Raw genomic sequence first — 57,671 nt, forward strand, 5'->3', positions numbered from 1 at the left:
TAACGAAACGGTTTACGCAGCCGAAGCTTATTTGGAAGATGCCAACACGCTTATCATGACAATTACCGAAGGCAAATACCACCAAGTCAAACGCATGGTTGCGGCTGCCGGCAACCGGGTCGTACACCTGCATCGCGATAAATTCGGCGATTGGGACACGCAAAACTTAGCCGCCGGTGAATGGAAATTTATTCAAATCGATTATTGAATGGTGTTTTGCAAAAAATAATTACACATTTTGAATTTTTAAATACAATAAAATCAATCAATTATTTACCAATCCTTATTATTAACAAAAATTAACAAAAATATCTCTGAACTATTATATAATCCGCCTGTCTGAGTAACACTTGCTTCGAAAGAGGTAAGTAAGTGAGTAAGACGTTTTCCCCGTAATGTGTTTAGCCATCTATACTTTTCCCCTTAGTATAGATGGTTTTTTTTATCTTCAATTTATCATCAATTGAAAATAGACTATTGATTAACCCATTTTATCAACCTACCTGATTTTAGCCTGTCATCGAAATCGCCATTACCGAAATCGTCATTCAAGTTTTACCAAACCATGATTTTGTCTGTTTTCTTTAAAATTTAATTGTTTAAGTAAATACTATTTCATTTGTTTCGAATATTTTTCTAGAAAACAACAAGATAAAACATTCAATTGTAAACAGGTTATTTCCCCGCTTGCATAGCCAAGCTCGTTTGGTTACGATGGTTCCACACGAGACGCAAAGCGTGTACCCTTAAAACATAACGAAAGGAACTGGTATGAACTGGGATCAAGTAGAAGGTAAGTGGGAACAATTAAAAGGTAAAGCCAAGGTGAAATGGGGCGAGCTGACCGATGATGATTGGGCAGTCGTAGAAGGCAAACGCGATCAATTGGCGGGACGCATTCAAGAGCGTTACGGCTACACCAAAGAACAAGTTGAAAAAGAATTGGACGATTGGGCTAACGACCGCTAATCCGATATTGATTCTGGATGAATATTAAAAAAACTGCCTATTGAACTGACCCTAAAAAGTTAGGCAGTTTAATCAAGCGGTTTTCAAGGGCTGAATTCTGTACTGTACAGGACTCAGCCCTTTTAATTCGAGCTTAATCCTGTCGTGGTTGTAATAATGAATGTACTCATGCAAGGCTGTTTCCAATTCGGCAATGGAAGCATATTTGCAGGGATAGAAACATTCCGACTTCAACGTTCCAAAGAAACTTTCCATCGCCGCATTGTCCAAACAGTTTTCTTTGCGGGACATACTCTGCACCGGTCCCGTGTCTTTCAACTGCTTTTGATAAAAACCCATCTGATACTGCCAAGCCTGATCCGAATGCAGTATCGGCCTGTCAGACGGCCTTAGTTTCTCCAATGCCCCTTTCAGCATCTTGCCGGCCAAATCGAAAGTCGGGCGGGTTTGGACGCAGTAGCCGATGATTTTCCCGTTAAACAAATCCATCACCGGTGACAGATACAGCCTCTCCCGATAACGTCCGTTACCCATTTCTCATTGGGTTTGTCCGATTTGAAATTGCGTTGCAGGATATTGGGTGCCGTTTTGCCTGCTTCTCCTTTAAACTTTAAACGATCAGAATTTACGCCGCCGTATCACTGCCTTCAGACCCATCGGCGCCATCAGGCGGCTGATTTTCTTGTGATTGGCCGATATTCCTGTATGACGGATGGTCGCCGTTATCCTACGGTAACCGTACCGTCCTTTGTGTTGCCGGTAAACAGTGAGGATATGCTGTTTCAAACCGGCATATTTGTCTTCTGCCGACTGATTCGCAACAACAGCATTTCTGCTCAAACCCATCATCGCCCCAACACTTCACATAAACCTTAAACCGGTCTTTTCACCTGTTTTATTTTCAGACAGCCTGCATTATTACCATTTTTCACTATAAAAATTATTTTTTTCCAGCAGTATTCACTATCAACCTTTTTGATATTCAGATAAATTACATACTTCATCAGGCGTATAATGTCACCCTTTGGTTTTGCTTATCATAGATATTAATATGAATTCTGTTCAACCTCGTCAAACCTGGTCAAATCGATTGACCTATATCCTGACTGTTGCCGGTGCGACGGTCGGCTTCGGCGCTACTTGGCGTTTCCCCTATTTGGTCGGTGAAAACGGCGGCGGCGCTTATGTGTTTTTATTTTGTATTGCCATGATTGTGATCGGCATTCCGATGATTTTGGTAGAAAACGTGATCGGTCGGCGCAAACGGGTCAATGCCCTGGATGCCTTTGGCGGCGAACTCAACGGCAAACCCGTGCCCAAAATCTGGAAACTCGTCGGCTGGATGGGCTTACTCGGCGCATTCGGCATCATGGCCTATTATATGGTGCTCGGCGGCTGGGTCATCAGCTATATCGTAAACTTAATCGGTGGTGGCTTGGATATTTCTCAACCGATTCACGGCGAAATGACCAAAGCGTTTTTTAGCGAACATATTGAAAATAGCCCATGGGCCATCGCGTTTTATACCCTGCTGTTTGTGTTGGCAAACTATTTTATTTTGGTTAAAGGCGTGATTGGCGGTATTGAAAAAGCAGCTAAATACTTAATGCCATTATTGTTTTTATTCTTGATTGCTATGGTGGTGCGCAACATCACCCTACCCGGCGCAATGGAAGGCATCACTTTTTATCTGAAACCCGATTTCAGCAAAATCACCGCTCAATTGTTTGTCTTTGTTCTGGGGCAAGTATTCTTTGCCTTAAGCTTGGGCTTTGGCGTGATGATTACCTTGTCGAGCTATTTAGATAAAAACGAAAATCTGGTTCAGACTGCCGTAATCACCTCCATCACCAATACCTTGATTGCGGTATTGGCAGGCTTTATGATTTTCCCTTCACTCTTCAGCTTCGGCGTGGCACCGAATTCCGGCCCGACTCTAGTATTCCAAAGCCTGCCGATTGTGTTTTCCAATATGTGGGCAGGTTCTGTGTTTGCGGTAATTTTCTTCTTGCTGCTGCTGATTGCCGCGCTGACCACTTCTCTGACTATTTACGAAGTATTGATTACTGCCTTGCAGGAAAAAACTAAAATCCGCCGTGCTGCTGCGATTACCATTGTGTTGGGCGGCATTTATTTATTGGGCAATATTCCGTCGATTCTGGCTTATGGGCCTTGGCGAGACATTTCGATTTTTGGCCGCAATATTTTTGATGCCTTCGATTTTATCAGCGGTAATATCCTGTTTATGCTTACGGCTTTGGGCTCGGCACTGTTTGTCGGCTTTGTGATGAAAGACGAAGCAAAAGACGAATTGCACTACCAAGGCAACCGTATCACGGTCAATATTTGGTTTAACTATGTCAAATATTTAGTGCCGCTGGTCATTCTGCTGATTTTTATCAGCAACCTGATTTAAGCCAATCATTGAATAGGCCGTCTGAAAGATTTCAGACGGCCTTTGTGTATATCACGGCAGAGGTTTATTGTATAATCCGACATTACGCACATTACTTTTTAGATGCCGTTTCAGACGGCCTCTGCAACAGAATTCTATGGTCACCAAATCTACTAAAACACCCCCAAAACCCAAAGTCAAAGCCAAACCGCAGCCTGCTACCAAGCCCAATAAGCTGTCAGAAAGCCTGAAAGCAGCCAAAGCCTTACAAAAAGACGAAGAAAAAAAAGCCCGCCCCGAACATGTGGTCAATCTCATCAACGACACCATGTGGCTTTTCGGTTTGGTGATGACGATTTATCTGGCGATTTCTTTATTGAGCTTCGACATGAACGATCCGGCATGGTCGCGCAGCGTTGCCAGCACCGGCAAAGTACAAAACTTCGGCGGCTTGTTCGGCGCGTATGTCTCGGACATCGGCTATTACCTATTCGGCCTGTCGTTTTGGTGGTGGATTATCGCCTCAGGCATGTTCCTTTATAAAAATTTCCGTCCGCTGCAAAAACAGGAAAACCATAAGCCTTACAATCACGGTGTGGCGGCTTTGGCCTTGTTTTTGCTGCTGGCGTGCAGCCCGATTTTGGAACACTTCGCATTCGATGCCGCATTAAACGGCTCGCTGCCCGTGGGTGCCGGAGGTTTAATCGGCGCGTTTGCCGGTTCCGGATTGGGTTGGCTGCTGGGCAAATCCGGCAGCTTATTGATTATGTTTGTTGTGTTGCTGCTGGCGATTTCGTTGCTGGCGCAAGTTTCGTGGCTGGAAGTATTGGCCAAAACCGGTCACAACGCAGAGAAAAACCTGCAAAACCTTAAACAGAAAATCGCCGATAAAAAACAGCAAAAAGCCGACGATACCACCGATTTACGCGATACCAAACCGGCCCGCCGCCTGCTGAAAGAAGCCAAAACCATCACCGCCGAACCTATGCAGAAAATCGAAGGCAGCAGCAGCAACCGCAAAACCGTCACCGTATCCGTAGCGCCACCGCCTAAAATTCAGACTTCTTTGTTTGACGACCATAAAGAACCGCAGGCCGTAGGCGAATACCACAAACCCGGCATGAATTTATTGCGTATGCCCGAAGGCGAACCGGTGGCCGTTGATCCCGATGTTTTGCAGCAAACTGCCGAACGTATCGAATCCAAGCTTGCTGAATTCGGCATTGGCGTGCAAGTGGTGTCGGCTACCGCAGGTCCTGTGATTACCCGTTTTGAAATCGAACCGGCACAAGGCGTGAAAGGCAGCCAGATTGTCGCCTTATCCAAAGATTTGGCGCGTTCGATGTCGATGCAGGCTGTTCGTGTGGTGGAGACTATTGCCGGCAAAAACACCATGGGCATTGAATTGCCGAATGAATACCGCCAAGACGTAATGTTGAGCGAAATTTTATCTTCGGAAGTATTTAACGAAGCCCAATCCAAGCTGACCGTCGCCTTGGGTAAAGACATTTCCGGCAACCCTGTGGTCGGCGACCTGGCCAAAATGCCGCATTTATTGGTAGCAGGCATGACCGGTTCGGGCAAATCCGTCGGCGTCAACGGCATGATCATGTCCATACTGTATAAAGCCACACCGGATGAAGTTCGCTTCATCATGATTGATCCGAAAATGCTGGAATTGAGCATTTACGACGGCATTCCGCACCTGCTCTGCCCTGTTGTCACCGATATGCGTGAAGCCGGTCAGGCGCTGAATTGGTGTGTGGCTGAGATGGAAAAACGCTACCGCCTGCTTTCCCATGCCGGCGTTCGCAATTTAGACGGCTTCAATAAAAAAGTCGAAGATGCCCAAGCAGCAGGCAAGCCGCTGCCGAACCCCTTCAGTCTCAATCCTGATGACCCGGAACCATTGGAAAAACTGCCGCTGATTGTATTAGTGATTGACGAATTGGCCGATTTGATGATGACCGAACGCAAAGCCGTCGAGCAGCAAATCGCCCGCTTGGCGCAAAAAGCGCGTGCCGCGGGCATTCACATGATTGTCGCTACCCAACGCCCAAGCGTCGATGTGGTAACCGGCTTGATTAAAGCCAATATCCCGACGCGCATGGCCTTTACCGTGCAAAGCAAAATCGACAGCCGGACTATTCTCGATCAAATGGGTGCGGACGAATTGCTGAAATACGGCGATTCACTATTCCTCCAACCGGGCAGCGCCGAGCCGACACGCGTGCAAGGTGCGTTTGTATCTGATGACGAAGTGCATAAAGTCGTTGCCCATGTCAAAGAACAAGCTCCGACCCGCTACATCGAAGGCTTGCTCAGCGGCGAAGCGGCATTGGAAACCACCAACATCATCAACCCAAATGCCGACAGCGACGAATTGTTCGATCAAGCCGTTGCATTTGTATTAGACAGCAAAAAAACCTCGATTTCCGCACTGCAACGCCAATTGCGCATCGGTTACAACCGCGCGGCCAATTTGATGGAAGCATTGGAAAACGCAGGTGTGGTAACCCCTGCCGACATCAGCGGCAGCCGTCGCATTTTGGCGCAAAAAGACCAGCTTTGATTTAAAGCATTGCAAAGGCCGTCTGAAAATTCATTTTCAGACGGCCTTTTTTAGATATAAACAAGAATGAATTACCGTATTGATCTGAATCACAGTTTATAGTGGATTCACTTTAAAACAGGACAAGGCGGCGGGCCTAAGACAATATGGATAATACGGCTAGGCGAACCAACGCCGTATATTTTAAAAGGGATTCACTATATTTTGTCCCATCCTTACCGATCCACACCACAGGCTGCCTGAACCGACCAATTTTCAGACGGCCTTATCGCCTATTATTCAAACATTGTGATATACTAGTCGGCTGAATTTTATCCCTTTTGCAACCAATGGCCGCCAGAGGCTGCCGATTGTCGTTTTGCCGCCTTTGAAGGCAAATCACGCAAACAGGTTCCCATCCATTAATCAACAAGATATTTAAGGGCTTACGATGAGCGTAACTGTAGAAACTTTAGAAAACTTGGAACGCAAAGTAATTGTGTCTCTGCCTTGGGCTGAAATCAACGCAGAAACCGACAAACGTTTGAAACAAACCCAACGCCGCGTAAAAATCGACGGCTTCCGTCCGGGTAAAGCTCCCTTGAAAATGGTTGCGCAAATGTACGGCGCAAGCGCCCAAAACGATGTAATGAACGAATTGGTTCAACGTGCATTCTACGACATCGCCGTAAGCGAAAACCTGAAAGTAGCAGGCTTCCCGCGTTTTGAAGGCGTGGAAGAACAAGACGAACAAGAATACTTCAAAATCGCAGCGGTTTTTGAAGTATTCCCTGAAGTTATCGTTGGCGACTTGTCAGCACAAGAAGTTGAAAAAGTAACCGCCAACGTTGGCGATGCCGAAGTAGACCAAACTGTTGAAATCCTGCGCAAACAACGCACCCGCTACAACCACGTTGAGCGCGAAGCGAAAAACGACGACCGCGTAATCATCGACTTTGAAGGCAAAATCGACGGCGAATCGTTTGAAGGCGGCTCTTCTGAAAACTACGCATTCGTATTGGGTTCAGGCCAAATGCTGCCTGAATTCGAAGCAGGCATTGTGGGCATGAAAGCCGGTGAAAGCAAAGACGTTGAAGTAAATTTCCCTGAAGAATACCATGGCCAAGAAGTAGCCGGTAAAACCGCCGTGTTCACCATCACTTTAAACAATGTTTCCGAGCCGACTTTGCCGGAAGTGGACGCTGATTTCGCTAAAGCTTTGGGCATTGAAGATGGTGATGTCGCTAAAATGCGTGAAGAAGTGAAGAAAAACGTTGGCCGCGAAGTAGAACGCCGCATCCAAAACCAGACCAAAGATTCCGTGATGGAAGCTTTATTGAAAGCGTCTGAATTGCAAGTACCTAACGCTTTGGTGAATGAAGAAGCTAGCCGCTTGGCCAATGAAATGAAACAAAACTTCGTGAATCAAGGCATGGCTGATGCTGCCAACTTGGATTTGCCAATCGATATGTTCAAAGAACAAGCCGAACGCCGCGTATCTTTAGGCTTGATTTTGGCTAAATTGGTTGAAGAAAACAAACTGGAACCGACTGAAGAGCAAATCAAAGCTGTTGTGGCCAACTTTGCTGAAAGCTACGAAGATCCGAAAGAAGTGATCGATTGGTACTACGGCGACGAAAGCCGCTTGCAAGGCCCGACTTCTTTGGCCGTTGAAAGCAACGTGGTTGACTTTGTGCTGGGCAAAGCCAAAGTCACTGAAAAAACTTTGTCATTTGACGAAGTAATGGGCGCACAAGCCTAATCTGCCGTCTGAAACATGACATCATTAAAGCACTGAAGCAGCGAGCGCGCTTTGGTGCTTTTTGTTCATTGAGTGCATTTAAGTTGAAATGCCGGCCATTTGGCACCATATACGGAAAAGATGATTTACTGATTTCCGCATCACTAACTCACAGGAAAAGCCTGCATGACTCCAGACATTCAAAACTATCTCGTTCCCACCGTTATCGAACAAAGCGGCCGTGGCGAACGCGCTTTCGATATTTATTCCCGCCTGCTGAAAGAACGCATTGTGTTTTTGGTTGGCCCCGTAACCGACGAATCCGCCAATCTGGTAGTGGCGCAATTGCTGTTTTTAGAAAGCGAAAATCCGGACAAGGATATTTATTTCTACATCAACTCCCCGGGCGGCTCGGTAACTGCGGGCATGTCTATTTACGACACCATGAATTTTATCAAGCCTAACGTATCAACCCTGTGTTTGGGTCAGGCTGCCAGCATGGGAGCATTTTTACTTTCTGCCGGTGAAAAAGGCAAACGCTTTGCCCTGCCCAACAGCCGCATCATGATTCACCAACCGTTGATTCATGGCGGTTTATCCGGTCAAGCTTCCGACATTGAAATTCATGCCAAAGAGCTGATTAAGATTAAAGAAAAACTCAACCGCCTGTTGGCCAAACATTGCGACCGCGATTTGGCTGATTTGCAACGTGATACCGACCGCGACAATTACATGTCTGCCAATGAAGCCAAAGAATACGGCTTAATCGACCAAGTATTGGAAAGCCGCGAAGCATTGTTGGCAGAAACCAACTAAATCATTCATTATAAAAAGCCGTCTGAAAAATTGATTTTCAGACGGCTTTTATAGTATATTAAAATAAGAATTCCTAAATCAACACTGAATATTTAGAGTCCAAAATGTCATACTCAATAGAACTACGAGAAAAAGCATACCAATACTATCAGGCATGCAAAAATGCTAGCGAAGTTTGCAAAGCATACCAAATTGACCCAAAAACATTTCGAAGTTGGAGAAAACGCTATGAGCAAACTGGTTCATTTGAACATCAAGTCAAAGGTGGCAATGCAACCAAAGTCAATAAAAACCTGCTCATAAAATATGTTAAAGAACACCCTGATGCATACCAGCATGAAATTGCAGCTCATTTTGGGTGTACGCCGGCTAATATTTGTTATTTGTTCAAAGTATTGGGTATGACGCGTAAAAAAAGACCACGAGCTACAAAGAACAAAAACCAGAACAGGTAGCCGCTTATCAACAAGCATTAAATCAATATGCTGATTATCAAGTTGTTTTCCTTGATAAAACAGGATTTGATACTTTTTACTACCGTCCTTATGCCTATTCACCAAAAGGGCTTCCAGTTAAAGCGCAAATCAGTGGTAAACGATACCAGCGCACATCACTGGTTGCAGCTCAAATCAAAGACCAAAGTAATCTAATTGCACCCATGATTTATTCAGGCACGATGGATAGTCGTTTATTTGAAGCATGGTTTGAAGGCGTATTGCTGCCTGAATTAACTGAACAATCTGTTATTGTGATGGATAATGCTCGCTTTCATCGGATGCCTGTTTTAGCAGAGATTTCAGAAAAAGAGGGGCATAAAATCTTAGCTCTTGCATCTTATTCGCCAGAGCTTAATCCGATTGAAAAAGCATGGGCGAACATTAAAAAGCATCTACGAAAAGTGCTGCCTGAAATAGGCAATTTTATGGCCGCATTAATGAGTAGTTTTTATTTTAATTAACTATATTTATCAATAAATGACTGAACATAAAAATATCACTGTTCTTTGCCATGCGTGATTCAAATCTTCTTTGAAATAAAAAAAGGCCGTCTGAAAGCTTTACTTTCAGACGGCCTCAATCTATATACTTCACTTCATGATATAGTAGCAATATTCCGACTCTTTTTAATTTAGATACACGTTATTGACATGAGCAAACATATTCTATTGGGCATCAGCGGTGGCATTGCGGCTTACAAATCTTGCGAATTGGTGCGCCTTTTGAAAAAACAAGGCTATGATGTGACCGTGGCCATGAGCCGTGCGGCAGCAGAATTTATTTCGCCACTCACTTTTCAGGCTTTAAGCGGCAATCCTGTACTAACCGATACCCATGATAGCGAATCGGGAGGCAACGGCATGGTGCATATTAATTTAACGCGCGAAGCGGATGTATTTCTGATTGCACCTGCGACCGCCAATACTTTAGCTAAAATCGCCAACGGAATTGCCGATAATTTATTGACCAATCTGGCTGCTGCACGCAAATGCCCTTTGGTAGTCGCACCGGCGATGAATGTGGAAATGTGGTTTAACCCTGCCAATCAGCGCAATATCCGCCAACTGATTTCAGACGGCATTACCGTATTCCAACCCAATAGCGGCGAACAAGCTTGCGGCGAAGTTGGCGTCGGCCGTATGCCGGAGGCGGCAGAACTGGCTGATTTATTGCCGGATGTTTGGACGGCTAAATCCTTAAAAGGTAAAAAAATCTTGCTCACTGCGGGCGCGACTTTCGAAGCGATTGACCCCGTACGTGGCATTACCAATATTTCCAGCGGACAAATGGGTATGGCTTTGGCACGTGCCTGCCGGGCTGCCGGTGCAGAAGTCAGCTTGGTTTACGGCCAAATTCAGACGGCCATTCCGGCCGGTTTACACACCAGCGAACAAGCAATCAGCGCGGAAGCCATGTATCAGGCGGTTCATCAGCAGATTCAACAGCAAGATGCCTTTATTTCCGTTGCTGCCGTTGCCGACTATAAAGTCAGAAACAGCAGCGGGCAGAAATTGAAAAAAGACGGCGGCGGCAAAGCACCGGTTATCGAACTAACCGAAAACCCTGATATTCTCGCTTCGGTCGCTGCCCTGCCCAATCCGCCTTTCTGCGTAGGCTTTGCCGCGGAGAGCGAAAACGTTTTAGAATATGGTCGTGCTAAACGTCTGCGCAAAAATATCCCGATGCTGGTCGCCAATCAGGTTTCCATTGCCATGGGCAAACCGACCAACCAAATTACTATTATCGATGCCGAACAGGAAACTTCTTTCCCCGAAACCAGCAAACAGCAGGCCGCGGAAGCGATTGTGAAGCGCTTGGCGGAATTATTGTAACGAATCATAATAAAATGCCGTCTGAAACCATCATATCGTTTTCAGACGGCATTTTATTAGTTACGCCAATTCTTCCAGCTTTTGCACCACCCGATAATGTACGCCATCAAACACCATAAAGTGCTTTGCCGCACAGGCGATTTTCTGCCGTTCCGGAGCCCCCAATTTATCAAAATCTACGCCCTCTTGTATGCCTTTTCCGGTATTTTTGGTTTCAGCGACAAAATACACTTTCTCCTGATTTTCCAGCACCAGCGCCCAATCGGGATTATATGCGCCGATTGGCGTCGGAATCTTAAACCAATGCGGCAGTTTGAAATACAAACGCACATTTTCATGACGCTCACAGGCGGCGGCAAATTCCTTTTCCGTAGCGGAATCAAGCGGAATGAAGTCGGACACAATCGTTTTTTGCTGTTTACCCTCCTCTTTCCCTACTTCAAACGTAAACGGATTCAAGAAAAACTCAATTCCCTCCTGCTCCAGCTTTTGCCAATCGGCCAAGCTTTGCATGTAGCCGATTTCTTCCAGCTTGAAATACTCAATGCCTTCTATCATCAAACCATTTAACGCCAACAAGATTTTTTCCGCTGCCAAATCAATAAACCGTTGCGGATTATTGCCGATTTCACCGATACGTCCCGACTCCCGTATAATTTCAAACAAAGTCGCCCGTGTCAGACGGGTTTTCTTTTCCAATTCATACAATACATCCGGCACGGCCCAATCCATATCGGTCTGCACGTTATGACCGTTTGTCTGTTCACCCCAGATACCGTCGGTTTGCGATTGGTGAATCATCGCTTTCTGTACGCTAATTTGCGGTTTCCGCACCGTCGGCATCGCAGCCAACAGCTTTGAAGCCGTCTGAATCAAGGCCGCGCGGTCAAACTGTACCCGATAGCGGGTACGCTGCTGTAATTTCTGCCAGATTTCCGCAAATACTGGATCAAGCGTGAAGCCCTTACGGTAGGTTTGCCGCCTTTTATCCTCTGCCTTTTTCAACCCGCCGTTGCTGAATTTAATGCCGCATTCGTCTTCATATTCTTTCTGCAGATTGGCCGCAAAACTTTCATAACTTTCATTCGGTATGACCGTTAAAATATTCACACCTTCATCGCGCACACGCTCTCCCTTCTGATTAACCGCCAAACGCAAACCACGGCCGATTTCCTGGCGTTTCTTAATCGGCGAACGGGTTTCGTTAAGCGTGCAGATTTGGAACACATTCGGATTATCCCAGCCCTCTTTCAATTCGGAATGAGAGAAGATAAAACGCAACCGGTTATCGAAAGACAATAATTTCTCTTTGTCTTTCATAATCAGATTATAAGTATCTTCGTCAGCTTTCGTATTACCTTTAGTGTCTTTATCTTGCGAAAAATAACCGTCGTGCACCCCCCTCCGCAGACTCCCCCGTTTCACGCCGATAAATTTCCTCGAACCATTTTGCAAACTTACCGCCATGACGGTAATTTGCCACTTTATCTATAAAAAACAACGACAAAACTTTAATCCCATGTTTTTTCAGACGGCCTTCTTTTTTCAAATGCTCTTTGACCGTTTCGGCGATTTGATTTTTCATCACCTCATCACGCAACAAATCATCGTCTTCCCCTTGCGTAATAACCGTGCCATCGGACAGCGACAAAATGCCGTTTTCCGCATCCAAGCCGTTGACGATAAAACCATGCCGGTAGCTTTCATTACCATTTGATTTATCAAACAAATCATCATCCGCCGATACCGACACCGTTTTCTTTTTGGTTTCCTTCCTATCCTGATAATGGATTTCCACCTTCGCCGTCAGTTTTTTCTTGCCGCTGACAAATTCCTTAAGCACCACATAAGCGCCGTTCACATCATTTTTCGCCAACACCGGCATCACTTCAATCTGCTTTACCAGCTTTTGATTGTAAGCATCGATCGGATTCAGGCTGTAAACCTTATGATACGGCTGCTTATGAGTCGCCGAATAACGCAATGTAAACAATGGATTCAGCACATCAACCGCCTGCTTGGCCAAGTCCGTTTCCATATTTTGCGGCTCATCAATCAACACAATCGGACAAGTATCGCGGATAAATTTAATCGGGGCCTCACCACTTTCGTTTACCCGATTGATCACATTGTCTTCTTTTTTAAATGCATCGATATTCATCACCAGAATTTCAATGTGTTGGTTGCAGGCGAAATTGCGCAATACATTCAGACACACACTGTCGTAAACATTCGCATTGACCACCGGCTTATCGAATTCATTGGCAAAATGCTCTGCCGTAGCACGAATAGTCTGCAATACGCCCTCGCGAATCGCCACGCTCGGCACCACAATCACAAATTTACGCCAACCGTAGCGTTTGTTCAGCTCAAACACCGTACGCAGGTAAACATAGGTTTTACCCGTACCCGTTTCCATTTCCACTGAGAAATTCAACCCATATTGCCCCAATTCGGTTTCAGGCCGTCTGAAACGCTTTTGCACTGCCGCTAAATTCGCTGCAATTTCCGTATGCGGCAGCATCAAGCGGTTGGCCGCCACAGGATTCACACCGGCCGCATCCAATTCAAACACATCCGCATGGTTCGGTTCGCCTCGGAACAAATCCGCTACCGCCGATACTGCTTCCTGCTGATATTGCAATTTTTCAAATTTCAACTGCATCTTCAATCCCTTCTTTCAGACGGCCTCACAAAGTTTCAAACGCCACGCCGGCATCTTCGCATTGCAAAGCCGCATTGGTTTTCAATGCATCATCACCGTTGAACACGCGGTCGAGCGCAAAGATTTTTTGCGGGGATTGCGCCAAACATTGCAGCAGCAAGCCATCACTGAACGTTTCTAAAAACAAAGCCGTTTTACGTGTGCCGGCCACATTATCCAGCCATACCATGCCGTCTGAAAAAATCATCGGATCAGTGAGCCGGAAACCCAAACGCAAGGCCAGCTCATAAGCCATATGCCCGGCAGAAGCCTCTTCAGCCACCACGTTTTGGAACATTTCCAGTTGAGCCGTCAACCCTGCTTCGTCCAGCTTAAGGGGGTTACGCCATTGTTTAAAATGGCTTTCCGCCAGTTTGAATACCTTAAACCCCGTATCTACTGTTTGCCCGTCTTTCAGACTGCCTGAAATCTGCGCCCCAGCACGGCGGATGCGTTCTTTGGCGATTTCGGCGATGTTGGCAAACCCTGCTTTGCGTGCTTCAGATTTTTCATCGGTTTCTTCGGGCAATTGCACGCAGATATAGCGGCGGTTACCGCCGTCTTCGGCATTCAGTTGCATCACAGCGTGAGCGGTTGTGCCGCTGCCTGAAAAAAAGTCTAAAACAATACTGTCTAAATCTGTACTTAGTTTCAAAATTCTATCCAATAAACGAACTGGTTTAGGTGTCTCAAAAGGAGGAGTTTCAAACAAATCACGAATATTTTTTGCAGCCTCTTGATTATCACCAACATCTTCTCTAAACCAAATGGTAGAAGGCGTTATACCTTGTTTAACTTCATGTAAAAACTTCTTAATCGCTGGAACATTATTACCGTTACTACCAAACCAAACACGATTATCCGCTAATAATTTTTCAAAATTTTCTCTTGATGTTCTCCAGCTTCTACTAGGCGGCGGATTAACAATCCTTCCCGATGGAGTAGTAATGGGGAAATCATAATTTGCAGAATAAGTTTTTACCGAAAAATCACTGGCCTTCCAATTTCCCCGAGGATCATTATCAGGATTAGAATATCTGGCATTTTGTTCTTTGGTACGTTCTAATAAATTTGGTCTCCAATTATCCTTATTTTTTGCAAAGCATAAAATATAATCGTGCATTGTAGAGAACCATTTAGCATCATTTTGCGGGCTATACTTTTTCTGCCAAATAACATCGGCCACAAAATTCTCCGCCCCAAACACCTCATCGCACAACAGCTTCAACTGCGCCTGTTCATTATCATCAATCGAGATAAAAATCACACCGTCTTCACGCAACAGGGTTTTGGCCAAATGCAGGCGCGGCAGCATCATGTTGAGCCAGTTGCTGTGATAATGGCCGTTTTCTTTGCTGTTTTTACGGAACGCGCCTTGAAACACGCCGTCGCGTTTGAGATAGCCCGCTTCGTCTTTGTCGCCAACCCGTTTGGCGTATTCTTCGCGGGTTTCGGAAAATTTGTCGGGGTAAATAAACGAATCGCTGCCGGTGTTGTACGGCGGGTCGATGTAAATCATCTTCACACTGCCGGCATAGGCTTTTTGCAGGATTTTTAAGGCTTCCATATTTTCCGCTTCGATAAACACGTTTTGTGTGTCGTCGAAATCCATGCTTTCGCTTTGGGCACGGAATCAGGGTATTGAATGTGGGCGATTGCAGCGCACGGTAGGCGGCGGTTTTACCCGCCCAATTGAGTTGGTAGCGTTCGCTTCCGGCACAAAGATTGTCTTCGCCGAAAATCAGTTTGAGCTTTTGCCAGTCGATTTGGTTTTCGCAAAATACTTCGGGGAAAAGGGATTTGAATTGTTGGAGGCGGTCGGATAAAAAGCTGTCGGAATCATGGTTCGGCAGCGTTACCCCCCCCCCCGAATTTTTTTATTAACTTATTGATTATTCATAATTATTTTTCCTTTTTTACTTTCCAAAGGCCGTCTGAAAATCATACTGAAATTTTCAGACGGCCTATCAATCCTACAAACCCAATTCCCGCAAGAAGCGGATATCGTCCGCCCAGCCTGATTTCACTTTCACCCACACCTTTAAGAATACTTTGGTATCAAACAGTTTTTCCATGTCCAAACGGGCTTCGGTCGAAATTTTCTTGAGTCGCTCGCCGCCTTTGCCGATGAGAATGGCTTTTTGACTGTCTTTATCCACTAAAACGGCGATGTAGATACGGAAAAGGCCGCTTTCTTCTTCCTCGAATTGCTCCACTTCCACATTCATGGCGTAAGGCAATTCTTCGCCCAAATAGCGGAACAATTTTTCGCGCACGATTTCCATGGCCAAGAAGCGGCCGGATTTGTCGGTAACCATGTCTTCCGGATACATGGGCACGCTTTCGGGCAGGTAGGGTTTGAGCTGCTCTAACAAATTGGCAATGCGCAAACCGTGCTTCGCGCTGACGGCTTCGTACCCGGCAAATTCAAATTCGGCTTTCACTTCGTTGACAAAGGCTTCCAGCGCATATTTATCTTTGGCCTTGTCTTTATCGATTTTATTCACTACCAGCAACACAGGCGTGTGTTTCGGCAGTTGTTTCAACACCACGCGGTCGGCATCGGTAAAGCGCATGGCTTCCACCGCAAAAACCACCGCATCGACACCGCTCAAGGCCTCGGTTACGTTTTGGTTCAAACGGTCATTTAAGGCATTGCGGTGATTGACTTGGAAACCGGGGGTATCAACGAACACAAATTGCGCGGTGTCGTCGGTGTAGATGCCGGTTACGCGGTTGCGTGTGGTTTGGGCTTTTTTACTGGTAATGCTGATTTTTTGACCGATTAAGTGGTTCATCAACGTGGATTTACCCACATTCGGGCGGCCGACAATGGCCACGAAGCCGCAGCGGTAGCCTTCGCTGCGCTGGGATTCGTTGTTTAAGAAGGTTTCGATGTCCATGTTTTCTTTCGATTTTTTTGTTTTCAGACGGCCTATCATGAAAACAGGCCGTCTGAAAATATTGGTTGGTTTTGAAATAAAGGCCGTCTGAAAACAAAACAGCTTTAAATCATTAATTTACCTGCTGTGGCAACCACGCTTGCACAGCTTGGCGCATATTTACGGCTTCGGCGACAATTTCAGCCTCCAACTCGGCTTCGCTGCTTTCGCGGATTAGGTCCAACTTCATGCGCTCGTTGCGCTTGAGTTGTCGGCGTTCGGCCAAAATCGGCATATCGGCCACCACATCATGCAGCTTGTTCATGGCCGGATATTTACCGAAATCAAATCCGGCAGATTCGATTAAGGGCTTCAGCCGCAACACGCCTTCGGATAAATTGCACTGTCCTTGCGCCATCGCCATGGCAATCAAATCTATGCTTTGTGCGAGTTTGCGGCGGCGATCGTCTCGGGCTTGTCCGGCCCGTTGCTTTTGGCGGTACACTTTCAGCCACAAATAAGCGGTATATGCAGCCATGGCTACAATCACCAATATGCCCGTCATCATCAGAAATTTCATACGGCTCCGCCCTTATTTTTTACGCTTCATCGGGAATTTTTGTTCCAGCCATTTCAAGGCATCGGCGGCAGCTTCCTGTTCGGCGGCCTTACGGCTGGCACCTTGGGCTTTGCAGATGAAACCGAGTTCGCCTAAATCGCAGGAAATCACAAATTGGCTGTCGTTGGCCGTGCCGATTTGCTCTTCGATGCGGTATTTCGGCAAGGCTAAGCGGCGGGCTTGCAGGGCTTCTTGCAGCGTGGTTTTGTTGTCTTTGCCCTGATTTTTGAAATCGACCGATTTCACGCGGCTGGCAAACAAATGGCACACAACTTTTTCCGCCGTGGCAAAATCGGCATCAAAGCTTACGGCGGCGAACATGGCTTCCATGGCATCGGCCAAGATGGAAGGCCGTCTGAAACCGCCGCTTTTGAGCTCGCCTATGCCCAAGTACAAGCCGTCACCGACATTCATTTCCAAGGCGATTTCGGCCAACACGCCTTCGTTCACCAAGTTGGCACGCAAGCGCGACAACTCTCCTTCAGTCAATTTCGGGAAGGCATCAAACAACATTTTGGCGATGGTGTAATTCAAAATCGCATCGCCGACAAACTCCAACCGCTCATTGTGTTTCGCGCTGAAACTGCGGTGGGTCAAGGCTTGCTGCAATAATTCGATACGGCTGAACGCATAACCCAGATGCTGCTGGATTCTTTGGTGCGCCTGCTGCTTCAATACATCGGATTTCATCGGTTTCCTTTATGCGCAGCCCGAACGGGTTTCCATACTCTGCTAAAAATATGCAAACACTTTAAGGCTGATTGGTTTTCAAACCGCCTATTGTAACATTAATCCCCGCATTTCATGGGCGATAGCAAGTGCGAAAAACAGCCGAATCGTGTAAAATCCCCTCCATATCATTGAGAAGCCGAGCCTTATGAATATTTTTGCCCAAGCCCTGCAAACCGCGCTCGAGCGCTGCATCGCCACCAAAACCGTGACCGAAGAAGGTCGAGCCGTGGGCTTTTTATACCGTGAACAACCGGTTTTTGAAAACGACAGCGGCTGGCGTTTCTTCACCGGCGAGGAAAGCGACGAATACGCCGACAATCCGGATAATTTCACCGTGTGCAGCATGTCGGACATCACCAAAAACAACCCCGACATCGCTCCCCTGCTCGCCCGGCCGCAAGGCAGCGCATGGGAATTGAACGAAGACGGCGAATTTCAAGCCGTTGCCGATTGGCAGCCCAAAGACTAATTGTTCAGACGGCCTCACCATCATGCCGTCTGAAACCACTTTTAAAGGATTAAACATGAACATCATCGAACCCGTTTTAGACGGCAAACAACTGCGCATCGGTATCGTGCAAGCGCGTTTCACCAACGAAATCGGCGGCGAAATGCTGAAAGTCTGCTGCCGCACGCTGCAAGAATTGGGCGTGGCCGACGACAACATCACTATCGCCACCGTACCCGGTGCGCTGGAAGTACCGGTTGCCTTGATGAACCTTGCTTCATCCGAGCAATTCGATGCTCTGATTGCCATCGGTGTGGTAATTCGCGGCGAAACCTACCATTTTGAATTGGTGTCGAACGAATCCGGTTCCGGCGTGACCCGCGTCGGCTTGGATTACAACATCCCGATTGCCAACGCCATCCTCACCACGGAAAACGACGAACAAGCCGTTGCCCGCATTGAAGAAAAAGCCTCCGATGCCGCCAAAGTCGCCGTGGAAATGGCCAACTTGGTGAACCGTTTGCTCGAAAACCAATTCGACGCAGAAGAAGACGAAGAATAATCTGACGCTTTGTTTCAGACGGCCTGTCACGGATAAGGCCGTCTGAAACCTTTTATAAGGACCTCCCATGAAAACACCACGCCGCCGCGCCCGCGAGCTTGCGGTACAAGCGCTGTACCAATCCAACATCAACAACACCGCCGCCCCGGAAGTGGCCAAAAACATTCAAGACCTGCCCGAGTTTGAAAAAGCAGACCAAGAATTGTTTACCAAATTATTCTTCGGCACCAAAACCAACGCCGCCGGATACATGGAACTCATCCGCCCGCTGCTCGACCGCGACGAGAAGGACTTAAGCCCGATCGAACGCGCCGTATTGCTGATGGCCTGCCACGAATTATCCGCCATGCCGGAAACACCGTATCCGGTCATCATCAACGAAGCGATTGAAGTGACCAAAACCTTCGGCGGCACCGACGGCCACAAATTCGTCAACGGCATCCTCGACCGCTTGGCCGCGCAATTGCGTCCGGATGACCCGAAACGCGGTTGATTGTTTGGTAGAAAAAAATGCCGTCTGAAAATTTTCAGACGGCATTTTTGTTTACATATCTATTAATATTGCACCGACCAAGCCACGGTTTGGCCTGCCCGCATCGGCACCAATGCTTCATCACCGTAAGGCACATTTGCAGGAACAGTCTGCGCTTGTTTTACCAAGGTAATGGTACGGTTGTTTTCCGGCAAACCGTAAAAACGTGCGCCGTTTTTAGATGCGAAGGCTTCGAGTTTGTCGAGTGCGCCGGCGTTTTCAAATACCTCGGCGTAAAGCTCGATGGCGGTCATGGCACTGAACATACCGGCGCAACCGCAGGCATTTTCTTTGGCAGACTTGGCGTGTGGCGCAGAATCGGTGCCCAAGAAGAATTTATGTGCTTTATCGCCGGTAACGGCGGCTACCAAGGCTTGGCGGTGGGTTTCGCGTTTTAACACCGGCAGGCAGAAATGATGCGGATGCACGCCGCCGACCAGCAAATCGTTGCGGTTGAGCAGTAAATGTTGCGGGGTCACGCTGGCAGCCACGTTGTCACCTGCTTCCAGCACCAAGCGGGCGGCATCGGCTGTGGTGATGTGTTCAAACACTACTTTCAAATCGGGAACCTGCTGCAAAACCGGCTTCATCACACGTTCGATAAAAGCGGCTTCACGGTCAAAAATATCGATTTCGGCATCGGTAACTTCGCCATGCACCAAGAAACGCATGTCTTGCGCCGCCATTTCCTGCAACACGGGAATCAGTTTGAACAAATCGGTCACGCCGGAATCGGAATTGGTGGTGGCGCCGGCCGGATACAGTTTGAAGGCCACAATGCCGGCGGCTTTGGCTTCGCGCACCAATTCGGGCGTGGATTTGTCGGTAAGATACAGCGTCATCAACGGCTCGAAGGTGCTGTCTTCAGGCAAGGCATCCAGAATGCGCTGTTTATACGCCAAAGCATCGGCCACGCTGACCACCGGCGGCTTCAGGTTGGGCATAATCACGGCTCGCCCCATTTGGCGGGCGGTGTAAGGGGCAACGGCTTTGAGCGCATCACCGTCACGCAGGTGCAAATGCATGTCGTCCGGCTGGATAATGGTCAAGGTTTGCATGGTGGTTTCCTTTTGTTTTTACAGTTTCAGACGGCCTTTTGTTCAGGCCGTCTGAAAATCGATTTGTTTGGTTCGATACAGGTTTGGAATGATAAATCTGACGGGTAAAATATAGTAAATCCACTTTAAAATAGTACGGCGTTGGTTCGCCTAGCCGTATTATCTATACTGTCTTCGGCCCGCCGCCTTGTCCTATTTTAAAGTGAATCCACTATATAACGCAGCTTGCGCGGGCAATTGCTCCGGATGACGAAGTATCGGCCTTCAACGCCCGTTCCGGGGCTGCCTGATTCACGCCACGCATAAGAAAACTGACGGAAGGGAAACGGCGATTGGGTGGATTTTCCGGAACGCAATTCATGGCTTAAGCCTTGCGGCGCTTGCCCGGCCAATTGCATGAATTGTTGGCGAACCATGTTTTCACCGACTTTTTCGGTTTTGCTACTGTAGCTTTCCGGCGCAAGACTGAAATAATGGGCCGCTTGGTTTTTCTCAAGTTCCATCATGCCGAAAGGCAGTTTTTTACATCGTCTCCGGTCATGGCTTGCGCATTTTATGTGCCTGCCCGCGCTGTCACTTGGGCCGGTTCACCGCGCAGCGCCACATATGATTCGTTAAAAAGCCTTACGGCCTCTTGCGCCCGCTCTTCTTTTGCTTGGGAGACAATTCTTCGCCGCCGCAGGCGGCCAACATCAACAACGCTGCACACAACAAGGTTTCTACATTTCGGACGGCTTATTTATGTCTGATCACTAAGGTAAACACACCTTCGTTTTCAGTCGATTCCAATAAAACATGGCCGGTCTGGCGGCAGAAAGCTTCAAAATCGCCCGGGGCTCCCTGATCGGTGGCCAATACGGTTAACACTTCACCGGTTTGCATTTGCGCCAAGGCTTTTTTGGCGCGCAAAATCGGCATCGGGCATTTCAAGCCGGTTACGTCTAAGGTTTGTCTCATGATGGTTTGCGTTTAATCTGGTTAAATATTAGGTTAATTATACCTGACTTGCTTGCACCTGCGCTTTTGAAACCCTAAAATGCAGAATATTTTCATCACGGAGAGTGTTATGCGCCGCCTCAGTTTGCTGGTTATGGCTTTAGCCGCCGCTTCCGCTTTTGCCCTGCCCAAAAGCGATAAAGACAGCTTGGTCAACAGCCGTTATCAAGAAAGCGCCGAAGAAAAAGCCGCCCGGGAATTTAAAGAAGCCGAAACCGATTTGCCTGCCCTGCCGGATACTAAATCAGGTGGTTGGTTTGATATTTATGTCAGCGAAACCTACGCCAAGCAGCCGAAAATTTTATTGGACAGCCTACAAATCATGCCTTCGCCCGACACCAGCATCCGCTATATTTTGAACACACAATCTTCGCAAGGTTACGATAACCTGACCGCCGAAGGTATTTTCTGCGCCCGCTCCAGCTTCAATTATGGCGGTGACAAACGCTCTTCATATAAAGTGTTCGGCTATGGCGATCCGGTGAACAACCGCTGGATTAAACCACGCAATACCGAATGGAAGCCGATGGGCGGTACAATGAACCGCACTGATGAATTGCGCAGCGTGCTTTATAACGCATTCTGTGTCGATGGTGCGCCGGATACAGTAGAAGGTTTGATTGAACGCTTGCGACAGCGCGCCGGCCGCCACAAACCAAGTTTGGCCAATACCGATAAATAAAATCAAACAGGCCGTCTGAAAGATTTCTACTTTCAGACGGCCTGTTACTTTGAATTTTTTCAGACGGCCTCATATCGGGTTTAAACTCTTGAAGGACTTATTCCCATGAACATCAGCGAAATCGCCAAACGCTCGGGCTTGAGCAGCAAAATGATTCGCGATTATGAAAAAATCGGTTTGATTCCCGCCGCCGGACGCAGCGAATCAGGCTACCGCCAATATCAGGAAAAAGATTTAGACACGCTGATGTTTATCAAACACGCGCGTGATGTCGATTTTTCATTGGCGCAAATCAAGACTTTATTGCAGCTCAAACACAATCCTCAACGCACCAGCGCGCAAGTGAAGCAATTGGTGGCGGAGCACATCGCTACTCTGCAAAAAAAAATCAGCCGCCTGCAAAGCATGACCGCCACACTGCAATCTTGGCACGACTGCTGCCAAGGCAACGACGATCCCGAATGCGCGATTATTGAGCAGCTTTCGGAAAATACGGTTACGGTTAAGACAACTTGTCATGAATGATTCAGACGGCCTGAAAAGAGATATTTTTTAAACCAGCCAATAAAAATACAAAAAAAACCTGCCTAAATTACTCAGGCAGGTTTTTTTCATACGCAATATTAGAAGCGGTGGTGCAGGCCCAAAGAAGCGGCTACTTGTTCCACTTTACCTTTATCGGTTGCGGTCAGGCGTGTTTTGCCGCCTACGCGCAGGTAACCGACTTGGCCACGTGCAGAGGTACGTTTGCTGAATCGGTAATCGCCGCCGGCAATCACTTGGTCGAATTTATCCACCAATTTTTCACCGCTGTCCACGCCTTTGGCCGGCCAGCCGTGTGCGTAGGTAATGCGCGGACGCCAGTTGCCGAAGTTGTAACCCGCGGTTACGGCAGCATCAATAACTTTTACGGCTTCTTCTTTTCCTGCATCTTTGGTAATGCCGCTGCCGTTGTATGTGTTGAAACCATCGGTGAAGTTAGCCAGATAAGTGTTGGCACTTTCGTTGGCTTTAGCATATTGCGCACCTAAGCCCAAGAATACGTTATTGGCATCGTAAGCGGTTTCCAAGCGGACGATGTGGCCGTCTTCGGTGCCGACACGGTTTTTACGCAGGTTATAGGCCAGTTTGGTGAAGAATTCAGGATTGCTGTAGCTTACGCCTGCTGTGTATTGATCTCGACCCGGTTCGGCATGGGTGTATTTGTCTGCCGGATTTTGGTTATCACGTGGTGCATATTGTGCGTTGAACTGAAAACCTAACAACGATGGACTATCGTAACGAACCGATACATTACGCGAGCCGGTACGGGTAAACACGCCCAAACCTGTAGCGGTGTTGCTCCACATCCATGTATCAATGGTGTCCATTTCGTTAAGCATGTTGTTCAAATTACCGGCGCGTAATTTACCAAAACTGCCTTCCAAGCCGATAAACGAATCGCGGCTGCCCCATTTTTGGCTGTTGCTTTGACCTAAAATTGATGCACGTTGCTCCAACTGCCAAATTGCAGTCAAATTATCGCTTAATTTTTCTTTGCCCTTAAAGCCGATGCGTGAAGTATTGTCGTTGATACGGGTTGAGGTTGCACTTTTTTCAGTACCGGCATCGCCTTTAATTTTGACTTGACTGGTGCTGACGCTGCTTTTGATTTGGCCGTATAAGGTCACATCGGCATAAACGCCGCATGAGAATGCAGCGCAAGTGAGTGCGAGGATGGTTTTTTGCATGGTGAAAATCTCCCTTTTCAAAATATGGTTAAACCAGCCCCGATATCTTAATGATTTTTTACTTTAAAGACAATGTTTTTTAAAACGATAGGCGTTTTTATTTATTTTGGCTTTGCTTTAAATGGTTCTGCCACGCCTGTAAAGCAAACAAGGCAAAGATGACGCCATAGCGATAAGGCTTCGGCAGGGGTAAATGTGATGTTTTCGACAACAAGCTGGTGGATGATGCGGCAACGCTGCTGCCGAAATCAGCCAATCGGTACAGCATAGCTTCGTTTTCAGCCGATTTCTGCGCGCGGATTTCTTTTAGCTTGCGTTGTTTCAAATAAGAAGCGGCCACTTTTAAGCGCGCGAGTTTAATTTCCAATTCCAGCAGTTCGCGGGTTTCTTTTTGTTGTTGGTTCATTGGAATTCTCCTTTTTATTCTTCGTTGATTTGGCCGCGCAGGTAGGCAATATCAGCTTGAATGTCTTTTAGTGTATTGCCGATGCGGTTGTTTTGGCCTTTCCAGCTACCGATAATGCGGACACAGGCGATGACGATAATCAACAGGCTCAAGCCGGTGATGCCGAAAAATGTCCAAATCGCTTGCTGATCGGCCAATATGCGGTTTAAACCGAATAACAAACTAATCAACGCCACCAACAGCAATATGGCCGAAATCACCAACCAAATCACACTGCGAACGGCATTGCCCGCTTGTGCGGCCAAATCCAGATTCAGCAATTGCAGGCGCAGCATCAATAAATCGATGCCTTGGTTGAATAGTAATTTAGTATGTTGGATATTCTCTTTGAGATCCATCTCTATTCCCTTTCTTTCTCAACTTTATTCTGCTTTCAAGCGTGTAAAATAGAAAGGCCGTCTGAAACCTTTTCAGACGGCCTATTCATTTGCGATTATCGGCGGTTCAGCAACACACCGACCACCAGACCGGCTAATGCGGCAAAGCCCATTGCGTAATAAGGTTTATCGCGTACAGCTTCATCAGCTTGTTGGGCATGGTGTTTCACACGTTCACCGGCTTCGGCTTCAAATTCTGCAAAACGTTTTTTGCCTTCTTTGAAACGATCGCTCGCTTCGGCCTCAAATTCAACATATTTGTCGCGTGCTTGTTTGGCATGGTGACGCAAACGCTCGGCAGCTTCGGCTTCAAATTTAGTCAGGCGATCTTTGGCAGCATCCAATTTTTCCTGCAATTTTGCTTTGGCCTCTTTAGCTTCTTCAGTCGTTGCCTCTGCGCCTGCATTGTACAAATCTTCTACATCATTCATTACTTCACGAATATCTTTCAACAGAGCTTCTTTTCGAGTTTCATAATCATGTTTTTTCATTGTTACGCTCCTTTGCGTGTTCGTTTGATGTGCTTCCAGTATAGTAATGATTACATGGCCTTACAAGATAATTTCCATAAAGATAATTTGAATTATTGTAAAGATTGTTAGATTATGAATGATTCAATTTTACCGTGCAAAGTTTTTAAAAATAATTTCATGAAAGTGGTAAAACTGGCTATTTTGTTGTGCACTTAAAAAATAGGTTTATTTGAAAAGGCCGTCTGAAATCCATATTTCAGACGGCCTTGAATATCACTGATTAAAGGGCAGCCAAACGCGCGCCAAAGCATACATCAATGCACCTCCCGCACCCAAGATAAAAAACACCACGCCTTTTTTACGCGCATTCGGACACAACCAATACACTGCCAAACTAAAACTTAGAAACAAAACTGACACGCGCCATACCAGCGCTTTATCTTTATAACGGTTCAACGTATAGGTTTCGGTCATCATCACATACAGTTGAAAGACTGCAGCAATGCACATAAACATGATGCTGGTCGGTAAGAAAATCAGCCCAAGTAATTCTTTATTCATAACTTCAATGCTGCCTGAAAAATCAATATTCAATTATAGAAGATTTCGCCGAGCCCTGCTTCATCGGTTTTGCCAACTTTAGCCGCCTGAAAAATAGGTATTGGTCTGACATAAACACTATTCATAGTGAATCCACTTTAAAATAGTACGGCGTTGGCTCGCCTAGCCGTATTATAGTATATTAAAATAAGAATTCCCAAGTCAACACTGAATATTTAGAGTCCAAAATGTCATACTCAATAGAACTACGAGAAAAAGCATACCAATACTATCAGGCATGCAAAAATGCTAGCGAAGTTTGCAAAGCATACCAAATTGACCCAAAAACATTTCGAAGTTGGAGAAAACGCTATGAGCAAACCGGTTCATTTGAACATCAAGTCAAAGGTGGCAATGCAACCAAAGTCAATAAAAACCTGCTCATAAAATATGTTAAAGAACACCCTGATGCATACCAGCATGAAATTGCAGCTCATTTTGGGTGTACACCGGCTAATATTTGTTATTTGTTCAAAGTATTGGGTATGACGCGTAAAAAAAGACCACGAGCTACAAAGAACAAAAACCGGAACAGGTAGCCGCTTATCAACAAGCATTAAATCAATATGCTGATTATCAAGTTGTTTTCCTTGATGAAACAGGATTTGATACTTTTTACTACCGTCCTTATGCCTATTCACCAAAAGGGCTTCCGGTTAAAGCGCAAATCAGTGGTAAACGATACCGGCGCACATCACCGGTTGCAGCTCAAATCAAAGACCAAAGTAATCTAATTGCACCCATGATTTATTCAGGCACGATGGATAGTCGTTTATTTGAAGCATGGTTTGAAGGCGTATTGCTGCCTGAATTAACTGAACAATCTGTTATCGTGATGGATAATGCCCGCTTTCATCGGATGTCTGTTTTAGCAGAGATTTCAGAAAAAGAGGGGCATAAAATCTTAGCTCTTGCACCTTATTCGCCAGAGCTTAATCCGATTGAAAAAGCATGGGCGAACATTAAAAAGCATCTACGAAAAGTGCTGCCTGAAATGGGCAATTTTATGGCCGCATTATTGCACCATTGCCATTGAAAACAATGTATACATAGCTAATTTTATTGGCTTGATTATTTGATTCCCTATTATTCATTAAAAAATGCCGTCTGAAACGTTTTCAGACGGCATTTCAAACACATCGGCAATTAACCGTGCAATGCGCGCTTGTCGGCAGACAATGCTGCTTCATGCAATACTTCAGACAAGGTCGGGTGTGCATGGATGATACGGGCGATGTCTTCGCTGCTGGCTGAAAATTCCAATCCGGTCACGCCTTCAGATACCAATTCGCTCACAACCGGGCCAATCATATGTACACCCAAAATGCGGTCGGTTTTCGCACAAGCCAATACTTTGACGGTACCTTTGGCTTTGCCCATAGCCAATGCACGACCATTGGCACCAAAACCTGAAGTGCCTTTTTTGTATTCAACACCTTCGGCTTTCAACTGCTCTTCGGTTTTGCCTACCCACGCAATTTCAGGGTCGGTATAAATCACGAATGGTACGTTATTAAAGTCGATATGCGGTTTTTGACCGGCAATGCGTTCGGCTACGGCTACACCTTCATCGCTGGCTTTGTGTGCCAACATCGGACCACGAACCACGTCACCAATTGCCCAAACATTCGGCAGGTTGGTTTTGCAATCGCCATCTACTTTGATGAAACCGCGTTCGTCTTTTTCCAAGCCGACTGCTTCGACATTCAAACCGTTGGTGTTCGGAATGCGGCCGATGGCTACGATTAATTTATCAAAGGTTTCAGTTTTGGCTTCGCCTTTAGCAGTTTCGTATTGAACGGTCACGCCTTGCTCGGCTTTAATTTCGCCGATGTTTACGCCCAATTCGATTTCCAAACCTTGTTCTTTAGTGAAGAATTTGAATGCTTCTTTAGCAATTTGCCGGTCGGCAGCGGCCAAGAAAGTCGGTGCAGCTTCCAAAATAGTCACTTCCGAACCCACGCGTTTCCATACCGAGCCCATTTCCAAGCCGATCACACCGGAACCGATAACGCCCAATTTAGCCGGCACTTCAATCAGATTCAAAGCGCCTTCATTATCCAACACATTCACATTATCAATGGCAATTTGCGGCAACGGACGCGGCACAGAACCGGTCGCCACAATCACGTGTTTGGCTTCAACAACGGTTTTTTCACCTTTATTGTCCACTTCGATTTGATACAAATCGCCGTTTTTGCCTTTGAACGAACCCAAACCGAACAAACTATCGACTTTATTCTTTTGGAACAAGAATTTTACGCCGCCGGTCAATTTATTCACGATACCGTCTTTGCGTTCAATCATTTTAGCGGCATCAAATTTGATGTCGCCCACGGTGATGCCGTGTTCGGCAAAATCATGTCGTGCGGCATGGAAATGCTCTGAAGATTGCAATAAGGCTTTTGATGGGATACAACCTACGTTCAAGCAAGTACCGCCCAAGGCAGGCGCATCACCTGCTTTATTCACGCCTGCATCGATACAGGCTGTTTTGAAACCCAATTGTGCAGCGCGGATGGCAGCAACATAACCGCCAGGGCCCGCACCGATAACTACTACATCATATTGTGACATTTGAAATCCTTTGTCCTTCAAAAAGAATGTATTGAAAAGAAGCGGTGCCTAGCGTTTGAGGCGGCATGAATAAGGACTGAATTCCTTCACTTCCATCCGTGTGATGTTGTTGTAAACACGAATGGTGGCATTCGGATAGGTTTGGCAAAGCGATTGCCGCGCCATTTGAATGCCCGCTTTATTGCTATCAAGTTCAAATTTTTTATTCAACTGCTTACCTTGTGCATTATAAGCATTGACTGAATATTCCTTGCCGGAAAAAGCAGAACATGCCGACAAAGCCAGCGAGACCAAAATAATCAATATTTTCTTCATGTTTGATACGCTCAACACTCTTTCAGACGGCCTTTAAGGCCGTCTGAATATATTACAGATCTAACAACAAACGAGCCGGATCTTCTAAGGCATCTTTAATGGCCACCAAGGTCAATACCGCTTCACGACCGTCAATGATACGGTGGTCATAAGACAGCGCCAGATACATCATCGGACGAACCACGACTTGGCCGTTTTCAACTACAGCGCGCTCTTTAGTGGCATGCATGCCCAAGATAGCAGATTGTGGCGGGTTGATGATTGGGGTAGACATCATCGAACCAAAAGTACCGCCGTTGGTGATGCTGAAGGTACCGCCGGTCAGGTCGTCTAAAGAAATTTTACCGTCTTTGGCTTTAATTGCGTAATCTACAATGGCTTTCTCAATATCGGCAATACTCATTTGGTCCGCATCACGCAAGATTGGTACTACCAAACCGCGCGGGCTGCCAATGGCGATGCCGATGTCGAAGAAACCGTGGTAAACGATGTCGTTACCATCAACAGAAGCATTCACAATCGGGTATTTCTTCAGCGCAGCGACAGCAGCTTTAACGAAGAAAGACATAAAGCCCAATTTAGTGCCGTGTTCTTTCTCGAATTTTTCTTTGTATTTCGCACGCAAGTCCATGATTGGCTTCATGTTGACTTCGTTGAATGTGGTCAAAATGGCATTTTCTTGTTGAGAAGCCAACAGACGCTCTGCCACACGTGCGCGCAAGCGGCTCATTGGAACGCGTTGCTCTGGGCGGGCACCGGCAGGAACTGGCGCGCCGGCAGCGGCAGCAGGTTTAGCCGCAGCATTTTGAACGTCTTCTTTCAAGACACGGCCGTCACGGCCTGAACCTTGAACTGAATTCACATCTACACCTTTTTCAGCAGCCAATTTGGCAGCAGCAGGCATAGCAGGAGCACCGGCTTGCGCAGTGACGGCATGAGCAGCAGCTTCTGCTTTGGCTTCAGCAGCTTCGGCTTGTGGCGCAACTTCAGCGGTAGGTTGCGCCGCAGCAGCTTCCGTATCGATGCGTGCCAATACTTGGTCGGCTTCAACGGTTTCGCCATCGCCAACAATGATTTCAGCCAATACACCGGCTTGTGGAGAAGGCACTTCCAAAACCACTTTATCGGTTTCTATTTCAATCAAAATTTCATCGCGGGCAACTGCTTCTCCAACTTTCTTTTTCCATTCCAACAAGGTACCTTCCGATACGCTTTCAGACAACATTGGCACTTTTACTTCAATAATCATTTTAGTCTCCGGTTTGCCGCCTTTCAGACGGCCTTGTGATGTGTTCTTATTCTACGGCCTGAATCAGACCGTAGGCGCTTCTCTCTTCAATTAGCCATTTAATGCGTCTTCAACTAATTGCTTCAATTGGGCAACGTGTTTGCTCATATAGCCGACGGCCGGTGCGGCGCTGCTCGGACGGCCTGCGTAAGACAGTTTTTGATTGTCTGCCAACACGCCTTCCAAACGGTGGCGGATTTGATAGAACGCACCTTGGTTTTTCGGCTCTTCCTGCGACCAGATAATCTGCTGCGCATTCGGATATTTTGCCAACTCGGTTTTGAGTTCGTCATACGGGAACGGATACAGCTGTTCGACACGCACAATCGCCACATCGTTTTCCAAGCCACGTTCTTTGCGGCCTGCTGCCAAATCATAATACACCTGGCCGGCACACAGAACCACCCGTTTCACGCTCTCATTGTTGCTGCGTTCGGCAACATCGCCGATTACCGGACGGAAGCGTGAACCTTCGGTAAAGTTTTCCAGCGGGCTCATGGCATCTTTGAAACGCAGCAGGCGTTTGGACATGAAAATCACCAGCGGTTTGCGGTATGAACTCAACACTTGGCGTTGCAGCAGATGGAACATTTGCGACGCTTCAGACGGCATAATAATCTGCATATTGTTTTCGGAACACAGTTGCAGCCAGCGTTCGACACGGCCTGACGAGTGTTCAGGACCTTGACCGTCATAGCCGTGCGGCAAAATGGTGGTCAGACCGCACAAACGACCCCATTTGGTTTCACCGGACGACAGGAATTGGTCAATCACTACTTGTGCGCCGTTGGCAAAGTCGCCAAATTGGGCTTCCCAAATGGTCAGCTTGTCGGGCGCAGAGCAGGCAAAGCCGTATTCATAAGCCATTACAGCTTCTTCGTTCAAAATGGAGTCGATAACCAGAAAGTCGCCGGTGTTTTCGCCCATGTGGCGCAGCGGAACATAAGCGCCGTCGTCCCATTTTTCACGTTTTTGATCGTGCAATACGGCATGGCGGTGCGAGAATGTTCCACGGCCGGAGTCTTCACCGGAAATACGCACGCCGGCACCTTTGGTAACCAGATTGGCATAAGCGATGGTTTCTGCCATACCCCAGTCAATCGGCTGCTTGCCTGCCGCCATTGCTTTGCGGGCTTGAATCACGCGTTTGGCTGTTGAATGCAGGGCAAAGCCTTCCGGAACAGCTGTAAATTTTTCTGCCAATCGTTGGATATCGGCTGCCGGCAAGCCGGTTTCGACATCTTCGCGCCAATCTTGGCCTTGGTATTTCGACCAGTCGATTTGCGTACGTTGGAAGTTGCTCAATGTGGTTTGCTCGACATGCTCGCCTTTGTCCAGTGCGTCGCGATAAGCCTGAACCAAAGCATCTGCTTCAGCTTCAGTGATGACATTTTCAGTAACCAATTTCTCAACATACATGGCACGAGTGCCTGGATGTTGGGCAACTTTTTTGTACATCATCGGCTGGGTTAAAGTCGGGTCATCGCCCTCGTTGTGACCCCATTTTCGGTAACATACCACATCGATAACGATGTCTTTTTTGAAGGTTTTGCGATAGTCTAAAGCTGCTTGTACGGCAAAGCACACACGTTCTGGATCATCGCCGTTAACGTGAATAACCGGCGCAGAAACCATTTTCGCCACATCAGTGCAATATACTGTTGAACGGGTATCGCGGGTATCGGAAGTGGTAAAGCCGATTTGGTTATTGATCACGATATGAACCGTACCACCTGTGGTATATCCACGGGTTTTCGATAAGTTAAATGTCGCTTGGTTTACACCCAAACCGATGAATGCAGAGTCACCGTGAATCAACACCGGCAATACTTTCTCTTGCCCGCTTTTACCCAAACGCTCTTGTTTCGCACGAGCCGAACCTTCTACTACAGGATTCACAATTTCCAAGTGTGATGGGTTAAAGGCCAATGAAACATGCATGGGGCCGTTTGGTGTTGCAATATCAGAGCTGAAACCCATATGGTATTTCACGTCACCGCTTGGGTGTTTGATTTCAGCGCGGCCTTCAAATTCGGCAAACAAGTCGCCTGGTTTTTTGCCCAAAGTGTTTACCAACACGTTCAGGCGGCCACGGTGTGCCATACCGATGATGACTTCTTCTACGCCATCTTTACCGGCATTTTGAATCAGGTAATTCAAACCGGCGATAACGCTTTCGCCGCCCTCAACACCAAAGCGTTTTTGGCCGACATATTTGGTATGCAGATAACGTTCCAAGGTTTCTGCTGCAGTCAACTGCTTCAATAAGTATTGCTTTTGCTCTTTGGTATAGCGTGGCGTAGACAACACGCTTTCAAAGTAATTGCGAATCCAGCGGCGCTCTTCGGTTTCCGGAATATACATGTATTCCACCGCCAAATGACCGCAATAAGTTTGTTTCAAGTTTTTAACGATATCAGACAAGGCCATTTTTTCTTGGCCGTCGAAATCGCCTTCACCCATGCTGAATTTCACAGCCATATCGGCATCAGTCAGACCATGGAATTTAGGATCCAATGCTTCCAAATATTTCGGCGGCATACGTTTTAACGGATCCAATTGTGCCGCACCAACGCCTTGGATGCGGTAAGCAGAAATCATGCGCAGCACGCCAACCTGTTTTTTCAACATGGCTTCATCAACGCTGCCTGCAATAGCAGCTGTTGATTTCGCCTTAGCCAAATTAGCAAATGATTCACGAATCGGTGCATGTGCAACGTCTACATCGGTTGCACCCGGCAACTTGGTTAAGTCAGTAAAGTATTGCTTCCACTTATCTTCTACTGAGTTTGGGTCAACCAAGAAAGCTTCGTATAACTCCTCAATATAAGGAGCATTTGAACCAAACAGATAAGAGAAATTGAGTTTTTCGTCCATCATGGCGCGTGCTCTTTTCTTAAGATATAAATAAAGGGTAGAACTTTGTGCTACTTTAACGGAGTTCAGGCCGTCTGAAGATGACACTTTATTCTACCCTATTCCGAACTAACTGCCTGTAGATATTTTGTCTTAAATCAATAAAACTAATCAAAGAGACTTTTTTAGTCTTTAAAAATATAAATCAACAAGCTATTAATGAACTAATTAACGCTGTTCAACCGGCACGAAATCGCGACGGTCTTCACCAGTATACAATTGACGAGGACGGCCGATTTTCAATGCTGGATCACCAATCATTTCATGCCAATGAGAAATCCAACCTACACTGCGCGCCAAGGCGAAGATAACGGTAAACATCTCTGTTGGAATACCCAAGGCTGACAATACGATACCTGAGTAGAAATCGACGTTTGGGTACAGTTTGCGTTCAACAAAGAATGGATCTTTCAGCGCAATTTGTTCCAATTCCATCGCCAGCTTGAATTTAGGACTATCTTCCAAACCCAATTCTTTCAAGACCTCATAGCAGGTTTCACGCATGATGTTGGCGCGAGGATCCATGTTACGGTAAACGCGGTGACCGAAGCCCATCAAACGGTATTTACGCTGTTTCACACCTTCCATGTATGCTTCTACATTAGAAATGTCGCCGATTTCGTCCAACATGTTCAAAACGGCTTCGTTGGCACCACCGTGAGACGCACCCCACAAGCAGGCAATACCGGCCGCAATACATGCAAATGGATTTGCGCCTGAAGAACCGGCCAAACGAACAGTCGAAGTAGAAGCGTTTTGCTCATGGTCGGCGTGCAGAATAAAGATGCGGTCTAATGCACGTGCCAAAACAGGATTTGGCTTGTATTCTTCACATGGTGTCGCAAACATCATATGCAGGAAGTTTTCTGCATAAGTCAGATTATTTTTCGGATAGTTAAACGGCAAACCGTTTGAATAGCGATAACACATTGCCGCAATCGTCGGGATTTTAGAAATCAAACGATAAATAGCAATTTCACGGTGTTTCGGATCAGCAATGTCCAAGCTGTCTTGGTAGAATGCAGACAATGCACCAACCACACCCACCATCATGGCCATTGGATGTGCATCACGACGGAAGCCGCGGAAGAACCAAGTCAATTGTTCGTGCACCATGGTGTGGTGGCTTACAATACCGGTAAATTCTTTCTTCTGTTCCGCATTTGGCAACTCACCGTAAATCAACAAGTAGCAAACTTCCAAATAATCGGATTTTTCTGCCAATTGTTCAATCGGATAACCGCGGTAGTAAAGCAAACCTTCTTCACCGTCGATATAGGTAATCTTAGACTCACAGCTTGCAGTCGATACAAAACCAGGGTCGAAAGAGAACAAACCGGTATGTTTGGTTAACGCGCGGATATCGATTACATCATGACCTAATGATGCTTCCAATACCGGCAATTCCAATACCTCTTGGTTTGGGGTGTTGAGTTTTACTGTTTTAGACATTCTCTGCTCCTTTATAAAATGGGGCTTTTATACGTTTTGCTTTACAGCACGGTCTTACCTTTCAGACGGCCTACGAACTATTTACACAATGTATTGAAACACTATGTTAATACCCGTTTTATACCTGTCTGATTCTATCAAGCAATGGAATCAGATGAGTTTTTTCAGTTTGCCTATAACCGTTAACCAAAGCTAACAAGTCTTGATCTTGAAATTCAAGAATTTCAACGAACTCAGCTAATTCCTCATCATTTAATTGCTCGAATTCTTTTTCCATAAACCGGCCAAGAATCAAATCAAGCTCTAACAATCCTCGGCGGGTTTGGAAACGGATTTTCCGTTTTGCAGTATCGTCAAATACCATCATCATTAAACTGCTCGTTTCAACATGATTTCTTTAATCTTACCGATTGCACGGGTAGGATTCAAGTGTTTCGGGCAAACGTCAACACAGTTCATAATGGTATGGCAGCGGAACAAACGATATGGATCGTTCAAATCGTCCAAACGCTCGTTGGTAATGGTATCGCGGCTATCAGCGATAAAACGGTAAGCATTCAATAAACCAGACGGGCCAACAAATTTATCAGGGTTCCACCAGAATGAAGGACATGCGGTCGAGCAGCATGCACACAAGATACATTCATACAAACCATCCAGCTCTTTACGGTCTTCCTGAGTTTGCAGACGCTCTTTATCCGAGTCAATCGGCGTATCATTCACCACATAAGGTTTAATCGAATGATATTGTTTGAAGAATTGTGTCATATCCACGATTAAATCGCGAATAACCGGTAAACCCGGTAATGGACGGATTTTAATCGGCTGTTTCAGGCTGCGGATATCGGTAAGACAGGCCAAGCCGTTTTTGCCGTTAATGTTCATGCCGTCTGAACCACAAATGCCTTCACGGCATGAGCGACGGAACGACAAGGTATCGTCTTGAGCTTTCAGCTTAACCAATGCATCCAATAATTTTACGTCAGTCGGTTCGATTTCCAACTCGTATTTCTGCATATAAGGTTTTGCATCAACATCAGGATTGTAGCGGTAAATTTCGAAACTTACTTTTTCCATGAGAAGTGTTCCTTTTCTCACGAGCGGTTTAATGAATGATTATAGAATTTCAAACCGTCGGTGTAGGGTCATTTTTCTGATATTTTTCAGACGGCCTTTAATAGGCCGTCTGAAACTGAATATATTAATAAACGCGTTTGGCCGGTTCGATATAATCAACGGTCAACGGTTTAGTGTGTACCGGTTTGTAGCTCAAGGTATTGCTCAATGAATGATACAGGGTGTGTTTCATCCAGTTTTCATCATCACGCTCCGGATGGTCGTCTGAGGCATGTGCACCACGCGATTCTTTACGCGCTTCGGCAGACACCAAAGTCGCTTTCGCTACTTCAATCAAGTTATCCAATTCCAAAGCTTCGATACGGGCGGTATTCCACACTTGGCTCTTGTCTTTGATTTCGGTACGTTTCACACGCTCGGCGATTCCCAAGATTTCTTTCACGCCTTTGCTTAAGATTTCATCGGTACGGAACACGCCGGCATGAAGTTGAACAGAGCGTTGCAGTTCACGACGCAGCTCGTCCACATTTTCGCCGTCGGTCTGATTGTTCAGGCGATCCAAACGCTGGGCAGTCAGCGCACCGGCATTTTCCGGCAGTTCTTTCCAACCTTCCTGCTCTTTAATGAATTTAATCATGCTGTCGCCGGCAGATTTACCGAATACAACCAAGTCCAGCAATGAGTTGGTACCCAGACGGTTGGCACCGTGTACAGACGCACAGGCGCATTCACCCGCCGCATACAGACCTTTTACCGGTACTTCGTATTCATCGCCTTTTGGTACAATTACTTCGCCCAAATAGTTGGTCGGAATACCGCCCATCATATAGTGCGTGGTCGGCACCACCGGAATCGGGTCTTTAATCGGATCGATACCGGCAAACTGAATGGAAATTTCACGGATACCCGGCAGTTTTTCCATAATTTTTTCTGCACCGATATGGTCGATTTTCAGCAATACATGGTCTTTGTTTTTACCGCAGCCCCGGCCTTCGTAGATTTCCATTGCCATCGCACGGGATACTACGTCTCGGGAAGCCAAATCTTTTACGGTTGGTGCATAACGTTCCATAAAGCGCTCGCCGTTGGCATTCAACAAAATACCGCCCTCACCCCGCACACCTTCGGTAATCAGCACACCTGCACCGGCAACACCGGTCGGGTGAAATTGCCAGAATTCCATATCTTCCAAAGGAATACCGGCACGGGCGCAAATACCCAAACCGTCGCCGGTGTTCATATAGGCATTGGTTGAAGAGGCATAAATACGACCGCCGCCGCCGGTTGCAAACATCACGGCTTTTGCATGGAAAATGTACACATCGCCGGTTTCCATTTCCATCGCAGTGACACCGACCACATCGCCGTCTTCATTGCGAATCAAATCCAAAGCTGTCCACTCAACAAAGAACTGGGTGTTGGCACGGACGTTTTGCTGATACAGTGTGTGCAACATGGCATGACCGGTACGGTCGGCAACGGCACAGGCACGCTCTACCGCACGTTTACCGTGTTCGGCAGTGTGGCCACCAAACGGGCGTTGGTAGATTTTGCCGCTTTCGACACGGTCAAACGGCATACCCATGTGTTCCAACTCAATTACCGCTTCCGGAGCGGCACGACACATAAATTCAATCGCATCTTGGTCGCCCAGCCAGTCGGAACCTTTTACGGTATCGTACATGTGCCAGTCCCAACGGTCTTCCTGCACATTACCCAAAGAAGCGGAAATACCGCCTTGCGCCGCAACCGTATGCGAACGGGTTGGAAATACTTTTGACAATACGGCACAATTCAAACCCGATTTTGATAATTGGAGGGCTGCGCGTAAACCTGCACCACCACCGCCGACAATTACGGCATCGAACTTACGAACAGGAAAACTCATTTTTACCCCCAAATTACTTTAACCGAATAAATCAAACAACCTACCAACCAAACGATGGTTGCCACCTGCAGGAACAGGCGCACCCCGAACGGTTTGATATAGTCCATCCACAAGTCACGGATACCCACCCAAGCATGCAGAAACAGAGCAGTAAAGCTCAACTGGGTAAACACTTTTACCCAAATTTGGTCAAAAAACGCCTGCCATGCAGCATATTCTTTCGGCAGCAACAGCAAAAACGCCACCAATACCACGGTATAAATAAGCATAATCACAGCAGTTGCACGCTGCATTGCCCAATCACGCAAACCGTAGTGGGCGCCGGTTAATTTACGATCTACCATAATAAAGCTCCAATCACTACAGTTAATACCAAAGCGGTTACAAATACTGCTTTCGCAGTTGCACGGGCAGTATTCAGTGCCAAACCTTTATGGGCATCCAGCAGCAAAAAACGGATACCGGCAAGCATGTGGTGCATATAGGCCCACAATACGCCGATCAAGGCCAGCTTAACCAAAGGATGCGCCACAAACTGGCGGTAAGACTCAAAGCCTTCCTGATGGCTTAACGTACCCGACAGCAGCCACAATAAAACCGGCAGGGTAATAAATAAGATAACACCGCTGATACGGTGCAAAATAGAAACAATCCCCGGTATCGGCAAGCGGATATTAGGGATTTCTAGAAAGACAGGACGTGGTTTGGCGGACATGGTCTGTTCCTCTGAATTGAATTTATTTTTTTCTCAAATCGGGTAGCGCAAAACTACAATGAATTACACTTGCTATAATTTACATGGTTTAGCGCAATTTGAACAGCCCAATTTGTAAACAATATAATAAATTTTTACAAAAATGAGACAAAATAACTTTATCATATTTCTTTTTAACTACTCCTTTCGCCTGACAATTGATAATATCAGCCTAAATGGCCAGCGGACGTTCAAAAACATTCAATTTATCTGAATTAATTTAGCTGAGAACACCTGAAAAATTTCCACACACTGTATGAGCAACGACAATTATTTCGATATTAATTAAATATAGCCGTTATTTAACCTTACTCAATCACTGCTGCTTATCATAAAACTGCATTGAGTTGACGTATCTTATCATCCAATCCCTTATACTTACTTTCGGTTTTCCGTTCCAATGTTTTACCAAACAAGAAGAATGGCCGAGCAACACATATCACGACAACGATTAAAAGGGCTTTTCTATGAACGATTCAAACTCTGCTTCTCCTGAAGACTATATTCCAAAATTCAAACGGAAAAAACTCGACGAACCCGGCTTCTTGCGTAAGCTTGGTCGCTTCGCAGGCAGATTGGGAGCACCGGTAGTACGTCAGCTTTATGCGTTATATTTTTTATGGAAATCGCCACATACGCCCAAACAAGCTAAGATGATTATCTTGGGTGCACTGGTGTATTTCTTCAGCCCGATTGATGCCATTCCGGATTTGTTGGGACCATTGGGATTTACCGATGATATTGCCGTTATCACATTGGTTTACAGCCAGGTGAAAGCTTATTTAACCGAAGATATTCGTGAACAGGCACGCATCGCCACCGATAAGATTTTAGGTAAAAAATAAAAACAAAAAAGCCGTCTGAAATTCAGACGGCCTTTTTGTTTTACATCAGATTATTGCAACGGAGACATATTCATCACTTCCATCAGGAAGTTGGTAAATGCCGGATTGCTTGGTTTGCTGTTCATGCTCTTCCAACGCAGTTGCCAACCGCGCAAAGCATTTTGGATATACAGCTTAGATTGTTGGGTAGTGATTTCACCACGTTGGCTATCTACTGCAGAACGCAGGTAGACTTCATACATACTGTCGTCAACAGAGTTACGGCCAACCAGTTGGATACGATAGCGGTTTAAGTATTGGGCAGCCTGAACTTTAGTTATCTTTCCTTGACTGACCTGATAGCTCAGACGTGTTGCTTCGTCACGAATTTTGGAAACATCTGACCAGTGGCTAGAAGCCAAACGGAAACCGGCAGCCGGTTTGCCAGTTCCTTGGACATTTATCGGACGCACCGGCACTTCTTTCAAGGTTGGCACGTAGATGGATTGACAACCGGCAAGTGCCGCCAATGCAAATAAGAGAGGGATATATTTTTTCATGTGGGTCATTATAATCAGATTCGTCAAATAGTCCAAATGATGGCTGCTCGGATACGTCATAAATTTTGCTCAATTACAACATATTTCGAATATGCCTCCATCAGCCGGAAAATAAAAACACACAAAAAAAGGCCGTCTGAAACGGCCTTTTTAATACCTGACATTATGCCAAATCGGCAAACAATGGCGTAGAAAGATAACGCTCGCCATAAGAAGGAATCAATACCACAATCAATTTTCCTTCGTTTTCAGAGCGTTTCGCCAATTGCAATGCACTCCAAACAGCCGCACCGGAAGAGATACCCACTAAAATACCCTCTTTTTCCGCCATCGCACGAGCGGTCTCGAATGCCGCTTCGTTTGGCGCTTTAACGATTTCATCGTAAATAGCAGTATTCAATACGCTCGGCACGAAACCTGCACCAATACCTTGAATCGGGTGCGGACCTTTCTCACCACCGCTCAATACCGGCGATGCTTCCGGCTCTACTGCAACGATTTTGACATCAGGCTTGTGTTGTTTCAACACTTCACCCACGCCGGTTACTGTACCACCGGTACCCACACCAGCTACAAAAATATCGACTTTACCATCGGTATCTCGCCAAACTTCTTCGGCAGTGGTTTCACGGTGAATTTGCGGATTGGCTACATTGTCAAATTGACGCGGCATAAAATAAGTGTTCGGATTTTCGTCAACCAAAGATTGTGCTTTAGCAATCGCACCACCCATACCTTCTGCAGCAGGAGTCAAAATCAATTCAGCACCAAACGCGCGCAACAACATTTTGCGCTCTTTACTCATGCTCTCCGGCATAGTAATGGCCAGTTTATAGCCGCGGGCAGCACATACCATTGCCAAACCGATACCGGTATTACCGCTGGTTGCTTCCACAATCACGGTATTTTTGTTGATTTTACCGGCTTTTTCTGCCTGCTCAATCATCGCTTCTGCAATACGGTCTTTTACGCTGCTGCCCGGATTGAAAAATTCCAACTTTACCGCAACGTCGGCTTTCAAGCCCTCGGTCAAACGGTTTAATTTCACCAACGGGGTATTGCCGATTAATTCGGTAATGCTGTTTGCAATTTTCATGTTCTGCTCCTGAATAAAGATAATACGGCCTGCATATTAAGCTGAGGCTGTCCGAAAAACCAATATTTAATATTTCTTACTTTATAACTTTTTGTTTTGTTTAAAGACGCCCTGCAATAATGATAGACAAAATCAACGCCACCTGAACAATCAACAACATCAAAAAACCACCTTGTAATTGCCGGCTGCTGAATAAGCTGGCAGGTTGCTTCATGATTTTAACGCGGTGCACATAAAATACCGCCATCAAAACCAATTGCAATACAAACCAATAGCTTGGTTCCAAAGCATAAAAAGCCAACAGTGCCGGCATAGAAAAGACGGAAGTGCCTTCCGGATAATGATACCAAACCATGCCTGCCAGCAAAATGAATACCGCAGTCATCAACGCATTACTGACTGCAAACAAGCTCAACAACGAATGTGCTTCATCAGCCTGCCAAAATTGACCATCGGGCGTTTTTTTCCAATGATTCAAAAAGAAAAAAATACTGCCTACGGTTAAATAAAAATGCGGAAGAAACAAAGGCCCGATATGGGTAATACCCCAAGCGCCCGGTATCAGCTTGGCACCTAAAAAGCCCGTGGCCAACCATGCAATCACTGCCGCCCAAAACCATTGGAATTTCTCGGCCTTGAAAATCAATCTTAAGAAAAACACGGCATAAATCACAGCTGCCCATAAATCAAAATGAAAAACCATCTTAATACTGCAACTCGCCTTCAAACACCGTTTCAGCAGGGCCGGTCATCATCACATCATCACCATTCTGCCAACTGATAAACAAATCCCCGCCCGGCAAACTCGCTTTAACCGGCATTCCGCTATCCAGCAAACCCAAGCGTACACCGGCCACAACCGCCGCACACGCACCTGTACCACATGCCTGCGTTTCGCCTGCACCGCGTTCATACACGCGCAACCGAATCGATCGTCTATCTACAATCTGCATAAAACCGACATTCACGCGTTCAGGAAATTGGCTGTGCGACTCAATGGCTTCACCCCAATGCTCTACCGGCGCATTTTTCGTATCTCCTACCACAATCACTGCGTGCGGATTACCCATATTGACACAACTCACCGGAATAGACTCCAAGCCCACCAACACGATATGCGTTAAAGCATCATCTGCTTCGCCGCTCTCCGGAACAAACGGGATTTCAGACGGCATAAATTTCGGTTTGCCCATATTCACTGTGACCAACCCGTTATCCAACAATTTCGGCACAATCACACCGCTGGCGGTTTCCACCAGAATTTCCTGCTTGTCGGTCAATCCTTTATCCACAACAAAACGCACGAAACAACGCGCGCCGTTACCGCATTGCTCCACTTCTCCGCCATCGGCATTAAAAATGCGGTAACGGAAATCCACCGCTTCGGATGATGGCTTTTCCACCACCAGAAGCTGGTCAAAACCCACCCCACGGAAACGGTCAGACCATTGTGCCAAAGGGGCTTCTTTCGGATCAAACTGCTGTTCAATGCCGTTGACCACCATAAAATCATTACCTAAGCCATGCATTTTTGTGAATTTTAAAGTTTTCATCATTACTTCCTAACCGTTATCTGCCTTAAGGGCGCTAAGCCAGTAGGCAGACTATATAAAGTGCCGTACTCGTCAAATCAAACTATTTCAACTACTAAAAACTATTACGATTCAAAAGGCCGTCTGAATACATTCTACCTTAGTTCAGCGTAATTTTTGCGCCTATCTCTTTTAACTATGACTATATTGAGAAGGAATAACGCAGCGCATTGATTGCATTTTGCAAGAATCATCCAAAAATATTCCATCAAATCCCAAATATCTGTATTAAAAAAGCAACATTTTTAATAATCGGTGCAAAAATACGACAAGCGGTTATTCCAAAGAAATAAACGGAGCTTTTAAATTTTAAAACCTCCGTGCTTTTATTCTTAGTTGTTTTATTTAAAATAAATATATGATTTTAAAATAATTAATTTGTCATATTTCCTTAAGCTACTTTCAATACCTTATAAATCCTAAACTTAAAGTGCCAACAATTAGAATAATCACTACTAAAAAATAAACCGTTTATCTTAATTTTTGCGCACTTATCGCTTGCCATTTATCTGTCAACATTGCAAAATGCATACATAGAAACACGGAACACAACCTGTCCCAACAAAACAAAATCTTTATAAATTAAAGAATTACACATTAACAAAATTACGACAAACGTTTAACTCACAAGGACAATATCATGAACATCCGTCAAACTTTAACCGCTTTAGTTGCTTTCACCGTTTTAGCCGGTTCGCAAGCCGCCATGGCAAACAACATTACTTTCTATCAAAAAGCATCTGAAGCTACCGCTCCGATTACCGGCAAAGTTGCTGTGCGATTGACTATTGGCGCAGATGGTAATGTACATAATGTACGCGTGGTTCGCAGCAGCGGCTCAAGCAGCATCGACAACAGCGCAGTTCAATGGATGGAGGCGCAAACCATGTCACCTGTTCTAATCAACGGCATCGCCAAAGAATTCAGCGTTGTGAAAGAAATCAAATTTTCAGAAGGCAAAAATATTCAACAAGCCAGCTTGAACTAACCTTTTCATCTCCTTGCTTACCCCGAGCGCCAAAAAGCACTTTTCCCAAGAAAGTGCTTTTTGGCGTTTTCGTTTCCAAAAACCAACATAATCCCCGCTGATTTTCTGCTTTTACCTAGCATAACGAAAATCAGCAATGAAAACCGCTATACTCATTGCCGTCAGTCAGCGAAGAAATTTCCAAAGGAAAAATAATGAAAAAGATTTTGTCAGCCGCACTTGCCATCACCGCTTTAAGCGCCTGCTCAGTAGGTACGCCCGGCATGTCCGTCGGCTTGGGCGTAGGTACTCGGTTGGGCAGCCATGTCGGCTTGGGCACTTCTTTAAATATTCCTGTGCGCTTGGATCAAACCAAAATCGGGGCCGGCACCAACCAAAGTAAAAACGGCGGTGTCAATATTGTTGACGAGCAAATCGTCACTTATTTTGACGCACACGGTAATGCTTCCAATCATGCAGTAAAAGGCGGCTTTTACCGCCAATTATTAAGCAAACGCAATAACGAATATGTGGTGCAGGATTTTTACAGTGACAACAGTATCAAGCGTACCGATCCTTACACCATCAACCGCAGCCAATTGTTGCAATTTCGCGCGACACCGGCCAATGGTTCGTTAACGACTTATGCTTATAACGGCAATATTATGCAGCAGCAAGTTTTCCAAAACGGTAAATTGATCAGTGCGAAATACTGATTGATGTAAAATAAACGGCTCACGCAAATCATGTGAATACTTAGCTTTCAGACGGCCTAACAAGACAGCTTGCCATCAAAAGCTACCGACAAATAAATTTTCTTAGCTTTCAATTATTTGTAATATTGCTACGAATTTATTGCCTTTTATCGGTTGACACATTTTTTGCAGAAGCTATAATACGCTCCATTCCCCGATAGCTCAGTCGGTAGAGCGACGGACTGTTAATCCGCAGGTCCCTGGTTCGAGCCCAGGTCGGGGAGCCAAATTAAAAAAGCCTGAACAAAAATGTTCAGGCTTTTATTCTTTTTTGCATTTCCCAAAAATCAATACCGTCTGAAAAAATTCAGACGGCATTGATTTTTTTATTGCGTACTCACTTGTTTTATCCACGCAAACAATTCATCCAAATCATGGCCCCTCTGTGCGGCACACCCACGGCAAAGTACAGTGGATTCACTTTAAAAACAGGACAAGGCGGCGAGCTGAAGACAATATAGATAATACGGCTGGCGAACCAACGCCGTACTATTTTAAAGTGGATTCGCTATACAACTTTGGCACTATTGTCTTATAGCTTCGCCACCAACACGGCAAACACCGCCAATAAAGTGCCACGGTCGTTGGCACTGGCGCAGATGCGCCAGTTTTTCGGCATTTTCACGTTTGCGCCATCTACATAATTCAGCGGATTCATCATTTTAATGGTTTGCTTGTCGGCCATGGTTGCACCTGTTACGGTGCTATTGTTCATGGCAAATACGGTGAAATGCTGTTTATCGGTATCGGCGTTGCCAAACAACCGATTTTCATCGGTCGATAAATCCACACCGTCAAATGCAGGCGGCGTTTTCTGACGGCCTGCGATTTGCGTATATTTGGACAAAATCAACCGCCGTTACCTTGCCGTTTTTCATTGTCAGCCAATCCGCTTTCACTTCTTTGCCGGCATCCAATTGTTTTTATGCCGATTGTGCTAAGAAGCCGGTAACGAAATCTTTAAAGCTGCTGTTGTTGTTTCGATCCAAAACCAATGCACGGCCTTGTGTATCTTTCAGGTTCAAGCTGTTGATGCATGCGGGATACATGAGCTTGAATTTATCCGACAAAGCTTTTTTGTACTTCGGTGAGCATCCGGCATCGATTCGCGCTTGACGTTGTAACCCGGCATGGTCACGCTCATTTTTTTGTAATCGTTGGCACCGTTGAACTGCTATTCATAAGCCATGCCGGCGTATTCCAAGTCAATAATCGGACAATGCAGAAACCGCAAAAATATCATCATCCGCCTTCGCTGCACCCAAGGCTTGCAAATGGCTTCATAATCCAGATAATTGCCGCTTGCACCCAATAAGGAAGACAGCACGCCACCCGCTCCGGGTACCATTTGAAATGATTTTTATTACCCGACATCACTTTACTGCTGGCTTTCAAATAGCGCATAGTGGCTTTTAAATCAACAATTGCGCTGGTGTCTTGCCGGTAGCACAGTTCGTCCGTACGCCCCTGCTGATCCACGACATAGCCTTTTGACAAGGCCACCGCTGCCGTATTCGGTGATTTCTCCGCATTGTCTGCTGCGCCGCGAAGGCTTTTCAATTCAGGCTTGGCCGGTTTAGCAGGCATATAGCCGTCGACTTGATTAGCGAAAAAAATCGGTGCCGTCTCAGCCGTAAAACCGCCAATGCTGCCGTTTTGATAATATTGCTCCGGCGCATAAATATTCATCACTTCATATTCGGCATCGATTGGATTTTTGACATATACAATCCCTTCATAAGCACGGAATTTGATCGTTCCGCCATTCAACACCATGCTTTGCTCGGTGTATGGCTGTTTAGAAAAATCCAAATCATGGCTTGATTTGCCCGATGTGACCGCACAAGCACTCAATCCCATTACCACATCAGCCACTAATAATTTTATTTACTATATTCATATTAATTTAATAACATTAATCATTTATATAAACGATTGCGATTATGCGCCTAACTTTGGTTTATCCCGGTTAAGAAGCTGAAAAAATCGCGCTATAATATCCTTTTCAGACGGCCTCACTCATGACTTCCCTCCCCTTGCAAAGCTATACCGTATATCGCGCCGATTCAAACGGCTTGCGTGAAGAACAAGACGTGCTGGCCGAAGAAACCGCCATCGCCTTGGTCTATAACGGCATTACCCATGTGGTATTGATGGCCACACCGCAGAATTTGGAAGCCTTGGCATTGGGTTTTAGTTTGAGCGAAGGCATTTTGACCACAGCTCCCGAACTGTACGACATTGAAGTCAATGAAGCCTGCGACGGCATTGAAGTACATCTCGATATCGCCTCCGCACGTTTCCAAGCTTTAAAAGAGCGCCGCCGCAACATGACCGGCCGCACCGGCTGCGGTCTGTGCGGCATCGACAGCCTGGCTGCGGTCAAACCGCAAGTACCGCAAGTACCGCGCGGCCAAGCATTGGCCATTGCCGATATTCAGACGGCCTTAGCCGATTTCGACAACCATCAACCCTTACGTCAATCCGTCGGCTCGGTACACGGCGTGGCTTGGGTGCAAAACGGCCATATTGCAGCCGCCTTTGAAGATGTCGGCCGCCACAATGCCTTAGACAAATTAATCGGCTACGGCACACAACAAGCTTACGATTGGCAGCAAGGTTTCGCGCTGATTTCCAGCCGCGCCAGCTACGAAATGGTCGCCAAAGCCGCCGCCACAGGCATAGGCTGCATCGTTGCCGTATCCGCCCCAACCGCGCTGGCCGTGCGCTTGGCCGAACAAGCCGGCATGACCTTAATCGGCTTTGCCCGCCCGCATAAATTTACCGTTTACACCCACCCGCAATATATTGTGAAATAAGCATTCGAATCACATATATTTTCAGACGGCCTGTTGATGAACAGGCCGTCTGAAACACACCGCAAGGAAAGTACATGAAAACCACCACCATCAAGCCTGTTGAAGAAATCCAAAAAGGCTTGTTCCACACCCCTTTCTGGCTGGCACCGGAACAAGAAGTCTTTGCCGAACGCGCGGTGCGTTTCAAAGAATTGGCGCAGGCAGACAAAAGCGAATGGAATCTTTACTTGACGTTGCTTGCCACCGTTTGCGAAGCACAACAAGCTGTGATGGCACGCCATGATTTGACCTTAAATCAATTGGGAGAAGGAGCAACCGTTTTGCCGGAAGCCTTAAATGGCTATGTGCCGTCTGAATTTTTTGAGGTATTCGGCGATATTTTGAAAGAGGTGAACGGCAAAATCACCGCTACCGCTGCTATTGAAGTGAGCAAATTAAAAGCCTTAAGCCAAGAACGAGCCGAAGCCTTGGCCAAGCGCGTATTGACCCAAACCACCGAAAACCAAGACCGCCCTGCCGAAATCTGGATACAAGCCGCATTGCAAGTAATTTGGACAGCATGGGCATTGCAATTGACCGAAGACCATGTGCCGCCAACCGAAGAGCGTACCATCTGCCCTTGCTGCGGCACCGAACCGGTCGGCAGCGTGGTGTTAATCAAAGGTGAGTTAAACGGCTTACGCTACATGCACTGCCCATTGTGCAACAGTCGCTGGAACGTGCTGCGCGCTAAATGCCCAACCTGCGGCGATGCGGGCAACATGCGCATTCAACACATTGATGAAAAAAGCGCCCCTGAATTGGCGCCCGTATATCAAGGTGCGCATGCCGAAAGCTGCAAATCCTGCCACAGCTACCGCAAGCTCTACCGTCTCGACAAACAGCAATACGCCGATCCGGTAGCCGATGACTTAGCTTCACTGGGCTTGGATATTGTCATCGGCGAAGCCGGTTTCGACCGTGCCGGCGGCAATCCGTTTTTATTGTTGGATTAATCCAGCCATTGCGTTATCAAAATAAAAAGGCTGTCTGAAAATAAATTTTTCAGACAGCCTTTATATATTCAATCGCCCAAACCAATCACATCTTATTAACGCAGTACCGGTTCACATTTGGTTTGGAATTTATTGTTTCTATCATCATAGGTCAGGGTTGTGACCCCATCTACAATGGTCAATTCAGTGGCATTTCCAAAGAAACCGGCATTATTTTGGAAACGCTCACCTTGGCCTGCCGGTGCTTTTTGCAATACTGCGCTTGGGTTGCCGGCTACGTTCAGCGCAGTCACTTTCACACGGTCAGCACCGCCTTTAGTCGTACCGGAAACACGGATTTTTGCACCGTTATCACACACAAAATCATGCTCTGCCTCGACCTGCTGCGGGTGCACCGAGCTACACGCTGCCAAAACCGCCGCAACCGGTAATACTGCTAACAAACGAACTACTTTCATACCCACCTCCTATCGTATTAAATTATTGTATTAAATTATTAATATTAATAAATTTATCTCACTAAACTACAATTTCATACTAGCAAAACCGATTTGAGATAGCAAACCGGTCTGGTTAAGAATGATTTATTTATCCCTTAAAAAACAGTCACAAACAGCAAAACATCATTTTATTTACCTGTTTTTCATAATAAAAATAAACGGTTAAAATAACAGTGTAAAAAAACATTAGTTGTAAGAAAAGCTAGCGTTGTTTACAGTATTTGAAAGACAATACTGCCATGAACATCCACAAAAACAACCGACTGACACCACATCAACGCCAAGCCGTTTGGCGCGCCTAGACACAGGATAAAATTACCGTTACTTCACCGGCCCGGCAGTACCAAGCCAGCAGAGTCACCATTTACCGTATCTCCTTAAGGCCGCACAGCTGCAACTGCCCGCACCGCAAAACAGTACCAACAACCGTTTCAAACAAGCCAAATATGGCATGAAACGTTTGGCTAAAGTTGAAAAAGCCATCGAAGAAAAGCTCAAGGAACAGGCTAAACGCCACAATAAGTCGTCCCCCGGCGAAATGGTGCATTTCGACACCAAACGGCGGCCCTTATTGCAGAATCAAAAAGCAACCGACCCAAGGGATTACATGTTTGTCGCCATCCGCGAACCGTATGCAGCCGTTTTGCCTGACCGTACTGCCGCCGATGTGGCCAAGTTCCTTTTGCATGATGTGATTGATTACTGTGCGTATACCATTGAGTGTGCCCACTCGGATAATGGCATGGAATATCGGGGCAATGCGTCACATCCGTTTGCGGTTGCCCGTGTGCAAAACAATATTGGTCAAAAGTTTGCCCGTATTGCCCGACCGCAGACGAACGGTAAAGCAGAACGGGGGATCCTTACCTTGATGGAAATGTGGCATGATAAGTTCCCATTTAAAAATTCGGAAGACCGGCAAAAGGAGTTGTGCCGTTTTGTGAATTTTTATAATACGGTTAAGCCGCATAAGGGATTGAAAGGTGTGATACGCCTTTTGAGGTTTTACAGGCTTATTTTCCCAACCTGTTGTGTAAACAACGCGACTGTTTCTTACATATTAGACGTAAAAAAAGCAGCTTTGAAAGCTGCATCTTTTTCAGTATGGTGCGGACGGAGAGACTCGAACTCTCACACCTCGCGGCGCCAGAACCTAAATCTGGTGCGTCTACCAATTTCGCCACGTCCGCAAACCAAGTAGCGGATTATACACACAATCAAAAAGCATGCAAAGCCTATTCTGTCTTGAAAAAGGGTATAATCAGCATCATATTGAAACAAATTAACTATTTAACGGCCGTCTGAAAAGTTTGGTTTCACCTTTTCAGACGGTCTCGCTACTGCATCTTGAGGAATGGCACATGCCAAGATTATTAATTGAAGATTTTCTGCGGACACAAGGCTTAAAGCTGTCCGTCGATGACGTTTATGTTGCTTATACCGCAGCGCAGGCGGTGATTAACATGGGCAATGCCGCGATTGACCGCTCGGTATTGTGGCCGGAAAAAAACGGCTTCAAGCTGGCGGAACACATCGAGCCGAATGCCGATAACGATGCTTTGTTGAAACAGATTTTTATGGTTTTGGATTCGGTATACAGCCGCCAAGCCAACATTAAAAGTGCGGCAGTTTATGCCCATATGCCGTCTGAAACACTGATGCCGAAATTGGTTTTACTCACCCAGCAAGGCTTGGGATTGGAACCGCATTTGGATGTGAATGAAGACAACAGCCAAATCTACCTGGCTTCCCGAACCGCGCAAAGCGGCTGGATGAATGTGGCCGACGATATTGCTTACTGGCTGACTTTGGGTGAAATTTCAGGTGAACGCAATGCAGGCAGCAAGGCTCAAGTATCCGTACCGATTTGCACGAAAAGCGGTGCAGTTTTGGGTGTAGTACATATTGAGTTTAACGATAAAGGCCAAACGGACGATGCTTCGTTAGCCGAATGGACTGCCTTATCATTGGCTTTGAGCGAGCCGATGAAAGCGCTGTTAAACGTGGTGGAAGACGAGGAAACGCAAGATGACTAAAGCAGTAAAATTCGTGGCTTCTTGCCGTTTGCCGACCGAATTCGGCATTTTTACCATGTATGGTTTTGAAGAAGAAAGCGGCCAAGAACACGTAGCTTTGGTGATGGGTGATGTTTCAGACGGCCTGCCCGTTTTGTCTCGCATTCACTCGGAATGCCTGACCGGCGATGCCCTATTCTCACAAAAATGCGATTGCGGCCCGCAACTGCAGGCAGCGATGCAGGCGGTACAGCAAGAAGGCCGCGGTGTGATTGTTTACCTGCGCCAAGAAGGCCGCGGTATCGGTTTGATTAACAAAATCCGCGCCTATCAATTGCAAGACCAAGGCCGCGACACAGTAGAAGCCAATGTCGAACTCGGCCTGCCGGTCGATGCCCGAGATTTCACTTTGGCCAAAAGCATTTACGACCATTTGGGCGTGCATGAAGTGAAACTCTTGACCAACAACCCGGAAAAAGTCAAAACGCTGCAAAACGCCGATATTAATGTCGTGGCGCGCATTCCGTTACAAGTTGGTGAAAATGTTGAAAACGAGCGCTATCTGCATACAAAAGCAGATAAATTGGGGCATTTTCTTTATGAAAAATCCTAATTACTGATAGGCTGTCTGAAAATTTTTATTTTAGTTTCAACAAGCTGGCAAACAAGCTGCATAAATCGCTTGTGCATGATGCGGATATTTGGTTTAATTCGGCTTCTCGGGTGATTAGCTCAGTTGGTAGAGCGTCTGCCTTACAAGCAGAATGTCGGCGGTTCGACTCCGTCATCACCCACCAAGTTTCCTGCAGTTGTGGCAACACAATTGCTTGCGCGGTGGTAGCTCAGTTGGTTAGAGTACCGGCCTGTCACGCCGGGGGTCGCGGGTTCGAGCCCCGTCCGCCGCGCCAAAATTAAAAAGCACTGATTCATATCAGTGCTTTTTTCATTTCTATTATCAGCCAAATCAAGCGGATAGAAATTTTCTCCGCTTCATACCCGACTGTTTCAGTCAGTTATTGTTATAATCTTTGCTCTTTTCAAAACAAAAATATCAAAGGTAGAAAATGAACACCCCTTTCATTCTTGCCGACACACGACCTTACCCTGAAACACCGGTTAAAAACAATCTCTTGCTGCACGCTTCCAACTTGGCGCATAGCACGTCTGCCGCACAGCGCAAACTCTCCGCCGAATCGCTGCAAACCGAAATCCGCGGTATGTTTCAGCAAAATTATTATTTAGGTTTGTCGGTGGCCATGAGCATGGTGGCCGATGCGGAAAGCTACAAAGTCTTGCTCGACAACCTGATCACGGTTTTAAATGCCGAAAAAGACGAAGAAAGCCAATGGTTTGCCATGCCTTTGGTATTGGTGGCCGGCTGTAACCAAGATCAAACCCTGACTTTGAACGTACCGACTGCTGCGTTGTTTGCCGTGTTGGAAAACCATCCGCATTTGCGCGCGCTCAACCAAGCGACATGGCTGCCGTTTCTCGTGCCGTCAACTGCATTGAGCGAAATCAATGCCGGGCAATGGTTTGAAGCCAAACAAAATCCTGAAGCTGCTGCACAATTTGCCGCACAATTTATGCCGTCTGAACTGCAGATTCCAAGCGGCCAATCGGTGCATGTGGTGTTTGCCTTGGGCTACGGCGACAAAAAGCTGCAACAATCACTCAACCAAAACCTGTTAAAAGCAGGTTTGCCGCTGATGCAGGTGTGGCAGGAAGCACTCACCCGACCGGGCCTAACCTTATTCGTCAATCCCCTGTCGCCCGACGCGCCGTTATCTGCTTTGACAACCGGCAGCCACATGCGCCAGCGCATGGCAATGGACGTATTCGCCACCAACGCCATCCGCGCCATCCGCATGCAAAGCCCGCGCGTGGGCGTGGTGGTCGCCGCCAAAGCCGGCGGACAGATTCAATTCGGTTTCAACGCCACCGACAGTGCATTTGAAATTGCACCGCAAATCTATACTTGGACCTTATCGCCAACCGACAACATCGCCGTTATCCAGCAGAATTTCTTGGATTTAATGGCCGAATGCCGTGTAGAACATGTTTACATGCTGCATGACGTGGTTCCGGAAAACAGCGAATTGCCAACCTACGCCCAAGCCTTGAAATCAGCAGGGCACAACCCCTTTTTCGCAGAACAGTCATGAAAACCTACCGTATTTTATTCGTGTGCCTCGGCAATATCTGCCGTTCACCGATGGGTGAATTTGTATTGCGCCACCGCGCTGAAGAAGCCGGTGTCGGCCACTGCATTCGCACCGACAGCGCCGGTACTTCCGGCTGGCACGACGGTGAGAACATGCACCAAGGTACACGGCAAATACTGGCTCAACAAGGCATAGACAACACCGGCTTTACCAGCAGCAAAGTCAAACGCAGCGACATCGATCATTATGATTACATTCTGGCGATGGACGACAACAATTTGTGCGATTTGGAAAACCTGTTCGGCAAACATCCCGAGAAATTGTTCAAACTGACCGATTTGATTCCCGAGAGCGGTTACAACCATGTACCCGACCCGTGGTACACCGGCGATTTTGACGAAACTTTCCGCTTGGTCGATTCGGCCAGCATAGCTTTGTTGAAAAAACTGGATTTGGCTTGAAGATTTAAAATCAATGGTTGAAATCAAACAAGGCCGAGACCTTTGCAAAATTCCCTTTCCCAAACAATAAAGGTTACTTGAGTTATCAAGTAACCTTTATTTCCCTCCAAACACACATATTTCCCTAAGTTTCCCACAAATCCTGATACCCAAGCGCCCGATTTTCCGAGTACTCCCCCCTTCCAGCAGCAGGAGCAATGAGGCTGAATTTGTTTGCCGCCGGCGGTTTGGATGATGGCGGTGGCTTTTTCTACTTTTAAGGCCTTTTTCGGTGAACTGCCGGTCAATCGGTTCCGACGGATAAGGCAACGTTTGGTCTTGCGCCAACCGTTTGCGGCAGCGGCGGTCGCGGATGCAGCGGTTTTTTTGTTGCTCAAGACAGGTATGGATGGGTTGCCAATCGATAATTTTGCTGATTTTGAGCAGTGGGAAGCGGTCGATGCCCTGATGGCAATGATGGGTTGAGCGGTTTGTTGGAAGAAGCTGCCCATAAAAAATCCTCTAAATTCGGTTTAGGGGAATTTAGAGGATTTTTTTTGGGGGCGGTCTTTCAGCTTTATCGCTCAATCAAAGCATTAATCAATCGGCGGCGTGTAGCTGCCCGCAGCAATCGCATCTTTAATGCGTTCGGCTTCCTGCTGCACTTGTGCCAACAGATTTTGCACGTTCTCGAGCGTGGCAATCGGGCTGAGCAAGGTCATTTTCAATGATTGTACACCGCCGACCTTGGTGACTCCGATATTGGCTTCGCCACGCGCAAACAATTCGTCAGCCACGTTTTGATTCAGGCTGTCGATGTGTTCGGTCGGACAGCCTTTCGGATTCACGCGGAACAAAATCGAAGCAAACTGTGGTGCGAGTGTCATTTCCAAGCCGTCGGTGGCGTTGATATACCGCTCAACTTCTTTTGCCAGCTTAACGCCGTTGTCGATTATCGAACCGTACAGCGTTTCGCCTAAAGCCTCGATGGTAAGCCACAATTTCAATGCATCGAAGCGGCGCGTGGTTTGCAGTGATTTCGACACTAAATTAGGCACGCCATGTTCGGCATCGTAAGCAGAATTCAGATACTCGGCTTCATAATGGATGAAGCGGAAATCTGCTTCGTTTTTCAGCAAAAATGCGCCGCAGGAAATGCTTTGGAAAAAGTGTTTGTGAAAATCGAGCGTCACCGAATCGGCCGATTCAATGCCGTCAATCATATGACGGAACTCATTGGAAAGCAGCAGCGCACCGCCCCAAGCCGCATCGATGTGCACCCACGCGCCGTGGCGGTCGGCTTCGGCACGCACGGCTTTCAAATCGTCAATCGCGCCGGCATCGGTGGTGCCCGCGGTGGCGACCACGCAGGCAATGATTTTGCCTTCGTCCGCCAAACGGTCGAGCGTTTGCGCCAATGCGGCGGTATCGATTTGGCCGTAGCGGTTGGTCGGCACGGTCACTACCGATTGAAAGCCCATGCCCATCATCGCCATGTTTTTCTGCACCGAAAAATGCGCGTTTTCCGAACAAACCACTTTTACTTTTTGCAGCGCATCAGGCGGCAGGCCGTCGCGTTGAACGCTCCATTCAAGGCCGTCTGAAGTTTGCCAATGCTTGGCAATGCAGGCATCGCGTGCCAACAATACGCCCATCAGATTGGATTGCGTGCCGCCGGACGTAAATACGCCTGCCGTGCCTTTGCCGTAACCAAGCTTTTGGCGCAACCAGTCGATCATCTGCACTTCCATCAATGAAGCCGCCGGGCTTTGATCCCATGAGTCCATCGATTGGTTGGCGGCATTAATCAACACTTCCGCCACTTGGCTGGTGACTAAGGTCGGGCAATGCAAATGCGCCAAGGAATGCGGGTGATGCACTTTTAAGCTGTTGTTTAAAAACAGCTCTATAGCACGCTGCAAGGCTTCATTCAAGCCCAAACCGTTTTCAGACGGCCTGAACGATACTTTGTCACGCAATTGGCGAATACTGCCGCCGGCGTACATTTTGTCTTCGTTCAACCACGCCGCTACCGCCTGCACCGCCTCATTCATCGCTGCCTGATAATCGGCTACTGATTGCGGATGGTTGCAGAGCAATGCGCGTTGGTGTTGTGAAAAATCTGCCATTATACGCCCCGCACTTTATTCAGCGCGTCAGCCAATGACCGGCGGAAGCGGCGCAAAAATTCTTCGCTCTCTTCGCGGCTGATAATCAGCGGTGCCAATATGCGTACGACTGTACCGTTGCGGCCGCCGCGTTCCAGTAATAATTTATTGGCGAAGCAGGCTTTTTGGATTTCCGCCGCCAATCCGGCATCAGCCGGCAGCGAACCCATATGGTCGGCAGGCAGGCGTTCATCGACAATTTCAATACCGATCATCAGCCCGCGGCCGCGCACGTTGCCGATACATGGAAATTCCTGTGCCATTTTTTTCAATTCGGCTTGGATGAAATCGCCTTGGGTTTGCGCGTTTTGCGCCAAGTTTTGCACTTTCATCACTTGCAGCGAGGCATAACCGGCGGCCATCGCCAATTGATTGCCGCGGAAAGTGCCGGTGTGTCCGGCCGGCTGCCATGCATCGAATTCTTTTTTAATCGCCAACACGGCCAACGGCAAGCTGCCGCCGACGGCTTTTGACATCACCACCACATCCGGCTCAATCTCGGCATGTTGGAAAGCAAACATTTTGCCCGAACGGCAGAATCCGGCCTGCACTTCGTCTACAATCATCAAAATACCGTGTTTGGCGGTGACTTCGCGGATCTTTTTCAACCACTTAGCAGGAGCAACCACCACGCCGCCTTCACCCTGAATCGCTTCCAGAATCACCGCTGCCGGTTTGACCACACCGCTTTCTACGTCTTCGATAAAATTTTCAAAATAATAAGTCAGTGCTTCGGCACCGGCTTCGCCGCCAATACCCAGCGGACAACGGTATTCGTGCGGATACGGCAGAAACTGCACGCCCGGCATCAGGTTTTGCACCGCGTTTTTCGCACTCAAATTACCGGTTAAGGCCAACGAGCCTTGGGTCATGCCATGGTAGCCGCCGGAAAAGCTGATGACATTGCCGCGGCCGGTAAAGGTTTTGGCCAATTTAACCGCTGCTTCGGCGGCATCCGCACCGGTCGGGCCGCAAAATTGCAGGCGGTAGTTTTCTTTGCCGCCGGGAAAATGTGCCAACAAAGCTTCGGAAAACGCATCTTTCAACGGCGTGGTGATGTCTAAGGTATGCAAGGGCAAACCGCTGGCCAACGTATCTTGAATACTTTGAATCACGGCCGGATGATTGTGCCCCAAAGCCAAAGTGCCGGCACCGGCCAAGCAGTCCAGATAATCATTGCCTTCAACGTCAGTCACCCAACAGCCTTGTGCTTTGGCAATGGCCAACGGCAATTTGCGCGGATAGCTGCGGACATTGGATTCCATCTCGTTTTGACGGGTTAAGTAATGCTCATTGCTGGCATTGGAAATAGGATTTACAGGCGTAACGCTCATATCTGATTACCATCTCGGATAAGGGTTATCGGGCAGGAAGATAAAATGCCCTTAAGAACAGGTTTTACCGTGTGATAAAACCCCCACAATGGGTGCTAACAGCAATAAAGCTGCGCACCCCATGCAGTACGCGGTCTCGAATAGCAGCCTGCCTTTATGACTATGGGTTGAATCGCAGGTACTAAAAAGAAAAAACGCCCGGAATCGGCAAAACCGACCCGTAGCGTACTGGCAAGTGGACGGAATAATACGCCGATTTTAAAAAAAATAAAGTGTTTTTTGAATTTTTATTTAATTTATTTTCTATTGATAATTAAATTTTGATTTATTTTTAGTATTATTAAAATCGACACGATAATGCTAATTTAGCTGTTTTTCATTGAAAACAGGGCTATTTATCACGAAAAGGCCGTCTGAAAAAGTTTTAAACATAAGTTTACTCAAATCCTTATCTAAAAATATTCAGACGGCCTTTTCACAACACGTATGACTGGCATATAATCAACTTATGCGAATGGTTCGCATTTTAAATTAAGACAGGAGAAATCATGACTACCCGTACCGAACACGACACTATGGGCGATGTTGAAGTGCCGTCTGAAGCCTATTGGGGTGCGCAAACCCAACGCAGCCGCGACAATTTCAAAATCGGCGGCGAAACCCTGCCCAAGCCGTTAATCTACGCCATGGCCTTGGTCAAAAAAGCCGCCGCTGCCGCCAATGTCTCTCTGGGACGCATCAAAGCCGAACAAGGCGATTTGATTATGCAGGCGGCGGATGATGTGTTAAACGGCAAACTCGACGGCCAATTCCCGCTGGTGGTGTGGCAGACCGGCTCGGGTACGCAATCTAATATGAACATGAACGAAGTCATCGCCAACCGTGCCAATGAAATTGCGGGCAGCGGTCTGGCCGCGTATCAGCCTGTCCATCCCAACGACCACGTCAATCACGCGCAATCGACCAACGACAGCTTCCCGACCGCCATTCACGTTGCCGCCGCCATCGAAATCAACCGCCTGCTGATTCCGGCAGTCACAGCCCTGCGCAACACGCTGGATGCCAAGGCCAAAGCATTTGAACCGATTGTCAAAATCGGCCGCACCCACTTACAAGATGCCACGCCGCTGACATTAGGTCAGGAATTTTCCGGCTACGTTTCCCAGCTCGACCATGGTTTAGGCCGTCTGAACGATGCCTTGCAAGGGCTTTATGAATTGCCTTTGGGCGGCACCGCGGTCGGCACCGGTTTGAACAGCCATCCGGAATACGCTGAAAAATCAGCCGCCAAACTTGCCGAATTATCCGGCTTGCCGTTTGTCACCGCTCCAAACAAATTTGAAGCCTTGGCCGGACGCGATGCCGCCGTGTACGCTTCGGGTGCACTGAAGACTTTGGCCGCGGGCCTGAACAAAATCGCCAACGACGTCCGCTGGCTGGCTTCCGGCCCGCGCTGCGGCTTGGGCGAAATCAAAATTCCGGAAAACGAGCCGGGTTCATCCATCATGCCGG

General features: G+C 46.9%; 55 protein-coding genes, 4 tRNA genes and 5 pseudogenes (2 of these 64 cut by a window edge). 29 read left to right on the forward strand and 35 right to left on the reverse strand.

All coding sequences use genetic code 11. The features are described from left to right. Positions 1-208 carry the 3' end of a 16S rRNA pseudouridine(516) synthase gene (locus tag H4O27_RS07870; RefSeq protein ID WP_165010254.1) on the forward strand. Its footprint begins 482 nt before the window's first position, so the window shows 208 of its 690 coding nt (coding positions 483-690); its start codon lies off the left edge, out of view; it ends in the stop codon at positions 206-208. 563 nt (positions 209-771) lie between these two features. Beyond that, entirely contained in the window at positions 772-969 is a 198-nt protein-coding gene (locus H4O27_RS07875) for a CsbD family protein (RefSeq protein WP_165010252.1), read from the forward strand. Positions 970-1,041: 72 nt separating this feature from the next. Here H4O27_RS07875 and H4O27_RS13150 read toward each other — a convergent pair. After that, positions 1,042-1,776 (reverse strand): annotated as a pseudogene (locus tag H4O27_RS13150) (IS3 family transposase); the annotation flags it as partial. A 244-nt stretch (positions 1,777-2,020) separates the two neighbouring features. Between H4O27_RS13150 and H4O27_RS07890 the strand changes: the two are divergent. From H4O27_RS07890 to coaBC, 6 genes and pseudogenes are all read left to right on the forward strand, one after another. Beyond that, a complete protein-coding gene (locus H4O27_RS07890; protein WP_165010246.1) occupies positions 2,021-3,385 on the forward strand; it encodes a sodium-dependent transporter in 1,365 nt (454 codons plus the stop codon). 226 nt (positions 3,386-3,611) lie between these two features. Continuing rightward, positions 3,612-5,936, forward strand: a complete 2,325-nt coding sequence (locus H4O27_RS07895) for a DNA translocase FtsK (RefSeq protein ID WP_371865590.1) — start codon at positions 3,612-3,614, stop codon at positions 5,934-5,936. A gap of 430 nt (positions 5,937-6,366) precedes the next feature. Further along, positions 6,367-7,677 carry a trigger factor gene (tig, locus tag H4O27_RS07900; RefSeq protein WP_165010243.1) on the forward strand — a complete coding sequence of 437 codons (1,311 nt, stop codon included), beginning with the start codon at positions 6,367-6,369 and terminating at the stop codon, positions 7,675-7,677. 165 nt (positions 7,678-7,842) lie between these two features. Further along, positions 7,843-8,472, forward strand: a complete 630-nt coding sequence (gene clpP / locus H4O27_RS07905) for an ATP-dependent Clp endopeptidase proteolytic subunit ClpP (RefSeq protein ID WP_165010241.1) — start codon at positions 7,843-7,845, stop codon at positions 8,470-8,472. Between the two features lie 104 nt (positions 8,473-8,576). Then, positions 8,577-9,430: pseudogene (locus H4O27_RS13465) on the forward strand (IS630 family transposase). Between the two features lie 189 nt (positions 9,431-9,619). Continuing rightward, positions 9,620-10,801, forward strand: a complete 1,182-nt coding sequence (coaBC, locus tag H4O27_RS07920) for a bifunctional phosphopantothenoylcysteine decarboxylase/phosphopantothenate--cysteine ligase CoaBC (RefSeq protein WP_165010810.1) — start codon at positions 9,620-9,622, stop codon at positions 10,799-10,801. A gap of 60 nt (positions 10,802-10,861) precedes the next feature. Here coaBC and H4O27_RS07925 read toward each other — a convergent pair. The 5 genes and pseudogenes from H4O27_RS07925 to rnc all read right to left on the reverse strand — a co-directional run bounded on the left by H4O27_RS07925 (position 10,862) and on the right by rnc (position 17,696). Beyond that, positions 10,862-13,466, reverse strand: a pseudogene (locus H4O27_RS07925) (restriction endonuclease). Between the two features lie 25 nt (positions 13,467-13,491). Then, complete coding sequence (locus tag H4O27_RS07930; RefSeq protein ID WP_206224771.1) at positions 13,492-15,117, reverse strand: site-specific DNA-methyltransferase; 1,626 nt, start codon at positions 15,115-15,117, stop codon at positions 13,492-13,494. 361 nt (positions 15,118-15,478) lie between these two features. After that, positions 15,479-16,408: a GTPase Era gene (era, locus tag H4O27_RS07935; protein ID WP_165010808.1), complete on the reverse strand. Its 930-nt coding sequence runs from the start codon at positions 16,406-16,408 to the stop codon at positions 15,479-15,481. A gap of 112 nt (positions 16,409-16,520) precedes the next feature. Continuing rightward, the gene (locus H4O27_RS07940) at positions 16,521-16,967 is read right to left on the reverse strand and encodes a DUF2489 domain-containing protein (protein WP_165010806.1); all 447 of its coding nucleotides are present in this window, start codon (positions 16,965-16,967) and stop codon (positions 16,521-16,523) included. Between the two features lie 12 nt (positions 16,968-16,979). Beyond that, positions 16,980-17,696 (reverse strand): ribonuclease III, encoded by a 717-nt coding sequence (rnc, locus tag H4O27_RS07945; protein ID WP_165010804.1) that lies wholly within the window; start codon positions 17,694-17,696, stop codon positions 16,980-16,982. 187 nt (positions 17,697-17,883) lie between these two features. Between rnc and H4O27_RS07950 the strand changes: the two genes are divergently transcribed. The 3 genes from H4O27_RS07950 (at position 17,884) to nusB (ending at position 19,241) form a co-directional block, all read left to right on the forward strand. Continuing rightward, the gene (locus H4O27_RS07950) at positions 17,884-18,207 is read left to right on the forward strand and encodes a DUF2185 domain-containing protein (protein ID WP_165010802.1); all 324 of its coding nucleotides are present in this window, start codon (positions 17,884-17,886) and stop codon (positions 18,205-18,207) included. A gap of 55 nt (positions 18,208-18,262) precedes the next feature. Continuing rightward, the gene (ribH, locus tag H4O27_RS07955) at positions 18,263-18,748 is read left to right on the forward strand and encodes a 6,7-dimethyl-8-ribityllumazine synthase (protein ID WP_165010800.1); all 486 of its coding nucleotides are present in this window, start codon (positions 18,263-18,265) and stop codon (positions 18,746-18,748) included. Positions 18,749-18,815: 67 nt separating this feature from the next. Next, positions 18,816-19,241, forward strand: a complete 426-nt coding sequence (gene nusB, locus H4O27_RS07960; RefSeq protein WP_165010798.1) for a transcription antitermination factor NusB — start codon at positions 18,816-18,818, stop codon at positions 19,239-19,241. A gap of 62 nt (positions 19,242-19,303) precedes the next feature. Here nusB and pyrC read toward each other — a convergent pair whose 3' ends face one another. From pyrC to H4O27_RS07975, 3 genes are all read right to left on the reverse strand, one after another. Further along, positions 19,304-20,338 (reverse strand): dihydroorotase, encoded by a 1,035-nt coding sequence (pyrC, locus tag H4O27_RS07965; protein ID WP_165010796.1) that lies wholly within the window; start codon positions 20,336-20,338, stop codon positions 19,304-19,306. 197 nt (positions 20,339-20,535) lie between these two features. After that, a complete protein-coding gene (locus tag H4O27_RS07970; protein WP_443094010.1) occupies positions 20,536-20,895 on the reverse strand; it encodes an NMCC_0638 family (lipo)protein in 360 nt (119 codons plus the stop codon). A gap of 178 nt (positions 20,896-21,073) precedes the next feature. Then, positions 21,074-21,298: a sulfurtransferase TusA family protein gene (locus H4O27_RS07975; protein WP_165010812.1), complete on the reverse strand. Its 225-nt coding sequence runs from the start codon at positions 21,296-21,298 to the stop codon at positions 21,074-21,076. Between the two features lie 106 nt (positions 21,299-21,404). On the opposite strand from H4O27_RS07975, the gene H4O27_RS07980 reads away from it, so the two are divergent. Together H4O27_RS07980 and cueR are read left to right on the forward strand one after the other, a co-directional pair. Further along, complete coding sequence (locus H4O27_RS07980) at positions 21,405-22,016, forward strand: CNP1-like family protein (RefSeq protein ID WP_165010792.1); 612 nt, start codon at positions 21,405-21,407, stop codon at positions 22,014-22,016. Between the two features lie 105 nt (positions 22,017-22,121). Then, on the forward strand, positions 22,122-22,541 hold the full coding sequence (gene cueR, locus H4O27_RS07985) for a Cu(I)-responsive transcriptional regulator (protein WP_165010790.1): 420 nt from the start codon (positions 22,122-22,124) through the stop codon (positions 22,539-22,541). 98 nt (positions 22,542-22,639) lie between these two features. Here cueR and H4O27_RS07990 read toward each other — a convergent pair whose 3' ends face one another. The 5 genes from H4O27_RS07990 to H4O27_RS08010 all read right to left on the reverse strand — a co-directional run bounded on the left by H4O27_RS07990 (position 22,640) and on the right by H4O27_RS08010 (position 25,623). Continuing rightward, complete coding sequence (locus H4O27_RS07990) at positions 22,640-23,746, reverse strand: porin (RefSeq protein ID WP_165010787.1); 1,107 nt, start codon at positions 23,744-23,746, stop codon at positions 22,640-22,642. Between the two features lie 97 nt (positions 23,747-23,843). Then, positions 23,844-24,152, reverse strand: a complete 309-nt coding sequence (locus H4O27_RS07995) for a hypothetical protein (protein ID WP_165010785.1) — start codon at positions 24,150-24,152, stop codon at positions 23,844-23,846. 14 nt (positions 24,153-24,166) lie between these two features. Beyond that, on the reverse strand, positions 24,167-24,550 hold the full coding sequence (locus H4O27_RS08000) for a phage holin family protein (protein WP_165010783.1): 384 nt from the start codon (positions 24,548-24,550) through the stop codon (positions 24,167-24,169). A gap of 95 nt (positions 24,551-24,645) precedes the next feature. Beyond that, complete coding sequence (locus H4O27_RS08005; protein WP_165010781.1) at positions 24,646-25,080, reverse strand: ElaB/YgaM/YqjD family protein; 435 nt, start codon at positions 25,078-25,080, stop codon at positions 24,646-24,648. A 255-nt stretch (positions 25,081-25,335) separates the two neighbouring features. Then, complete coding sequence (locus H4O27_RS08010) at positions 25,336-25,623, reverse strand: hypothetical protein (RefSeq protein ID WP_165010779.1); 288 nt, start codon at positions 25,621-25,623, stop codon at positions 25,336-25,338. Positions 25,624-25,850: 227 nt separating this feature from the next. On the opposite strand from H4O27_RS08010, the pseudogene H4O27_RS13160 reads away from it, so the two are divergent. Continuing rightward, positions 25,851-26,698 (forward strand): annotated as a pseudogene (locus H4O27_RS13160) (IS630 family transposase). A gap of 110 nt (positions 26,699-26,808) precedes the next feature. Here the strand turns inward: H4O27_RS13160 and lpdA are convergent. From lpdA to sdhC, 10 genes are all read right to left on the reverse strand, one after another. Further along, positions 26,809-28,239, reverse strand: a complete 1,431-nt coding sequence (gene lpdA / locus H4O27_RS08025; protein ID WP_165009251.1) for a dihydrolipoyl dehydrogenase — start codon at positions 28,237-28,239, stop codon at positions 26,809-26,811. Positions 28,240-28,287: 48 nt separating this feature from the next. Next, positions 28,288-28,554, reverse strand: coding sequence for a YdgH/BhsA/McbA family protein (locus H4O27_RS08030; RefSeq protein WP_165009249.1), 267 nt, complete (start codon positions 28,552-28,554; stop codon positions 28,288-28,290). Positions 28,555-28,606: 52 nt separating this feature from the next. After that, a complete protein-coding gene (gene odhB, locus H4O27_RS08035) occupies positions 28,607-29,803 on the reverse strand; it encodes a 2-oxoglutarate dehydrogenase complex dihydrolipoyllysine-residue succinyltransferase (RefSeq protein WP_165009247.1) in 1,197 nt (398 codons plus the stop codon). A 90-nt stretch (positions 29,804-29,893) separates the two neighbouring features. Further along, a complete protein-coding gene (locus H4O27_RS08040) occupies positions 29,894-32,722 on the reverse strand; it encodes a 2-oxoglutarate dehydrogenase E1 component (protein ID WP_165009245.1) in 2,829 nt (942 codons plus the stop codon). Positions 32,723-32,926: 204 nt separating this feature from the next. Then, positions 32,927-34,210 (reverse strand): citrate synthase, encoded by a 1,284-nt coding sequence (gene gltA, locus H4O27_RS08045; RefSeq protein ID WP_165009243.1) that lies wholly within the window; start codon positions 34,208-34,210, stop codon positions 32,927-32,929. Positions 34,211-34,328: 118 nt separating this feature from the next. After that, entirely contained in the window at positions 34,329-34,577 is a 249-nt protein-coding gene (locus H4O27_RS08050; protein WP_165009257.1) for an FAD assembly factor SdhE, read from the reverse strand. A 2-nt stretch (positions 34,578-34,579) separates the two neighbouring features. Beyond that, positions 34,580-35,287 (reverse strand): succinate dehydrogenase iron-sulfur subunit, encoded by a 708-nt coding sequence (locus H4O27_RS08055; RefSeq protein ID WP_165009241.1) that lies wholly within the window; start codon positions 35,285-35,287, stop codon positions 34,580-34,582. 124 nt (positions 35,288-35,411) lie between these two features. Next, positions 35,412-37,175, reverse strand: coding sequence for a succinate dehydrogenase flavoprotein subunit (gene sdhA, locus H4O27_RS08060; protein ID WP_165009239.1), 1,764 nt, complete (start codon positions 37,173-37,175; stop codon positions 35,412-35,414). A gap of 2 nt (positions 37,176-37,177) precedes the next feature. After that, positions 37,178-37,519 (reverse strand): succinate dehydrogenase, hydrophobic membrane anchor protein, encoded by a 342-nt coding sequence (gene sdhD, locus H4O27_RS08065; protein ID WP_165009236.1) that lies wholly within the window; start codon positions 37,517-37,519, stop codon positions 37,178-37,180. Continuing rightward, positions 37,513-37,890: a succinate dehydrogenase, cytochrome b556 subunit gene (gene sdhC / locus H4O27_RS08070; protein WP_165009234.1), complete on the reverse strand. Its 378-nt coding sequence runs from the start codon at positions 37,888-37,890 to the stop codon at positions 37,513-37,515. Before sdhC ends, sdhD begins: the two co-directional genes overlap by 7 nt. 506 nt (positions 37,891-38,396) lie before the next feature. On the opposite strand from sdhC, the gene H4O27_RS08075 reads away from it, so the two are divergent. Beyond that, entirely contained in the window at positions 38,397-38,774 is a 378-nt protein-coding gene (locus H4O27_RS08075; RefSeq protein ID WP_165009232.1) for a YkvA family protein, read from the forward strand. Positions 38,775-38,824: 50 nt separating this feature from the next. Here H4O27_RS08075 and H4O27_RS08080 read toward each other — a convergent pair whose 3' ends face one another. The 4 genes from H4O27_RS08080 to dapF form a co-directional block, all read right to left on the reverse strand. Next, a complete protein-coding gene (locus H4O27_RS08080; RefSeq protein WP_165009230.1) occupies positions 38,825-39,322 on the reverse strand; it encodes a lipoprotein in 498 nt (165 codons plus the stop codon). Positions 39,323-39,476: 154 nt separating this feature from the next. Next, complete coding sequence (cysK, locus tag H4O27_RS08085) at positions 39,477-40,409, reverse strand: cysteine synthase A (protein ID WP_165009228.1); 933 nt, start codon at positions 40,407-40,409, stop codon at positions 39,477-39,479. Positions 40,410-40,509: 100 nt separating this feature from the next. Further along, entirely contained in the window at positions 40,510-41,112 is a 603-nt protein-coding gene (locus tag H4O27_RS08090) for a hypothetical protein (RefSeq protein WP_165009226.1), read from the reverse strand. Position 41,113: 1 nt separating this feature from the next. Continuing rightward, positions 41,114-41,962, reverse strand: a complete 849-nt coding sequence (gene dapF / locus H4O27_RS08095) for a diaminopimelate epimerase (protein WP_165009255.1) — start codon at positions 41,960-41,962, stop codon at positions 41,114-41,116. Between the two features lie 679 nt (positions 41,963-42,641). On the opposite strand from dapF, the gene H4O27_RS08100 reads away from it, so the two are divergent. The 3 genes from H4O27_RS08100 (at position 42,642) to H4O27_RS08110 (ending at position 43,950) form a co-directional block, all read left to right on the forward strand. Then, positions 42,642-42,989, forward strand: a complete 348-nt coding sequence (locus H4O27_RS08100) for a TonB family protein (protein WP_165009225.1) — start codon at positions 42,642-42,644, stop codon at positions 42,987-42,989. A 194-nt stretch (positions 42,990-43,183) separates the two neighbouring features. Next, positions 43,184-43,684, forward strand: a complete 501-nt coding sequence (locus tag H4O27_RS08105; protein ID WP_165009223.1) for a membrane lipoprotein lipid attachment site-containing protein — start codon at positions 43,184-43,186, stop codon at positions 43,682-43,684. 190 nt (positions 43,685-43,874) lie between these two features. Then, positions 43,875-43,950, forward strand: a tRNA-Asn gene (locus H4O27_RS08110). A 305-nt stretch (positions 43,951-44,255) separates the two neighbouring features. Here the strand turns inward: H4O27_RS08110 and H4O27_RS08115 are convergent. From H4O27_RS08115 to H4O27_RS08120, 3 genes are all read right to left on the reverse strand, one after another. Continuing rightward, positions 44,256-44,570, reverse strand: coding sequence for a hypothetical protein (locus H4O27_RS08115; protein ID WP_165009221.1), 315 nt, complete (start codon positions 44,568-44,570; stop codon positions 44,256-44,258). A 76-nt stretch (positions 44,571-44,646) separates the two neighbouring features. Next, entirely contained in the window at positions 44,647-44,772 is a 126-nt protein-coding gene (locus H4O27_RS13380) for a hypothetical protein (RefSeq protein ID WP_255464495.1), read from the reverse strand. Positions 44,773-44,965: 193 nt separating this feature from the next. Beyond that, complete coding sequence (locus tag H4O27_RS08120; protein WP_165009219.1) at positions 44,966-45,598, reverse strand: hypothetical protein; 633 nt, start codon at positions 45,596-45,598, stop codon at positions 44,966-44,968. Positions 45,599-45,744: 146 nt separating this feature from the next. On the opposite strand from H4O27_RS08120, the gene fdhD reads away from it, so the two are divergent. Both fdhD and fdhE read left to right on the forward strand, forming a co-directional pair. Beyond that, the gene (gene fdhD, locus H4O27_RS08125) at positions 45,745-46,542 is read left to right on the forward strand and encodes a formate dehydrogenase accessory sulfurtransferase FdhD (protein WP_165009217.1); all 798 of its coding nucleotides are present in this window, start codon (positions 45,745-45,747) and stop codon (positions 46,540-46,542) included. Positions 46,543-46,616: 74 nt separating this feature from the next. Beyond that, on the forward strand, positions 46,617-47,537 hold the full coding sequence (gene fdhE / locus H4O27_RS08130; RefSeq protein ID WP_165009215.1) for a formate dehydrogenase accessory protein FdhE: 921 nt from the start codon (positions 46,617-46,619) through the stop codon (positions 47,535-47,537). A gap of 95 nt (positions 47,538-47,632) precedes the next feature. Here the strand turns inward: fdhE and H4O27_RS08135 are convergent, their stop codons facing one another. Continuing rightward, on the reverse strand, positions 47,633-47,995 hold the full coding sequence (locus H4O27_RS08135) for a hypothetical protein (protein ID WP_165009213.1): 363 nt from the start codon (positions 47,993-47,995) through the stop codon (positions 47,633-47,635). 281 nt (positions 47,996-48,276) lie between these two features. Here H4O27_RS08135 and H4O27_RS13670 point away from each other — a divergent pair. Next, positions 48,277-49,057, forward strand: a pseudogene (locus tag H4O27_RS13670) (integrase core domain-containing protein); the annotation flags it as partial. An 85-nt stretch (positions 49,058-49,142) separates the two neighbouring features. On the opposite strand, the gene H4O27_RS08145 reads toward H4O27_RS13670, so the two are convergent. Next, positions 49,143-49,227 (reverse strand) — tRNA-Leu (locus H4O27_RS08145). 171 nt (positions 49,228-49,398) lie between these two features. On the opposite strand from H4O27_RS08145, the gene H4O27_RS08150 reads away from it, so the two are divergent. The 7 genes from H4O27_RS08150 (at position 49,399) to H4O27_RS13625 (ending at position 53,143) form a co-directional block, all read left to right on the forward strand. After that, entirely contained in the window at positions 49,399-50,073 is a 675-nt protein-coding gene (locus H4O27_RS08150) for a hypothetical protein (RefSeq protein ID WP_165009211.1), read from the forward strand. After that, positions 50,066-50,665, forward strand: a complete 600-nt coding sequence (gene ribA / locus H4O27_RS08155) for a GTP cyclohydrolase II (RefSeq protein WP_165009209.1) — start codon at positions 50,066-50,068, stop codon at positions 50,663-50,665. The genes H4O27_RS08150 and ribA overlap by 8 nt, the downstream gene beginning before the upstream one ends. Positions 50,666-50,773: 108 nt before the next feature. Beyond that, a tRNA-Val gene (locus H4O27_RS08160) sits at positions 50,774-50,849 on the forward strand. A gap of 34 nt (positions 50,850-50,883) precedes the next feature. Then, positions 50,884-50,960 (forward strand) — tRNA-Asp (locus H4O27_RS08165). A 156-nt stretch (positions 50,961-51,116) separates the two neighbouring features. Continuing rightward, positions 51,117-52,217 (forward strand): conjugal transfer protein, encoded by a 1,101-nt coding sequence (locus H4O27_RS08170; protein ID WP_165009207.1) that lies wholly within the window; start codon positions 51,117-51,119, stop codon positions 52,215-52,217. Beyond that, positions 52,214-52,678, forward strand: coding sequence for a low molecular weight protein-tyrosine-phosphatase (locus tag H4O27_RS08175; protein ID WP_165009204.1), 465 nt, complete (start codon positions 52,214-52,216; stop codon positions 52,676-52,678). Before H4O27_RS08170 ends, H4O27_RS08175 begins: the two co-directional genes overlap by 4 nt. Before the next feature lie 231 nt (positions 52,679-52,909). After that, on the forward strand, positions 52,910-53,143 hold the full coding sequence (locus H4O27_RS13625; RefSeq protein ID WP_165009202.1) for a hypothetical protein: 234 nt from the start codon (positions 52,910-52,912) through the stop codon (positions 53,141-53,143). Between the two features lie 110 nt (positions 53,144-53,253). Here H4O27_RS13625 and H4O27_RS08185 read toward each other — a convergent pair whose 3' ends face one another. Both H4O27_RS08185 and H4O27_RS08190 read right to left on the reverse strand, forming a co-directional pair. After that, the gene (locus H4O27_RS08185; protein ID WP_165009200.1) at positions 53,254-54,786 is read right to left on the reverse strand and encodes a pyridoxal phosphate-dependent decarboxylase family protein; all 1,533 of its coding nucleotides are present in this window, start codon (positions 54,784-54,786) and stop codon (positions 53,254-53,256) included. Continuing rightward, a complete protein-coding gene (locus H4O27_RS08190; protein WP_165009198.1) occupies positions 54,786-56,159 on the reverse strand; it encodes a diaminobutyrate--2-oxoglutarate transaminase in 1,374 nt (457 codons plus the stop codon). Before H4O27_RS08190 ends, H4O27_RS08185 begins: the two co-directional genes overlap by 1 nt. A 548-nt stretch (positions 56,160-56,707) precedes the next feature. Between H4O27_RS08190 and fumC the strand changes: the two genes are divergently transcribed. Continuing rightward, positions 56,708-57,671, forward strand: the 5' portion of a protein-coding gene (gene fumC, locus H4O27_RS08195; RefSeq protein WP_165009196.1) for a class II fumarate hydratase. It continues 425 nt past the right edge of the window; 964 of the gene's 1,389 nt are visible here — the first part of the coding sequence; its start codon is at positions 56,708-56,710; its stop codon lies off the right edge, out of view.

This window comes from Neisseria yangbaofengii (assembly GCF_014898075.1).
In the GTDB taxonomy this organism is placed as follows: Bacteria; Pseudomonadota; Gammaproteobacteria; order Burkholderiales; family Neisseriaceae; genus Neisseria; species Neisseria yangbaofengii.

Bases quoted from the DNA above. Each gene is read 5' to 3' on its own strand.
- H4O27_RS07875 (WP_165010252.1), top strand. From the start codon at position 772: ATGAACTGGGATCAAGTAGAAGGTAAGTGGGAACAATTAAAAGGTAAA.
- H4O27_RS07890 (WP_165010246.1), top strand. From the start codon at position 2,021: ATGAATTCTGTTCAACCTCGTCAAACCTGGTCAAATCGATTGACCTAT.
- tig (WP_165010243.1), top strand. From the start codon at position 6,367: ATGAGCGTAACTGTAGAAACTTTAGAAAACTTGGAACGCAAAGTAATT.
- clpP (WP_165010241.1), top strand. From the start codon at position 7,843: ATGACTCCAGACATTCAAAACTATCTCGTTCCCACCGTTATCGAACAA.
- coaBC (WP_165010810.1), top strand. From the start codon at position 9,620: ATGAGCAAACATATTCTATTGGGCATCAGCGGTGGCATTGCGGCTTAC.
- H4O27_RS07930 (WP_206224771.1), bottom strand. From the start codon at position 15,117: ATGGATTTCGACGACACACAAAACGTGTTTATCGAAGCGGAAAATATG.
- era (WP_165010808.1), bottom strand. From the start codon at position 16,408: ATGGACATCGAAACCTTCTTAAACAACGAATCCCAGCGCAGCGAAGGC.
- H4O27_RS07940 (WP_165010806.1), bottom strand. From the start codon at position 16,967: ATGAAATTTCTGATGATGACGGGCATATTGGTGATTGTAGCCATGGCT.
- rnc (WP_165010804.1), bottom strand. From the start codon at position 17,696: ATGAAATCCGATGTATTGAAGCAGCAGGCGCACCAAAGAATCCAGCAG.
- H4O27_RS07950 (WP_165010802.1), top strand. From the start codon at position 17,884: ATGAATATTTTTGCCCAAGCCCTGCAAACCGCGCTCGAGCGCTGCATC.
- ribH (WP_165010800.1), top strand. From the start codon at position 18,263: ATGAACATCATCGAACCCGTTTTAGACGGCAAACAACTGCGCATCGGT.
- nusB (WP_165010798.1), top strand. From the start codon at position 18,816: ATGAAAACACCACGCCGCCGCGCCCGCGAGCTTGCGGTACAAGCGCTG.
- pyrC (WP_165010796.1), bottom strand. From the start codon at position 20,338: ATGCAAACCTTGACCATTATCCAGCCGGACGACATGCATTTGCACCTG.
- H4O27_RS07980 (WP_165010792.1), top strand. From the start codon at position 21,405: ATGCGCCGCCTCAGTTTGCTGGTTATGGCTTTAGCCGCCGCTTCCGCT.
- cueR (WP_165010790.1), top strand. From the start codon at position 22,122: ATGAACATCAGCGAAATCGCCAAACGCTCGGGCTTGAGCAGCAAAATG.
- H4O27_RS07990 (WP_165010787.1), bottom strand. From the start codon at position 23,746: ATGCAAAAAACCATCCTCGCACTCACTTGCGCTGCATTCTCATGCGGC.
- H4O27_RS07995 (WP_165010785.1), bottom strand. From the start codon at position 24,152: ATGAACCAACAACAAAAAGAAACCCGCGAACTGCTGGAATTGGAAATT.
- H4O27_RS08000 (WP_165010783.1), bottom strand. From the start codon at position 24,550: ATGGATCTCAAAGAGAATATCCAACATACTAAATTACTATTCAACCAA.
- H4O27_RS08005 (WP_165010781.1), bottom strand. From the start codon at position 25,080: ATGAAAAAACATGATTATGAAACTCGAAAAGAAGCTCTGTTGAAAGAT.
- H4O27_RS08010 (WP_165010779.1), bottom strand. From the start codon at position 25,623: ATGAATAAAGAATTACTTGGGCTGATTTTCTTACCGACCAGCATCATG.
- lpdA (WP_165009251.1), bottom strand. From the start codon at position 28,239: ATGTCACAATATGATGTAGTAGTTATCGGTGCGGGCCCTGGCGGTTAT.
- H4O27_RS08030 (WP_165009249.1), bottom strand. From the start codon at position 28,554: ATGAAGAAAATATTGATTATTTTGGTCTCGCTGGCTTTGTCGGCATGT.
- odhB (WP_165009247.1), bottom strand. From the start codon at position 29,803: ATGATTATTGAAGTAAAAGTGCCAATGTTGTCTGAAAGCGTATCGGAA.
- H4O27_RS08040 (WP_165009245.1), bottom strand. From the start codon at position 32,722: ATGATGGACGAAAAACTCAATTTCTCTTATCTGTTTGGTTCAAATGCT.
- gltA (WP_165009243.1), bottom strand. From the start codon at position 34,210: ATGTCTAAAACAGTAAAACTCAACACCCCAAACCAAGAGGTATTGGAA.
- H4O27_RS08050 (WP_165009257.1), bottom strand. From the start codon at position 34,577: ATGATGGTATTTGACGATACTGCAAAACGGAAAATCCGTTTCCAAACC.
- H4O27_RS08055 (WP_165009241.1), bottom strand. From the start codon at position 35,287: ATGGAAAAAGTAAGTTTCGAAATTTACCGCTACAATCCTGATGTTGAT.
- sdhA (WP_165009239.1), bottom strand. From the start codon at position 37,175: ATGAGTTTTCCTGTTCGTAAGTTCGATGCCGTAATTGTCGGCGGTGGT.
- sdhD (WP_165009236.1), bottom strand. From the start codon at position 37,519: ATGGTAGATCGTAAATTAACCGGCGCCCACTACGGTTTGCGTGATTGG.
- sdhC (WP_165009234.1), bottom strand. From the start codon at position 37,890: ATGTCCGCCAAACCACGTCCTGTCTTTCTAGAAATCCCTAATATCCGC.
- H4O27_RS08075 (WP_165009232.1), top strand. From the start codon at position 38,397: ATGAACGATTCAAACTCTGCTTCTCCTGAAGACTATATTCCAAAATTC.
- H4O27_RS08080 (WP_165009230.1), bottom strand. From the start codon at position 39,322: ATGACCCACATGAAAAAATATATCCCTCTCTTATTTGCATTGGCGGCA.
- cysK (WP_165009228.1), bottom strand. From the start codon at position 40,409: ATGAAAATTGCAAACAGCATTACCGAATTAATCGGCAATACCCCGTTG.
- H4O27_RS08090 (WP_165009226.1), bottom strand. From the start codon at position 41,112: ATGGTTTTTCATTTTGATTTATGGGCAGCTGTGATTTATGCCGTGTTT.
- dapF (WP_165009255.1), bottom strand. From the start codon at position 41,962: ATGAAAACTTTAAAATTCACAAAAATGCATGGCTTAGGTAATGATTTT.
- H4O27_RS08100 (WP_165009225.1), top strand. From the start codon at position 42,642: ATGAACATCCGTCAAACTTTAACCGCTTTAGTTGCTTTCACCGTTTTA.
- H4O27_RS08105 (WP_165009223.1), top strand. From the start codon at position 43,184: ATGAAAAAGATTTTGTCAGCCGCACTTGCCATCACCGCTTTAAGCGCC.
- H4O27_RS13380 (WP_255464495.1), bottom strand. From the start codon at position 44,772: ATGTATCCCGCATGCATCAACAGCTTGAACCTGAAAGATACACAAGGC.
- fdhD (WP_165009217.1), top strand. From the start codon at position 45,745: ATGACTTCCCTCCCCTTGCAAAGCTATACCGTATATCGCGCCGATTCA.
- fdhE (WP_165009215.1), top strand. From the start codon at position 46,617: ATGAAAACCACCACCATCAAGCCTGTTGAAGAAATCCAAAAAGGCTTG.
- H4O27_RS08135 (WP_165009213.1), bottom strand. From the start codon at position 47,995: ATGAAAGTAGTTCGTTTGTTAGCAGTATTACCGGTTGCGGCGGTTTTG.
- H4O27_RS08150 (WP_165009211.1), top strand. From the start codon at position 49,399: ATGCCAAGATTATTAATTGAAGATTTTCTGCGGACACAAGGCTTAAAG.
- ribA (WP_165009209.1), top strand. From the start codon at position 50,066: ATGACTAAAGCAGTAAAATTCGTGGCTTCTTGCCGTTTGCCGACCGAA.
- H4O27_RS08170 (WP_165009207.1), top strand. From the start codon at position 51,117: ATGAACACCCCTTTCATTCTTGCCGACACACGACCTTACCCTGAAACA.
- H4O27_RS08175 (WP_165009204.1), top strand. From the start codon at position 52,214: ATGAAAACCTACCGTATTTTATTCGTGTGCCTCGGCAATATCTGCCGT.
- H4O27_RS13625 (WP_165009202.1), top strand. From the start codon at position 52,910: ATGATGGCGGTGGCTTTTTCTACTTTTAAGGCCTTTTTCGGTGAACTG.
- H4O27_RS08185 (WP_165009200.1), bottom strand. From the start codon at position 54,786: ATGGCAGATTTTTCACAACACCAACGCGCATTGCTCTGCAACCATCCG.
- H4O27_RS08190 (WP_165009198.1), bottom strand. From the start codon at position 56,159: ATGAGCGTTACGCCTGTAAATCCTATTTCCAATGCCAGCAATGAGCAT.